The 57,389-nt window shown below is 73.7% G+C and carries 53 protein-coding genes and 2 pseudogenes (2 of these 55 running past the window's edge); 40 read left to right on the top strand and 15 right to left on the bottom strand.

All coding sequences use genetic code 11. The features are described from left to right. From G567_RS0107930 to G567_RS27435, 14 genes are all read left to right on the top strand, one after another. Positions 1-615, top strand: the 3' portion of a protein-coding gene (locus G567_RS0107930) for a response regulator transcription factor (protein WP_028929567.1). It extends 75 nt beyond the left edge of the window; only the last 615 of its 690 coding nucleotides appear in the window; its start codon lies off the left edge, out of view; its stop codon occupies positions 613-615. A gap of 934 nt (positions 616-1,549) precedes the next feature. Then, entirely contained in the window at positions 1,550-2,179 is a 630-nt protein-coding gene (locus tag G567_RS31900) for a hypothetical protein (protein ID WP_147200933.1), read from the top strand. Between the two features lie 4 nt (positions 2,180-2,183). Continuing rightward, on the top strand, positions 2,184-3,008 hold the full coding sequence (locus G567_RS0107920; protein WP_028929565.1) for a sugar phosphate isomerase/epimerase family protein: 825 nt from the start codon (positions 2,184-2,186) through the stop codon (positions 3,006-3,008). Between the two features lie 19 nt (positions 3,009-3,027). Then, on the top strand, positions 3,028-4,032 hold the full coding sequence (locus G567_RS0107915; protein ID WP_028929564.1) for an alpha/beta fold hydrolase: 1,005 nt from the start codon (positions 3,028-3,030) through the stop codon (positions 4,030-4,032). 49 nt (positions 4,033-4,081) lie between these two features. Beyond that, positions 4,082-5,254 (top strand): adenylyltransferase/sulfurtransferase MoeZ, encoded by a 1,173-nt coding sequence (gene moeZ, locus G567_RS0107910; RefSeq protein WP_028929563.1) that lies wholly within the window; start codon positions 4,082-4,084, stop codon positions 5,252-5,254. Positions 5,255-5,451: 197 nt separating this feature from the next. Beyond that, positions 5,452-7,149, top strand: a complete 1,698-nt coding sequence (locus tag G567_RS0107905) for a hypothetical protein (protein WP_028929562.1) — start codon at positions 5,452-5,454, stop codon at positions 7,147-7,149. A gap of 63 nt (positions 7,150-7,212) precedes the next feature. Next, complete coding sequence (locus G567_RS0107900; protein WP_084795962.1) at positions 7,213-8,046, top strand: TIGR02569 family protein; 834 nt, start codon at positions 7,213-7,215, stop codon at positions 8,044-8,046. 157 nt (positions 8,047-8,203) lie between these two features. Continuing rightward, positions 8,204-9,595 (top strand): nitrate/nitrite transporter, encoded by a 1,392-nt coding sequence (locus tag G567_RS0107895; RefSeq protein ID WP_051232555.1) that lies wholly within the window; start codon positions 8,204-8,206, stop codon positions 9,593-9,595. A gap of 77 nt (positions 9,596-9,672) precedes the next feature. Then, the gene (locus tag G567_RS27445) at positions 9,673-11,781 is read left to right on the top strand and encodes a molybdopterin oxidoreductase family protein (RefSeq protein ID WP_084795961.1); all 2,109 of its coding nucleotides are present in this window, start codon (positions 9,673-9,675) and stop codon (positions 11,779-11,781) included. Then, a complete protein-coding gene (locus tag G567_RS27440) occupies positions 11,778-13,337 on the top strand; it encodes an FAD-dependent oxidoreductase (RefSeq protein WP_051232549.1) in 1,560 nt (519 codons plus the stop codon). Before G567_RS27445 ends, G567_RS27440 begins: the two co-directional genes overlap by 4 nt. Continuing rightward, positions 13,334-15,850: a nitrite reductase large subunit NirB gene (nirB, locus tag G567_RS0107880; RefSeq protein ID WP_028929559.1), complete on the top strand. Its 2,517-nt coding sequence runs from the start codon at positions 13,334-13,336 to the stop codon at positions 15,848-15,850. Before G567_RS27440 ends, nirB begins: the two co-directional genes overlap by 4 nt. After that, entirely contained in the window at positions 15,847-16,206 is a 360-nt protein-coding gene (gene nirD, locus G567_RS0107875; RefSeq protein WP_028929558.1) for a nitrite reductase small subunit NirD, read from the top strand. Before nirB ends, nirD begins: the two co-directional genes overlap by 4 nt. Continuing rightward, on the top strand, positions 16,203-17,330 hold the full coding sequence (locus tag G567_RS0107870; RefSeq protein ID WP_028929557.1) for a uroporphyrinogen-III synthase: 1,128 nt from the start codon (positions 16,203-16,205) through the stop codon (positions 17,328-17,330). Before nirD ends, G567_RS0107870 begins: the two co-directional genes overlap by 4 nt. Further along, complete coding sequence (locus tag G567_RS27435) at positions 17,327-18,055, top strand: sirohydrochlorin chelatase (protein WP_051232546.1); 729 nt, start codon at positions 17,327-17,329, stop codon at positions 18,053-18,055. The genes G567_RS0107870 and G567_RS27435 overlap by 4 nt, the downstream gene beginning before the upstream one ends. 173 nt (positions 18,056-18,228) lie before the next feature. On the opposite strand, the gene G567_RS0107860 is transcribed toward G567_RS27435, so the two are convergent. Then, positions 18,229-18,510 carry an MGMT family protein gene (locus tag G567_RS0107860; RefSeq protein ID WP_028929556.1) on the bottom strand — a complete coding sequence of 94 codons (282 nt, stop codon included), beginning with the start codon at positions 18,508-18,510 and terminating at the stop codon, positions 18,229-18,231. Beyond that, entirely contained in the window at positions 18,510-19,289 is a 780-nt protein-coding gene (locus tag G567_RS0107855; protein ID WP_051232605.1) for an alpha/beta fold hydrolase, read from the bottom strand. Before G567_RS0107855 ends, G567_RS0107860 begins: the two co-directional genes overlap by 1 nt. A gap of 183 nt (positions 19,290-19,472) precedes the next feature. Between G567_RS0107855 and G567_RS0107850 the strand changes: the two genes are divergently transcribed. The 3 genes from G567_RS0107850 to G567_RS0107840 all read left to right on the top strand — a co-directional run bounded on the left by G567_RS0107850 (position 19,473) and on the right by G567_RS0107840 (position 27,342). Next, positions 19,473-22,799: an ATP-dependent helicase gene (locus G567_RS0107850; protein ID WP_245585580.1), complete on the top strand. Its 3,327-nt coding sequence runs from the start codon at positions 19,473-19,475 to the stop codon at positions 22,797-22,799. A gap of 177 nt (positions 22,800-22,976) precedes the next feature. After that, positions 22,977-23,909 (top strand): glycoside hydrolase family 16 protein, encoded by a 933-nt coding sequence (locus G567_RS31895; protein WP_147200932.1) that lies wholly within the window; start codon positions 22,977-22,979, stop codon positions 23,907-23,909. Positions 23,910-23,997: 88 nt separating this feature from the next. After that, positions 23,998-27,342 (top strand): ATP-dependent helicase, encoded by a 3,345-nt coding sequence (locus G567_RS0107840; RefSeq protein WP_028929553.1) that lies wholly within the window; start codon positions 23,998-24,000, stop codon positions 27,340-27,342. Between the two features lie 174 nt (positions 27,343-27,516). On the opposite strand, the pseudogene G567_RS32935 reads toward G567_RS0107840, so the two are convergent. The 7 genes and pseudogenes from G567_RS32935 to G567_RS0107800 form a co-directional block, all read right to left on the bottom strand. Next, positions 27,517-28,061: pseudogene (locus G567_RS32935) on the bottom strand (sodium:solute symporter family transporter); the annotation flags it as partial. After that, complete coding sequence (locus G567_RS27420; RefSeq protein WP_037056295.1) at positions 28,058-28,312, bottom strand: DUF485 domain-containing protein; 255 nt, start codon at positions 28,310-28,312, stop codon at positions 28,058-28,060. The pseudogene G567_RS32935 and the gene G567_RS27420, both read right to left, overlap by 4 nt. Then, positions 28,309-28,683 (bottom strand): hypothetical protein, encoded by a 375-nt coding sequence (locus G567_RS0107820; RefSeq protein ID WP_028929551.1) that lies wholly within the window; start codon positions 28,681-28,683, stop codon positions 28,309-28,311. Before G567_RS0107820 ends, G567_RS27420 begins: the two co-directional genes overlap by 4 nt. Before the next feature lie 109 nt (positions 28,684-28,792). After that, a pseudogene (locus G567_RS27415) lies at positions 28,793-29,573 on the bottom strand (LytR/AlgR family response regulator transcription factor). Further along, a complete protein-coding gene (locus G567_RS0107810; protein WP_084795959.1) occupies positions 29,570-30,571 on the bottom strand; it encodes a sensor histidine kinase in 1,002 nt (333 codons plus the stop codon). Before G567_RS0107810 ends, G567_RS27415 begins: the two are co-directional and overlap by 4 nt. Positions 30,572-30,721: 150 nt before the next feature. Further along, the gene (locus tag G567_RS0107805; protein ID WP_028929549.1) at positions 30,722-31,438 is read right to left on the bottom strand and encodes a TIGR03089 family protein; all 717 of its coding nucleotides are present in this window, start codon (positions 31,436-31,438) and stop codon (positions 30,722-30,724) included. Positions 31,439-31,480: 42 nt separating this feature from the next. Then, positions 31,481-32,944, bottom strand: a complete 1,464-nt coding sequence (locus tag G567_RS0107800) for an LCP family protein (RefSeq protein ID WP_245585579.1) — start codon at positions 32,942-32,944, stop codon at positions 31,481-31,483. A 379-nt stretch (positions 32,945-33,323) separates the two neighbouring features. Here G567_RS0107800 and G567_RS27410 point away from each other — a divergent pair, with 379 nt between their 5' ends. The 4 genes from G567_RS27410 to G567_RS0107775 all read left to right on the top strand — a co-directional run bounded on the left by G567_RS27410 (position 33,324) and on the right by G567_RS0107775 (position 37,111). Next, the gene (locus tag G567_RS27410) at positions 33,324-34,196 is read left to right on the top strand and encodes a glycosyltransferase (RefSeq protein WP_051232542.1); all 873 of its coding nucleotides are present in this window, start codon (positions 33,324-33,326) and stop codon (positions 34,194-34,196) included. Positions 34,197-34,228: 32 nt separating this feature from the next. Continuing rightward, a complete protein-coding gene (locus G567_RS35420) occupies positions 34,229-35,119 on the top strand; it encodes a glycosyltransferase family 2 protein (RefSeq protein WP_051232540.1) in 891 nt (296 codons plus the stop codon). Next, the gene (manB, locus tag G567_RS0107780) at positions 35,059-36,129 is read left to right on the top strand and encodes a mannose-1-phosphate guanylyltransferase (RefSeq protein ID WP_051232604.1); all 1,071 of its coding nucleotides are present in this window, start codon (positions 35,059-35,061) and stop codon (positions 36,127-36,129) included. Before G567_RS35420 ends, manB begins: the two co-directional genes overlap by 61 nt. Before the next feature lie 64 nt (positions 36,130-36,193). After that, on the top strand, positions 36,194-37,111 hold the full coding sequence (locus G567_RS0107775; protein ID WP_028929546.1) for a DNA-3-methyladenine glycosylase family protein: 918 nt from the start codon (positions 36,194-36,196) through the stop codon (positions 37,109-37,111). On the opposite strand, the gene G567_RS36605 is transcribed toward G567_RS0107775, so the two are convergent. From G567_RS36605 to G567_RS32930, 3 genes are read right to left on the bottom strand one after another with little or no spacing between them, the layout of a single operon-like run. Beyond that, positions 37,108-37,404, bottom strand: a complete 297-nt coding sequence (locus G567_RS36605; RefSeq protein WP_028929545.1) for a helix-turn-helix domain-containing protein — start codon at positions 37,402-37,404, stop codon at positions 37,108-37,110. The two genes, G567_RS0107775 and G567_RS36605, sit on opposite strands and share 4 nt — an antisense overlap. Further along, positions 37,401-37,580, bottom strand: a complete 180-nt coding sequence (locus tag G567_RS35110; protein ID WP_169338713.1) for an ATP-binding protein — start codon at positions 37,578-37,580, stop codon at positions 37,401-37,403. Before G567_RS35110 ends, G567_RS36605 begins: the two co-directional genes overlap by 4 nt. Beyond that, the gene (locus tag G567_RS32930; RefSeq protein WP_211223867.1) at positions 37,577-38,170 is read right to left on the bottom strand and encodes a sensor histidine kinase; all 594 of its coding nucleotides are present in this window, start codon (positions 38,168-38,170) and stop codon (positions 37,577-37,579) included. The genes G567_RS35110 and G567_RS32930 overlap by 4 nt, the downstream gene beginning before the upstream one ends. Before the next feature lie 42 nt (positions 38,171-38,212). On the opposite strand from G567_RS32930, the gene G567_RS34775 reads away from it, so the two are divergent. Genes G567_RS34775 through G567_RS27400 form a run of 4 tightly spaced genes read left to right on the top strand, consistent with a single transcriptional unit; the run spans position 38,213 to position 41,579 of the window. Further along, positions 38,213-38,608: an alpha/beta-hydrolase family protein gene (locus G567_RS34775; protein WP_028929543.1), complete on the top strand. Its 396-nt coding sequence runs from the start codon at positions 38,213-38,215 to the stop codon at positions 38,606-38,608. A 31-nt stretch (positions 38,609-38,639) separates the two neighbouring features. After that, entirely contained in the window at positions 38,640-39,644 is a 1,005-nt protein-coding gene (gene cofD / locus G567_RS0107755) for a 2-phospho-L-lactate transferase (protein ID WP_028929542.1), read from the top strand. Next, positions 39,580-40,992, top strand: a complete 1,413-nt coding sequence (locus tag G567_RS0107750) for a coenzyme F420-0:L-glutamate ligase (protein ID WP_084795958.1) — start codon at positions 39,580-39,582, stop codon at positions 40,990-40,992. The genes cofD and G567_RS0107750 overlap by 65 nt, the downstream gene beginning before the upstream one ends. Continuing rightward, entirely contained in the window at positions 40,986-41,579 is a 594-nt protein-coding gene (locus G567_RS27400; RefSeq protein WP_051232536.1) for an NUDIX hydrolase, read from the top strand. Before G567_RS0107750 ends, G567_RS27400 begins: the two co-directional genes overlap by 7 nt. On the opposite strand, the gene G567_RS0107740 is transcribed toward G567_RS27400, so the two are convergent. Next, complete coding sequence (locus G567_RS0107740) at positions 41,552-42,307, bottom strand: site-2 protease family protein (protein ID WP_028929540.1); 756 nt, start codon at positions 42,305-42,307, stop codon at positions 41,552-41,554. The genes G567_RS27400 and G567_RS0107740 overlap by 28 nt on opposite strands. A gap of 206 nt (positions 42,308-42,513) precedes the next feature. On the opposite strand from G567_RS0107740, the gene G567_RS0107735 reads away from it, so the two are divergent. Beyond that, positions 42,514-42,759 (top strand): WhiB family transcriptional regulator, encoded by a 246-nt coding sequence (locus G567_RS0107735; RefSeq protein ID WP_037056377.1) that lies wholly within the window; start codon positions 42,514-42,516, stop codon positions 42,757-42,759. Positions 42,760-42,795: 36 nt separating this feature from the next. Here G567_RS0107735 and G567_RS0107730 read toward each other — a convergent pair whose 3' ends face one another. Further along, positions 42,796-43,275, bottom strand: a complete 480-nt coding sequence (locus tag G567_RS0107730; RefSeq protein ID WP_028929538.1) for a metallopeptidase family protein — start codon at positions 43,273-43,275, stop codon at positions 42,796-42,798. Between the two features lie 96 nt (positions 43,276-43,371). Here G567_RS0107730 and G567_RS0107725 point away from each other — a divergent pair, with 96 nt between their 5' ends. The 6 genes from G567_RS0107725 to G567_RS0107700 all read left to right on the top strand — a co-directional run bounded on the left by G567_RS0107725 (position 43,372) and on the right by G567_RS0107700 (position 48,781). Further along, complete coding sequence (locus G567_RS0107725) at positions 43,372-43,719, top strand: DUF3499 domain-containing protein (RefSeq protein ID WP_028929537.1); 348 nt, start codon at positions 43,372-43,374, stop codon at positions 43,717-43,719. 32 nt (positions 43,720-43,751) lie between these two features. Further along, positions 43,752-45,107 (top strand): phosphomannomutase/phosphoglucomutase, encoded by a 1,356-nt coding sequence (locus tag G567_RS0107720; protein ID WP_028929536.1) that lies wholly within the window; start codon positions 43,752-43,754, stop codon positions 45,105-45,107. Positions 45,108-45,214: 107 nt separating this feature from the next. Beyond that, positions 45,215-45,424, top strand: a complete 210-nt coding sequence (locus tag G567_RS0107715; RefSeq protein WP_028929535.1) for a Trm112 family protein — start codon at positions 45,215-45,217, stop codon at positions 45,422-45,424. After that, positions 45,417-46,520 (top strand): SIS domain-containing protein, encoded by a 1,104-nt coding sequence (locus tag G567_RS0107710; RefSeq protein ID WP_245585577.1) that lies wholly within the window; start codon positions 45,417-45,419, stop codon positions 46,518-46,520. Before G567_RS0107715 ends, G567_RS0107710 begins: the two co-directional genes overlap by 8 nt. Before the next feature lie 28 nt (positions 46,521-46,548). Then, positions 46,549-47,808 carry a mannose-6-phosphate isomerase, class I gene (gene manA / locus G567_RS0107705; RefSeq protein ID WP_028929533.1) on the top strand — a complete coding sequence of 420 codons (1,260 nt, stop codon included), beginning with the start codon at positions 46,549-46,551 and terminating at the stop codon, positions 47,806-47,808. 49 nt (positions 47,809-47,857) lie between these two features. Next, positions 47,858-48,781 carry a cation diffusion facilitator family transporter gene (locus G567_RS0107700; RefSeq protein WP_028929532.1) on the top strand — a complete coding sequence of 308 codons (924 nt, stop codon included), beginning with the start codon at positions 47,858-47,860 and terminating at the stop codon, positions 48,779-48,781. A 78-nt stretch (positions 48,782-48,859) separates the two neighbouring features. On the opposite strand, the gene G567_RS0107695 is transcribed toward G567_RS0107700, so the two are convergent. Then, complete coding sequence (locus tag G567_RS0107695; protein WP_028929531.1) at positions 48,860-50,503, bottom strand: long-chain fatty acid--CoA ligase; 1,644 nt, start codon at positions 50,501-50,503, stop codon at positions 48,860-48,862. Positions 50,504-50,643: 140 nt separating this feature from the next. Between G567_RS0107695 and G567_RS0107690 the strand changes: the two genes are divergently transcribed. The 8 genes from G567_RS0107690 to G567_RS0107660 form a co-directional block, all read left to right on the top strand. Beyond that, a complete protein-coding gene (locus G567_RS0107690; RefSeq protein WP_028929530.1) occupies positions 50,644-51,948 on the top strand; it encodes a glutamate mutase L in 1,305 nt (434 codons plus the stop codon). Positions 51,949-52,016: 68 nt separating this feature from the next. After that, on the top strand, positions 52,017-53,534 hold the full coding sequence (gene ahcY / locus G567_RS0107685) for an adenosylhomocysteinase (RefSeq protein WP_051232533.1): 1,518 nt from the start codon (positions 52,017-52,019) through the stop codon (positions 53,532-53,534). 39 nt (positions 53,535-53,573) lie between these two features. Continuing rightward, complete coding sequence (locus G567_RS0107680) at positions 53,574-54,062, top strand: NUDIX domain-containing protein (RefSeq protein ID WP_051232531.1); 489 nt, start codon at positions 53,574-53,576, stop codon at positions 54,060-54,062. Between the two features lie 73 nt (positions 54,063-54,135). Continuing rightward, a complete protein-coding gene (locus tag G567_RS0107675) occupies positions 54,136-54,777 on the top strand; it encodes a dTMP kinase (protein ID WP_028929527.1) in 642 nt (213 codons plus the stop codon). A 54-nt stretch (positions 54,778-54,831) separates the two neighbouring features. Beyond that, positions 54,832-55,509, top strand: a complete 678-nt coding sequence (gene mtrA, locus G567_RS0107670) for an MtrAB system response regulator MtrA (protein ID WP_028929526.1) — start codon at positions 54,832-54,834, stop codon at positions 55,507-55,509. Positions 55,510-55,513: 4 nt separating this feature from the next. Continuing rightward, complete coding sequence (locus G567_RS37100) at positions 55,514-55,888, top strand: hypothetical protein (protein ID WP_373865883.1); 375 nt, start codon at positions 55,514-55,516, stop codon at positions 55,886-55,888. Beyond that, the gene (mtrB, locus tag G567_RS27395; protein ID WP_373865882.1) at positions 55,876-57,303 is read left to right on the top strand and encodes an MtrAB system histidine kinase MtrB; all 1,428 of its coding nucleotides are present in this window, start codon (positions 55,876-55,878) and stop codon (positions 57,301-57,303) included. Before G567_RS37100 ends, mtrB begins: the two co-directional genes overlap by 13 nt. Beyond that, positions 57,300-57,389: the start of an LpqB family beta-propeller domain-containing protein gene (locus G567_RS0107660; RefSeq protein WP_051232529.1), read on the top strand. Its footprint extends 1,650 nt past the window's final position; only the first 90 of its 1,740 coding nucleotides appear in the window; the start codon lies at positions 57,300-57,302; its stop codon lies beyond the right edge, outside the window. Before mtrB ends, G567_RS0107660 begins: the two co-directional genes overlap by 4 nt.

The raw sequence follows: 57,389 nt of genomic DNA, 5'->3' as shown, positions 1-57,389 counted from the left end.
TTCACCACCGCGGTGGCCACGACCGGGCAGACCGCCCTGGAGGAGTTCGACCGCAACGGCGCCGACATCGTGCTGCTCGACCTCATGCTCCCGGGGATGAGCGGAACCGACGTGTGCAAGGCGCTGCGCTCCCGCTCCGCGGTCCCGGTGATCATGGTGACCGCGCGGGACAGCGAGATCGACAAGGTCGTCGGGCTCGAGCTCGGCGCCGATGACTACGTGACCAAGCCCTACTCCGCGCGCGAGCTCATCGCGCGGGTGCGCGCCGTGCTCCGCCGCGGCGGCGACGGCGGCCCGGAGGTGGACGGCCTGCCCGGCGTGCTCGAGGCCGGCTCGGTCCGGATGGACGTCGAGCGGCACGTGGTCTGCGTCAACGGCGAGGAGATATCGCTGCCGCTCAAGGAGTTCGACCTGCTCGAGTACCTGCTGCGCAACGTGGGCCGGGTGCTGACCCGGGGGCAGCTCATCGACCGGGTGTGGGGCGCCGACTACGTCGGGGACACCAAGACGCTCGACGTGCACGTCAAGCGGTTGCGCTCCAAGGTCGAGGCCGACCCTTCGGCGCCACGGCATCTCGTCACCGTCCGCGGGCTCGGCTACAAGTTCGAGGACTGAACCGACCAGCCGTGATCTGGATCTTGCTTCGTCGAACCGCCACTCGGGCGAACCCGATGCAGAGCGTGCATGCCGGCGGACGCGGTCGAGACAAGATCGCAACTCAACAGTAACCTGGTCGCATGTGTCCGGGTGTAGATGGCGTGCCTCCCACCTTCCACCCGCTGGTGGGGGCCGTCGGGCCCATGGCTGCTCCGCTCGACGGACGGGGCGCGGACCGGCGTGGTCGAGAAGCGGACCGCCCGTGGCGTGGCCGGCAGCCCGCTGCACACAATGGATCGGACCGGAAGGACCGTTCGGCGCAGAACTCGGCGGGAACGCTTGGACCCTTGACGTCGTTCGAGGCACGGTGTAGCGGATGAGTGCAGAGACCAACCCGCCGCGCCAGCGCACGGTTGCGGAGCTGCTTGCCGAGAACGGCGGGCCCGTGACCGGCCGCCGCCGGCGGCGGCGCGACGCAGACGGGGCGGACGACACCGCTCAGCCGGCCGGGTTGCGCACGACCCCGCCGGCCTCCGGTCAGTATCCGCCGCCCGGACGTCGCGCCGCGGCCTCCGAACCCGGCTGGAACCACCCCGGAGACAGAGCCGAGGGCCCCGCGGAGCTGCCGCCGCGGCCTCCGGCGCCCGGGCCGGCCCGCAGGCCCGGCGCCGCCACCCCTGCTCCTCCCGTTTTTTCGCCCCCGAATGTTCCGTCGCCGGCGCCGAACGGTTCCTCGATCAACGGCGGCCACACACGTCCACCGGTGGGTGCACCGGAACAGCCCCGTCCGCGGTTCGCCGCACCCTCGGCGCCGCCCGAGCGGCCCACCGAGCAGTTGCCGCGGCTCCGGGACGTCCCGATGCCCGTGTCCCGGCCACCGGACGAGGACCTCACCGGTCCGATCGGTCCCTGTCGGGGCGAAGCGACCACCGCCCTCCCGGCGCATGGCCAGATGACACCGACCCGCGACGACGCCGATGGCGGCCCGCCAACCATGCTCGGCGCCCCGCCGCTCGCGGACGACGACTACGACAGCGCCGACTACGACGACGGTTACGACAGCGCCGGGTACGACAGCGCCGACGACGAGAACGGCGGCCATGACGAGGCCGGTGACCGGGGCCGGCAGGGCCGGGCCCGCAGCGCCGACGCCGCCGTCGACCCAGGCCCTCCGACCCAGGCGGCGCGGCTCGATCCCTACGACGATCACCCCGCGGGCCTGCCCGCCGACGTCGACCTGCAGACAGAGCTGCACCCGGACCTCGATGCGGCCGACGACCAGTCGGCGCGCCGACTCGGCCGTCCCCGCGAGGAGGAGTCCAACGGTGCGGCCTGGGCCGGGGTGGTTGCGCAATGGATCGCGGGTGCGCTCGTCGGAGCGGGGCTGTGGGTCGGTTTCCGCTTCCTGTGGTTCAACCTGCCGGTCGTCGCGCTCGCGGCGGCGGTGCTGGTCACCGTCGGGCTCGTACTCGGCGTCCGGACGTTGCTGCGCAACGACGACCTGCGCACCACGATCTTCGCGGTGCTGGTCGGGCTGTTGCTGACCGTGTCCCCGGCGATTCTCGTGCTGCTCGGTCGGTGACGCGATGGCCGGTCCGGTGGTACCGCCCGTCGCGCTCTCGACGGCCTCGGTGTACCCGGAGCCGGTCGAGGCCGCGTTCGAGATCGCTGCGGAGCTCGGCTACGCAGGCGTCGAGCTGATGATCTGGAACGACCCGGTGAGCCAGGACATCATGGCCGTCCATCGGCTGGCCGACCGGTATGGCGTCCCGGTCCGCGCAGTGCACGCGCCCTGCCTGGCGATCACCCAGCGGGTGTGGAGCGCCGACCCCATCATCCGGCTCCGCCGCTCGGTGGCCGCGGCGGCGGATCTCGGGGCGGGCACGGTGGTGGTGCATCCCCCGTTCCGCTGGCAGCGCCAGTACGCCGGCCGGTTCGCCGACGAGACGGTGCGAGCGGGCGAGCGCCGCGGCGTGCGGCTGGCGGTGGAAAACATGTTCCCGGTCGTTCGCGGTGCGCTGCGGGTCGACCCCTACGACCCCGGGTTCGACCCCAGCGGGAACGGATACCGCCACTTCACTCTCGACCTCTCGCATACGGCCGCGTCCGGCTCCGACGCGCTCGCGATGCTCGATCGCATCGGCGACCGCCTGGCCCACCTGCACCTCTCCGATGGCAGCGGCGCCGCCCGCGATGAGCATCTGGTACCCGGCCTGGGGTCCCAGCCGTGCGCCGAGGTGTGCGAGCGGCTGGCCGCGGGGCCGTTCGCGCAGGCGGGAGGCACCGTCGTCGTCGAGGTCAGCACGCGGCGCTGCCGCACCCGGCACGAGCGGACCGATCTGCTCGCCCAGTCGTTGCTGTTCGCCACGCTGCATCTGCAACCCGCCACGGCCGCGGCGCCGGGTCCGTGATCGGTCGTACGGCGATCTCATGCCCGGCCGTCTCCTCCGCCTCGCTCCGGCGTCGTCCGGCTCGTCGGCGCCACTCGCCGACCCGGCCACGCTCGGCGCGTTCGACCCGAATCAGCCGCCATGGCCGGGTCGCGAGGTCACGTCCGGCGGGGTCACGATGCACGTGCGGGAGACCCCGGGGCCCGCGAGCCTGCCCGAGGCCGTCTATGTGCACGGGCTCTCGGGCTCGGCCACGAACTGGACTGATCTCGCCGGGTTGCTGGCCCCGCGCGCCGCGGGCCTCGCCGTCGACCTTCCCGGGTTCGGGCTTTCGCGCCCGCTCGTCTCCCGCGGATACACGCCTGCTGCGCACGCCGAGGCCCTGCTGGGGTTCCTCGCCGATCGCGAGCGGCCGGTGCATCTGCTCGGCAACTCCCTCGGTGGCGCGGTGGCGCTGGCCGTCGCCGCCCGGCGACCAGACCTCGTGCGCACGCTCACGCTGATCTCCCCGGCCATGCCCGACCTCCGTCCCGACCCGCGCCGGATGTCCGACCCGCTGATGGCGCTGGCGATGCTGCCCGGGATCGGGCGCCGCGCCCGCGCCTGGCTCGCCGCGACCGGCCCGCGCGCCCGCGCCGAGCAGGTCGTGCGGCTGTGCTTCGGCGACCCGTCGCTCGCGCTCGAGCACCGGCTCGACGAGGCCGCCGACGAGATCGTCGCCCGCGCGCAGCTGGAATGGGCGAGCGAGGCGCTGGCCATGGCCACGCTGGGCATGCTCGCGATGTGGCTGCGCACGGGCAGCGGGTCGCTGTGGGCGGTGGCCCGGCGGGTGCCGGCGCCCACGCTGGTGGTCTGGGGCGACCGGGACCGGCTGGTCGCGCCGCGGCTGGCGGGCCGGACGGTCCGGTCGCTGCGCCTGGGGCGGCTGCTGATGCTGCCCGAGGTGGGACATATCGCCCAGATCGAACGCCCCGAACGGGTCGCGGTGGCGGTGGCGGGAATGTGGGACGCGGTCGAATACGGCGAGTGGGAAGATCCTGGCTGACCGGTGCGTTGCCGGAGTCGGACGCATACGCAATCCGAGGAGCATCGATATGGCGCTACCGCCGCTCGTGGAGCCGGCCGCCGAACTGACCAAGGACGAGGTGGTGCGCTACAGCCGTCACCTGATCATCCCCGATGTCGGGATGGTGGGCCAGCGGCGGCTGAAGAACGCCAAGGTTCTGGTCATCGGCGCGGGTGGGCTGGGCTCACCGGCGCTGCTGTACCTGGCCGCGGCGGGTGTCGGCACGCTCGGCATCGTCGAGTTCGACGTCGTCGACGAGTCGAACCTGCAACGTCAGGTCATCCACGGCCAGTCCGATATCGGCCGGTCGAAGGCCGAGTCCGCCCGCGACTCGATCTCCGAGATCAACCCGCTGACCGAGGTCCGGCTGTATCAGGTGCGGCTGACCTCGGAGAACGTGCTGGACATCTTCGCCGACTACGACCTCATCCTGGACGGCACCGACAACTTCGCCACCCGCTACCTGGTGAACGATGCGGCCGTGCTGCTGGGCAAGCCGTACGTCTGGGGCTCGATCTTCCGGTTCGAGGGCCAGGTCTCGGTGTTCTGGGACAACGCACCGAACGGGAAGGGGCTCAACTACCGCGACCTCTACCCCGAGCCGCCGCCGCCCGGGATGGTGCCCTCCTGCGCCGAGGGCGGTGTGCTGGGTGTGCTCTGCGCGTCCATCGGTTCGACCATGGTCAACGAGGCGATCAAGCTGATCACCGGGATCGGTGAGCCGCTGCTGGGCAGGCTGGTCGCCTACGACGCCCTGGAGAGCACCTGGCGGACGATCAAGATCCGTAAGGACCCGCAGACCGCGCCGATCACCGAGCTGATCGACTACGACGCGTTCTGCGGCGTCGTGTCCGAGGACGCGCAGGCGGCCGCCGCAGGCCACACGATCACCGCCGCCGAGCTCAAGGAGATGATCGACGCGGGCAAGGACTTCGCGTTGATCGACGTCCGCGAGCCGCACGAGTACGAGATCGTCAGCATCCCCGGTGCGGTTCTCATCCCGAAGGACCGGATCCTTTCCGGGGAGGCGCTCTCCGAGCTCCCCCAGGACAAGCCGGTCGTGCTGCACTGCAAGTCCGGCGGCCGGTCCGCCGAGGCACTCGCAGCGCTGCACAGGGCCGGTTTCGCCGACGCCGTGCACGTGGGTGGCGGGGTCCTCGCCTGGGTGAAGCAGGTCGACCCCTCGCTGCCGACGTACTGAGCGTCGCGGCCCGGTACTGCACGGACCGTGACACCTGTCCGGTCTTTGCGATCCGGTCGGAGCAGTGACAAGCGTCCATACGGCCCAGTAATGTCTCGCTCCGAAGATCAAGACGGATCCTGGGACGCCGCGGCGCAGGGTTGCGAGCCGCAGCCACGGTGGTCTGTCGCCGGTGCTGCGGGGGGCTGTGGGCGTCGATGGGTGTCGCGGTTGGGGAGAGCTCTAAGCGGTGCGCCCTGCCCGGGTGCGGCGCGACGATCGAGATCATCCCGGGTCGTCCCGAGCGGCGGTACTGCACCGCGGCGCACCGGGTCGAGGCCCGAAGGGTCCGGCGGGCGGCCGCGCAGTCCGGTGATGACGCCCGGCTCGCCGAGGCGCTGCCATGGCTGCGTCCCGCCGGCGAGCCGGCGCGCCGCCCGGCCGCCGAGCCGCGGCAGCGCACCGACCGGTCGCCGCACCGCCCCGTACCGGAGCGCACCGTCCGCGGGAACGGATCGCCGCGCCGCAGTCGGGCGGTGGCCGCGCTCGGCGCGGCCGGGTTGATCGTCGGCGGGTATGTCATCACCGCGTCGGAGCCGGTGCGCCCGGCGTCGCCCGGCGTCGCAGCGCAGGCGTCGCCCGGCTACTCCTCGCCGCAGGACTGGGCCGCGCGTGCTCAGGTGGCCCTGACCTCGGTCGACCGGCAGCTCGACGTGATCGCGCAGACCGAGGAGGTCTGGAACCGGGTCCCGGCCGCGCAACGCGTCGGTGCCCCGCTACCGGTGCGCATGCTGCAGGAGCGGAAGGCCCTGCTCGAGCGGCAGAAGACGACTCTGCAGTCGCAGCTGGCCGCCTACCGTTCACTCGGAAGGGCCACCGACGAGCTGCGCCGGGCCGAGGAACAGCTCGCCATCGTGGAAAAGGCGCTGCGCGACGTCCCGCCGGAGGCGCTGCGCACCCCCGAACAGGCGGCCGTCATCGCCGCCCTCGACCAGCAGCGCGAGGTGCTGGAACGACGGCGCGACGCCAAGCGCGAGGAGCTGCGCAGCCTGTCCGACGGTGTCCGGAACGCCAGCCGCACCGCTCTGCCCGACGACAGCAGCCGCACCACGGACGTCAGCAACGAGGTGCTCGCGCTGGCGCAGAACCCGCGGGGCGATGACGGTGCCCCCGACGAGCGGTCGAGCCTGCGGCGTCCCGAGGTGGTGAGCGGGCGCGACAAGGAGGACGACAGACCGGGCGCCCACGTCGCCACCAGCGGCCCGCCCGACCCGCGCGGTCCGGGCGACGAGACCGCCGAACGGCGCGCCAACCCCGACGACCGCGGGTCCGGGAACGGCGGCGGTCCGGTCGAGACGGTCACCGGCGCGGTCCGCGACGTGGCCGCCGGGGCCAACGAGGCCGTGAGCGCCCCCGCCGGAGGCGCCGCGCGCGCCGCCGAGCCCGCCGCGGCCGGGCCTGCCGCCGTCGAGAGGCCGGTGCAGCGGGTCGTCGAGACCACCGACGACGTCGCGGCCGGGCCGCGCCGGTCCGGGAACGGGTCCGGTGGCGTCCCGCCGCAGGCCGCACCGCGTCCGGCGGAGGCCCCCGGCGCCCCGACCGATGCGCCGGTGCGGCCGCCCGAACCCAGCCTCGCCGCGGCCCCGGCCCCACAGGTGTCCGGCCCGCCCGGGCAGCCCCCGAGCGCCGTGGCCGGCCCGGCGATTCGCACCATGACCGCGGGCTTCGCCAGCCCCTACACCGACGCCGCGCTGCAGCAGGCCGACCGGGAGGTGGCGTCCCGGTACCCGGCACCGGAGGGGACGGACGGGTCGGGGCCGGTGCGAGACAGCGGGAACAGCGCCGCGGACGCCAGCGCCGCTCAGCAGTGGGCCACGGCGTACCAGCAGACGATGCTGGGCGGCCCGGTGGGCTGATAACCGACACTGTTCCGCGTGGCAGCCGTGCCACCGGCGCCACCGCAGGTACCGTGCGGAACCGTGACCGCTGCTCGCACAAGCGCCGCCGGCTCGTCCGGTCTGGGCGACATCTTGCCGCAGCACGTCCGGACCGCCTTCGGGGTGGCTGATGACCAGCCCCGCCTGATCGTGTGGGCGGGCATGCGGGCCTGGCAGTGTGGGGACGCGCTGATCCGCCCGGTGTTCGACAACGCCATGGCCGCCTGGTCGGCGGGTGTCCTGGAGAACCTTGAGGTCGAGGGCGTTCGGCTGGCCCGGCCACTGCGCTCCTCCGACGGTCGCTGGGTCGTGTCGGGCTGGGCCGCCTGCCGCTTCCTGCCGGGCGCGGCCGAGCCATGGCCCGACGACGCCGTCGCGGCGGCGATGCGACTGCACGAGGCGACGGCCACCGTGCAGCGCCCGCGGCTGCTCGACGACCGCGACGACGTGCTGTCCCACTCGGCGTCGGCGGCGTTCGGCGAGCGACGGCTCACCCTCGACCCGCGCACCGGCGGCGACCTGTTCACCGAGCTCGCCGCGCACCGGCGGCCGATCCGGTTGGCGTCGCAGGTGGTGCACGGCGAGTTGTTCGGCGCCGTCCTCTTCGACGAGAACCGCAGCCCCGCGGTGCTCGACCTCGTTCCGTTCTGGCGGCCCGCCGAATGGGCCGCCGCGGTGATCGTCATCGATGCGCTGGCCTGGGGCGGTGCCGACGAGGCCATCCTGGACCGCTGGGCGCACCTCGACGAATGGCCCCAGGCGCTGCTGCGCGCGGTGCTCTACCGGCTCGCGCTGCACGCCCAGCACCCCGAGGCAGACGCGCGGACGCTGGCGGGGCTCGAACGCGCCGCCGGGCTGGTCAGCGCCAGGCTCTGACGGCCCCGGGGCGCCCGGTCGGTATTGCCATGCCCGCACAGCCCGGCCGGACCCACGTTGAGAACCGATTTTCCTCCCCGTCACGCACGGCCATGAGCAGGTAACTCGCCGTTCCTACCGTCGGTCTTCGACAGACCGATGAGCGGGGGAGGCCCAGTTGACCGGAACGGATGTCGGAGCGCAGGGCACGGGCAGGCGGGGATTGCTTGCCGGCCGATGGATCGAGCACTGGGACCCCGAGGACCCCGGATTCTGGCAGCGGACCGGCCGGTCGGTCGCCAACCGCAACCTCTGGGCGTCGATCTTCGTCGAGCATGTCGGGTTCTCGGTGTGGACGCTGTGGTCGGTGTTCGTCCTGTTCATGGGCCCCGAGTACGGTGTGGACGCGGCGGGCAAGTTCTTTCTCGGCGCGACGGCGACGCTGGTCGGCGCCCTGCTGCGGGTGCCGTATACGTTCGCGGTGGCCCGCTTCGGCGGTCGCAACTGGACGGTGATCAGCGGGCTGCTCCTGCTGGTGCCGACGGTGGCCGCGGCCTTCGTGCTGCGGCCCGGCACGCCGTACGCCACGTTCGTGGTGATGGCGGCGCTGGGCGGCTTCGGCGGCGGCAACTTCGCCTCGTCGATGACCAACATCAACACGTTCTTCCCCGAGGCCCGCAAGGGCGGGGCGCTGGGGCTCAACGCGGGCGGTGGCAACCTCGGCGTGGCGGTGATCCAGCTCGTCGCGCTCCTGGCGATCGCGGTGGCCGGGGCCGCCCATCCGACGCTGCTGCTCGCGGTGTACATCCCGCTGATCGTCGTCTGCTCGGTGTGCGCGGCGTTGTTCATGGACAACCTCACCAGCGTGCGTAACGACACCGGGGCGTTCGCGCTCGCCGTGACCGACAAGCACACGTCGATCATGTCGTTGCTCTACATCGGCACGTTCGGTTCGTTCATCGGCTACAGTTTCGCGTTCGGCCTTGTGCTGCAGGCGCAGTTCGGGCGCACGCCGCTGCAGGCCGCGGCCGTCACGTTCATCGGCCCGCTGCTCGGCTCGCTGGCGCGTCCGCTCGGCGGCAGGATGGCCGACCGGGCCGGCGGCGCACGCGTGACCACCTGGACGTTCCTGGCGATGGCGGCAAGCACGCTGCTGTGCATCCTCGCCTCCGCCGCGAACTCGCTGGCGCTGTTCACCACCGGGTTCATCGGCCTGTTCGTGCTCTCCGGCGTGGGCAACGGCTCGACCTACAAGATGATCCCGGCGATCTTCCGTAGGCAGGCGCTCGAACGGATCGCCGGTGGTGCCCCCGAACGGGTCACGCTGCTGCGGGCGCGGCGGATCTCCGGCGCGGCGATCGGCCTGATCTCGGCGGTCGGTGCGCTCGGCGGGCTGCTGATCAACCTCGCGTTCCGGCAGTCCTTCTCGGCCACGAACTCCGGAGCGCCGGCGTTCTGGACCTTCCTGGCGTTCTACCTGGCCTGCACGGTGGTGACCGTCGCCGTCTACCTGCGGGGGCCCGTCATTGTCCACACCGGACACCAGCAGGTCGCTCTCGCCCGGGTGTGACGAGGACCCGCACTGGGACACATCCCGGAAACGCCGCCGAACCACGAACGACATCGGAGCGATCGAGGATGCCTGCCATGACAACGCCCACGCACTGCCCGTACTGCGCACTGCAGTGCGGTACGGCGGTGGCCCCGAGCGGTGAGGTGACGCCGCGGCAGTTCCCGACCAACCGCGGCGGGCTGTGCCAGAAGGGGTGGACGGCCGGGTCGCTGCTGGGCCATCCGGAGCGGCTCACCACCCCACTGCTGCGCCCCGCCCGCGCCGCCCCGCTGGGCCCGGTGAGCTGGGACGCCGCCCTCGGCCACGTCGCGCAGCAGCTGGTCCGGCTCCGTGCCACGCACGGCCCGGACTCCGTGGCCGTGTTCGGGGGGGGCGGGCTGACGAACGAGAAATCCTATCTGCTCGGCAAGTTCGCCAGGGTCGCCCTCGGTACCTCGCAGATCGACTACAACGGACGGTTCTGCATGTCCTCGGCCGCGGTGGCCGGCAACCGGGCGTTCGGGATCGATCGCGGGCTGTCGTTCCCGGTCACCGATCTCGACGACGCCGAGGTCGTCCTGCTCGCCGGGGCGAACGTCGCGGAGACGATGCCGCCTCTGCTCGGGCACCTCGGCGGGGCCCAGCTGGTGGTGGTCGACCCGCGGCGCACACCGACCGCCGAGCGGGCGATCGCGAGCGGCGGCCTGCACCTGCAGCCGGTGCCCGGCACCGATCTGGTGCTGGCGCTGGGGATGTTGCACGCCGCCGTCGCCGACGGACGCCTCGACACCGACTACCTCACCGCGCGCACCAGCGGGCTGGAGGAGACGTGGCGGGTCGCGGCGCGGTGGTGGCCGGAGCGGGCCGAGCGGGTGTGCGGGGTGGCCGCGGCCGATATGCGTGCGGCGGTCGGCCTGCTCGCGGGAGCGCAGCGGCGCTACGTGCTCACCGCCCGCGGCGCCGAGCAGCACGCACACGGCGTCGACACGGTGACGGCGTGGATCAACCTCTCGCTCGCGCTGGGGCTGCCCGGCCGTCCCGGCTCCGGGTTCGGGACGATCACCGGCCAGGGAAACGGCCAGGGCGGTCGCGAGCACGGGCAGAAGGCCGATCAGCTGCCCGGCTACCGGCGCATCGACGACCCCGCGTCCCGGGCGCACATCGCCTCGGTGTGGGGCGTCGACGCGGCGGCACTGCCGGGGCCCGGACGCAGCGCTACGGAGCTGCTCGACGCCCTCGGCCGTCCCGGCGGACCGCGGGCGTTGCTGGTGTTCGGCTCGAACCCGCTGGTCTCCGCGCCCGATGCGACGGCCGTGGCGCAGCGGCTGGCCGCGCTCGAGCTGCTGGTCGTCGCCGACTTCCTGCCCGGCGAGACCGCGTTGGCCGCCGATGTCGTCCTGCCGGTCGCGCAGTGGGCGGAGGAGGAGGGCACCCTGACCAACCTGGAGGGCAGGGTGCTGCGCCGACGCCGGGCTCTGGATCCGCCGCCGGGGGTGCGCACCGATCTCGAGGTGATCTCGGGCCTAGCGCGGCGGCTCGGCGCGAGCGGCTTCCCGGCCGAACCGGAGCGGGTCTTCGACGAGCTGCGCGCGGCGTCGGCGGGTGGTCCGGCCGACTACGCCGGGATCAGCTACGCCCGGCTCGACGCCGGGGAGGCGCTGCACTGGCCGTGCCCCGGCCCCGACCATCCCGGCACCCCGCGGATGTTCCTGTCGCGCTTCGCGCATTCGGACGGCCGGGCGCGGCTCGTCCCGGTCGATCCCCCCGCCGCCGCCGAGCCACCCGACGCCGAGTTCCCGCTGCGCGCGACGACCGGCCGGGTGCTCGTGCACTACCAGTCGGGGGTGCAGACCCGCAGGATCGACGAGCTGGCCGCGATCGTGCCCGAGTCGTTCGTCGAGGTGCATCCCGATACGGCCGCGCGCGCCGGGCTCGCCGACGGCGAATGGGCGCGGGTGGTGTCGCGGCGCGGGTCCGTCCTCGCGCGGGTGCGCTGCGTGCCGAGCCTGCGCATCGACACCGTGTTCCTGCCGTTCCACTTCGGCGGCGAGCAGACGGCCAACCGGGTCACCAACCCGGCGCTCGACCCGCTCAGCCGGATGCCCGAGTTCAAGGTCGCCGCGGTCCAGCTCATCCCCACCCGTGAGTGCGTAACAGTGTTAGAACACTGTTACGCACTCACGGGGGCGGAGTACCTGCGATGAGGCGGCGGGTCGTGGTCGTCGGGTACGGGATGGTCGGGGCCCGGTTCGCCGAAGAGGTCCGCCGGCGCGATCCCGACGGAACCCGGGTCGCGCTCACGGTGCTCGGCATGGAGGACCGCCCGGCGTACAACCGGGTCCTGCTGTCGACCGTGCTCGCCGGGGGCCTCACCCCGCAGGCCGTGCAGATGCACGACGTCGGCTGGGCCGCCGAACACCGCGTCGACGTGCGCACCGGCGTCGCCGTCATCCGGATCGACCGGCGGCGCCGCGTCGTGCACGCCGCCGACGGCACCGCGGTGCCCTACGACGACCTCGTACTGGCCACCGGCAGCCGGGCCTGGCTGCCGCCGGTGGTGGGGCTGGCCGATCCACCGCGGCTCGCGCCCGGAACTACCCCGACTCGCGCTCGGAGATACCCTGACTCGCGGCGGCCCGGTCCCGGGGTCGCGGTGTTCCGCGACCTCGACGACTGCGCACGCATCCTCGACATGGCTCGGCCCGGCGCCCGGCTCGCGGTGGTGGGCGGCGGGCTGCTGGGGCTGGAGGCCGCGCGCGGGCTCGCCGGGCGCGGCGTCGAGGTCACCCTCGTGCACCCCTGCGAACATCTCATGGAGCGCCAGCTCGACGCCGGGGCCGGGGCGGTGCTCGCCGCCGTCGTCGGCAAGCTCGGCATCGCGCTGCGGATGGGTGCCGGGGCCACCGCGTGGGCGCCGGGAACCGGGCTCACCTGCGACGACGGTGCGATGCTCGACGTCGACGGCGTCATCGTGGCGGCCGGAGTGTACGCCGAGACCGGGCTGGCCGCCGACGCCGGGATCGACGTGGACCGCGGGGTCCTGGTCGACGACCGGCTGGCCACCTCGGCGCCGCGGGTGTACGCGGTCGGCGACTGCGCCCAGCACGCCGCCGCCCCGGCGGGGCTGGTGCAGCCGGGCTGGGAGCAGGCGGCGGTGCTGGCCGATCTGCTCACCGATCATGACCCGGCCGCGCGCTACCGCGGCACCCGGGCGGTGACCCGGCTCAAGGCCCGCGACGTCGACCTCGCCGTGGTGGGCGACGGGCTCGCCGGCGAGGACGCCACCGATCCCGAGACCGAACTGCTGCGGTTCACCGACGCGCGGCGCGGTCGCTACGCCTCGCTGGCGCTGCGCGACGACCTCGTCGTCGGCGGCATCGTGATCGGATTTCCGGATGCGGCGGCGACGTTGATCCAGCTGCACGACAGCGGGCAGCCCGCGCCCGCCGACCGCCTCGCGTTGCTGTTCGGCCGCGCGCTGCCCGGCGAGGCCGCGCCGACGTCGGACCCAGGGCGGCTGCCCGCGGCGGCGGTGGTGTGCCGGTGCAACACGGTGACCAAGGGCGCGCTGGTCAGCGCCTGGCGGGCCGGTGCGACCGACGCCGCGGCGCTGCGCCGCGCCACCCGCGCGGGTACCGGCTGCGGGAGCTGCGTCGACACCGTCGCCGGAATCTGCGACTGGCTCGCCGGGGCCGATCCGGATCCGCCCGCAGCGCTGGTCGGAGTCCCCGGCGGACATGAGGAGGAAGGAGCGGCATGACACGTCATCTGGTGGTGGTGGGCCACGGGATGGTGGGGCACCGGCTGGTCGAGAGCCTGCGGGCCCGGGACACCACGGGCGACTGGCGGATCACGGTGCTGGGCGAGGAGGCCCACCCCGCCTACGACCGGGTCGCGCTTTCCTCCTATGTGGATGGCAAGACGGCCGAGGAGCTGGCCCTCGGCGGCCACGACGACGAGCTGGTGCAGGTGCGGCTCGGCGACCCGGTGGTCGCGCTCGACCGGGACATCCGGCGGGTGACCACCGCGTCCGGGTCGACGCTGCGCTACGACGCGCTCGTGCTCGCCACCGGCTCGACGCCGTTCGTCCCGCCCGTGCCCGGCAGGGACCTGCCGGGCTGCTTCGTCTACCGCACCCTCGACGACCTGGACGCGATCAAGGCGGCGGCCGCGGCGACGATCGCGCGACCCGGGCCCGGCCGACGCTCCGCCGTGGTCGTCGGCGGTGGGCTGCTCGGCCTGGAGGCGGCCCGCGCGATGCGGCTGCTCGGGCTCTCCCCACAGGTCGTGGAGATCGCGCCGCGCCTGCTGCCGGTCCAGGTCGACGAGGGCGGCGGGGTACTGCTGCGCACCCTCGTCGAGGCCCAGGGCCTCGCGGTCCGCTGCGGGGTCTCGGTCGCCGGGATCGAACGCGACGGGGACCGGCTGCTCGCCCGGCTCTCCGACGGCGTCGAGCTCGACGCCGACCTCGTCGTGTTCTCCGCAGGTATCCGCGCCGCCGACGCGCTCGCCAGGGCGTCCGGGCTACCGGTCGGGGAGCGCGGCGGCGTGCTGGTCGACCAGCGGTGCCGAACCGCCGACGAGAACGTCTGGGCGGTGGGCGAATGCGCGGCGCTGGAGGGTCGCACCTACGGTCTGGTCGCGCCGGGGTACGCGATGGCCGAGGTCGTCACCGACCGGCTGCTGGGCGGCGCGGCGACGATGGCGGCCGCGGAGCTGGATATGTCCACCCGGCTCAAGCTGCTCGGCGTCGACGTGGCGAGCTTCGGCGACGCGCACGCGAGCACCGAGGGCGCGCTGGAGGTCGTCGTCGACGATCCGGTCGCGGGCAGCTACGCCAAGCTGGTCGTCTCCCGGCCCGGCACCGGCGCGCCCACCCTGCTCGGCGGCATCTTCGTCGGCGACGCGTCGAAGTACGCGGCGCTGCGCCCGCTGGTCGGCTCGCCGCTGCCCGCCGATCCGGTCGCGATGATCGCGCCGGGCGGGGTGGAGCTCGGGGCGGATGCGCTGCCCGACGCCGCCCAGATCTGCTCCTGCAACGCGGTGACCAAGGGCGCGATCCGGACCGCCATCGCCGCGGGTGCCCACGACGTACCGGCGATCAAGGCGTGCACCCGGGCGGGGACCAGCTGCGGATCGTGCGTGCCGATGCTCAAGACGCTGCTGACGCAGTCCGGCGTCGAGGTCTCGAAGGCCCTGTGCGAGCACTTCGCGCACTCCCGCGCCGAGCTGTTCGAGATCATCGCCGGGGCCGGGATCCGGACCTTCTCCGAGCTGGTCGAGCGGCACGGAACCGGGCGCGGCTGCGATGTCTGCAAACCGGCCGTGGCCTCGATCCTGGCCTCGCTCGGCACCGGACACGTGCTGGCCGGCGAACAGGCCGCGCTGCAGGACACCAACGACCACTTCCTGGCCAACCTGCAGCGCAACGGCACCTACAGCGTCGTCCCGCGGATCCCCGGCGGGGAGGTCACGCCGGCCGGGCTGATCGCGATCGGCGAGGTGGCGCGCGACTTCGGGCTCTATACGAAGATCACCGGCGGGCAGCGGATCGACCTGTTCGGCGCCCGCGTCGAGCAGCTGCCCGCGATCTGGAAACGGCTGGTGGACGCCGGGTTCGAATCCGGGCACGCGTACGGCAAGGCGCTGCGGACCGTGAAGTCCTGCGTCGGAACGACCTGGTGCCGCTACGGAGTGCAGGACTCGGTGGGGCTCGCGATCGCGCTGGAGCTGCGCTACCGCGGGCTACGCAGCCCGCACAAGATCAAGTCTGGGGTGTCGGGCTGTGCCCGCGAATGCGCTGAGGCCCGGTCGAAGGACTTCGGCGTGATCGCCACCGAGAACGGCTGGAACCTCTATGTCGGCGGCAACGGCGGCTTCACCCCGCGGCACGCCGACCTGCTGGTCACCGACGTCGACACCGAGACCCTGGTGCGGATCATCGACCGGTTCCTCATGTTCTACGTCCGCACGGCGGATCGGCTGCAACGCACCGCCGCCTGGATCGAGGCCATCGACGGCGGGCTCGACCACCTGCGCGCCGTGATCGTCGAGGACTCCCTCGGCATCTGCGCCGACCTGGAGGCCGCGATGGCCGCGCATGTCGCCGGATACTCCGACGAATGGGCCGGGGTGCTGGCCGACGAGGAGAAGCTCGCGCGGTTCGTCTCGTTCGTCAACGCGCCGGACGCCCCGGATCCCACGGTGTCCTTCGTCAGCGAGCGCGGTCAGCCGGTGCCGGTACCGGTCGGGATGCCGGAGCTGGTCCGATGAGGCCCACGCTGGTCTGGCATCCGGTCTGCCCGCTCGAGCGGCTGCAACCCGAGCGGGGCGCGGCCGCGCTGCTCGGCGACCGGCAGGTCGCGCTGTTCCACACTCACGACGGCACCGTGCACGCGATCGGGAACATCGACCCGTTCTCCGGTGCCGCGGTGCTCTCCCGCGGCATCGTCGGGGACCGCGGCGGGGTGCCGATGGTCGCCTCGCCGGTCTACAAGCAGGCCTTCTCCCTGCTGGACGGCCGTTGCCTGGACGACCCGGACACCGCGGTGCCCTGGTACCCGGTGCGGATCAGCGACGGGCGCGTCGAGGTCGGTGTGCGGGTCGGCATACCGGTCACAGCCTCGTGACGGCGCCCACCGTCCCCCCGCTCGCCGGCTTCACCGTCGGGGTCACGGCCGCGCGCCGGGCCGACGAGCTGGGCACGATGCTGGAGCGCCGCGGCGCGGTCGTGCAGCACGGGCCCGCGATCCGCATCGTCGCGCTCCCCGACGACGAGCGGCTGCTCGCGAACACCCGGACGCTCGCCGAGCGGCCCCCGGACATCACCGTGGCCACCACCGGGATCGGGTTTCGCGGCTGGATGGCGGCCGCCGACGGATGGGGTGTGGGCGAGCGGCTGCGCGCCGCGCTCGGCCGCGGCACGCTGCTGGCCCGCGGCCCGAAGGCGCGCGGCGCGATCCGCGCCTCCGGGCTGGTCGAGGCGTGGTCGCCGGAGTCGGAGTCGACGGCCGAGGTGCTCGACCACCTGCTGGGCATCGGGGTGGCCGGGCGGTGCATCGCCGTGCAGCTGCACGGGGAGCCGCTGCCCGAGGTGGTGGCGGCGCTGCGGCGGGCCGGCGCGGAGGTCGTCGAGGTGCCGGTGTACCGGTGGGCGCCGCCCGCCGACATCGCTCCGATGGACCGGCTGACCGACGCCGTGCTGGTCGGCGGCGTGGACGTGGTCACCTTCACCAGCGCCCCCGCGGCCGCCAGCCTGCTGGCCAGGGCCGCTGAACGCGGGGTGCGGACCGAGCTGGTCGACGCGCTGCGCGGGCCGGTGCTCGCGCTCTGCGTCGGGCCGGTCACGGCGGCCCCGCTCGAGGCGCTCGGCGTGTCCACCGTGCAGCCACACCGCTGCCGGCTCGGCTCCATGGTCCGCACGCTGGAGGCCGCGGCGCCCGCGCGCGCCCGTAGGTTCGCGGCCGGCGGGCACCGGCTGGAGCTGCGCGGGCACGCCGTCGTGGTCGACGGGGTGTTGCACCGGGTGCCGCCCACCCCGATGGCGCTGCTGCGGGTGCTGGCCCGCCGACCGGGCTGGGTGGTTCCGCGGGCCGAGCTGCTGCGGGTGCTGCCCGGCGGCGGCGACGACGAGCATGCGGTGGAGACCGCGGTGGCCCGGCTGCGGGCGGCGCTGGGCAGGCCCGCGCTGGTGCAGACCGTGGTCAAGCGGGGCTACCGGCTCGCCGTCGACCCGGCCGGTGAGCCGCGATGAGCCCGCCGCTGCTGCTGGTGGCGCACGGTAGCCGCTCGGCCGCGGCCGCCGCCGAGGTCCGGCAGCTCGCGGCCGCCGCCGCGGCGGCGCTGGGCGTGCAGGCACGGATCGGCTACGTCGCCGTCCGCGGGCCCACGATCGCCGACGCCGTCGCCGGGCTCGACGGGGCGGTCGTCGTCCCGGCGTTCCTGGCGTCGGGATATCACGTGCGGACCGATCTGCCCGCCCAGCTCGCCGCCGCCGGCGCCGACCCGGCCCGGTTCCCGCTCACCGCGACGCTCGGGCCGGACCCGCTGCTGGTCAGGGCGGCCGGGTCCCGGCTCCGGGCGGCGGGCCTGCGCCGCGGCGACGCGGTGGTACTCGCGGCCGCCGGGTCCGCGGATGCGGCGGCGCTGCGGGAGGTCGGTGCGGCGGCGCGGATGCTCTCGGCGGCGGTGGGCCGCCCGGTGCCGGTCGGGTTCGCCGCCGCCACGCTCCCGCGGATCGACGCGCTGGTCGCGGCGCTGCGCGCGGCGGGACGGCGGCGGATCGCGGTGGCCTCGTGGCTGCTGGCGGCGGGCGCGTTCCACGACCGGATCGCCGCCTGCGGCGCCGATGTCGTGGCGGCGCCGCTGGCCGCGCACCCCGACGTCGTCACCGCCGTCGCCCGGCGTTACCGATCGGCCGCCGGCCGCGCCGGCGCGGGGAGATGCGAGCCCAGCCCGGTGGCGGCCGCTAGCCGTTGAATCCCGCCACGACTTCTCCGGCGCTTGCTCAGGGCTACGTCAAGGTTGCCGCAACTGTCTCGATCATCGCCCGGGGACCCGCGGTCAACTGTGTGGGCCGCGCCCGTGGAACGCGCGGGAACGTGCGAGCACGACGAGCCCTCATGCGCCGACCGCCTCAGGAGGTCGGCGTCTCAGCGGCGGCGGCGCTCCGGGGGCAACCGCCCGTCCACCAGCAGCACGCCCTCGGCGCGCAGCCGCGCGGCCTGCTCCACCGCCACCTGCGGCGCGCACGTCCCGTCGGCGCGCAGGACGCGGTGCCATGGCAGGTCGCCGCCGTCCTCGGCCAGGATCCGGCCGACCAGCCGCGCCGAGGAGATCCCGGCCCGGGCGGCGACCTCGCCGTAGCTCATCGTCTCGCCCGCCGGGATCGTGGCCACCACCGAACGCACCGCCTCCACCGTCTGCTCGTCCATCACCCCACCACGAACTCCCGGACGGCCGCCGCGACCTCGGCGGTGCGCTCCAGGAAGAGCATGTGCCCGCTGTCGATCTCGGTGACGGTCAGCGCGTTGCCCAGTTCGGCACGGCAGCGTTCGAGCCAGGCGGGTTCGACGAAATCGGCGCGGCTCGCCGGCATGATCAGCGTCGGTGTGCCGCGCGGCGGGGTGAGCGCGGGGCGGGCCATCTCGCTCCACGCGGTGATCGCCGCCGAACGGCAGTAGCGCCACTCCCAGCGGTCCTCGAAATGCGCCAGATGCGCGACGACCTCCGCTTCCACCAGTTCCGGCGCGACGCCCTTCCAGCGGTCGGTCCGATCGGCCCGCGCGGCGTCGATGTCCGGGAAGGTCTCGTCGGCACGGGTGTCCTCGGCGGTCTCCAGCATGTCGTCGGCGTCGAGCCCGATCGCCGGGTCGAGCAGGACGAGGCGCTCGACCCGATCCGGCGCCGTGCGCGCGAGGTGCACCGCGACGGCCCCGCCGAAGGAATGCCCGACGACCGCGACGTCGGCGATCTCGAGCCGGTCGAGCACCCCGAGCGCGTCCTGGACATGCTGTTCGATGCTCCACGGCGGGCTCCACGGGGAGCGGCCGTGCCCCCGCAGGTCGACACCGATCCAGCGCAGCTCGGGCACCGCCTCGGCCAGCGGCTGCCAGCGGGCGCCGTGCCCGGTCACGCCGTGCAGGGCAAGGACGGGGAGCCCACCGGGCGAGCCGAACATGTGGACATGCAGCCGGCGGGCGCTCTCGGACATCATCATGATGCTGCCATTCTGGCGTCCACCGCCCACCGCCCACCGCCCACCGCCCGCGGCCCGCGGCCGACGTTGTCGGTGGCCCGTGGTTGCATCCTCCCTGTGGTTCGCTCCGCATCGTCTCGATCCGGGTCGTCTCGGCCCGGCCCGGCCCTGCCGGCGGGGCCCGCGCTGGTGCGCCGGGTGCGGGCCCCGGCGCCGGAACCGGAGTGGGACGCCGCGGCACGCCGGGTCCTCGATCATCGCCGCGGCCCGTTGCGGGTGGTCGGCGGGCCCGGGACGGGTAAGACGACACTGCTGCTCACGGCGCTGGCCCGGCGGGTCCGCGGCGGCGTCGCCCCGGAGCGGATGCTGCTGCTCGTCGGCAGCAGGCGCACGGCCGGGGAGCTGCGCGAGCGGCTCACCGAGCTGATCCACCACGCGGGCGGTGACTCCGCGGCAGGGCCGCGCACCACCCGCGAGACGTTGGTGCGCACCGTACACTCGTACGCCTTCGGGGTGCTGCGGCTGCACGCGGCGCGCAACGGCGATCCGCCGCCGCGGCTGCTGGCCGGCGCGGAGCAGGACGTCATGGTGCGCGACCTGCTGGCGGGCGAGCTCGCCGGGGAGGTCCCCGGCTCCGGCTGGCCCGAGCGGCTGCGTCCGGCGTTGAGCCTTCCCGGTTTCGTCGCCGAGCTGCGCGAACTGCTGCTGCGCGCCGTCGAGCGCGGGCTCGGTCCCGCGGAGCTGACCGAGCTCGGGATGCGGCACGACGTTCCGGAGTGGACCGCGGCCGGCCGGTTCTTCCGCACCTACGAGCAGGTGATCCTGCTGCGCGGCGCCGCGGGCCGCAGCGCGCCGCAGGCCACCGCGCCGGCCCTGGACTCCGCGGAGCTCGTCGCCGCCGCGCTCGACGCGCTCGCCTCGGACCCGGAACTGCTCGCCGCGGAGCGGGCCCGGGTACGTCACCTCTTCGTCGACGACACCCAGGACCTCGACCCGCAGCAGCTGGAGCTGGTGCGGGCGATCGGTGCGACGGCCGAAAGCATGCTGCTGGCCGGCGACCCGGACCAGGCCGTGCTCACCTTCCGCGGCGCCGACCCGACCGGGCTGCGCGCCGTCGAGGCCGATCAGGCGGTGCTGACCGTCGACCACCGCGGCACCGACGTGCTGCGGGCGGCCGGAGCGCGGCTGGTGAGCAGGCTGCCCGGCACCGGGGAGGGCCGGATCCGGGTCGGGGCGCCGGGAGCGACGCAGGCCGATCCGGAGTCGCTGCGGGTGCGGGTGTTCTCCTCGGCGGCGAGCGAGGCCGCCTGGATCGCCGACCAGCTGCGTCGCGCGCATCTGAACGACGGCGTGTCGTGGTCGGAGATGGCGGTGCTGGCGCGATCGGCCCGGCGCGCCCTTCCGGCGCTGCGCCGAGCGCTGATCGCGGCCGGGGTCCCGATCGTCGCGCCGCCGGACGAGCTGCCCCTGGCCCGCCAGCCCGCCGTGCTGCCGCTGCTGCTGGTGCTGCGCGGGGCCATCCGCCCCGAGCAGATCGACGCCGATGCCGCCACCGCGCTGCTCACCTCGCCCCTCGGTTCCGGCGATCCGATGCGAATGCGCCGGTTGCGCCGCGGGCTGCTGCGGCTGCACACGGCCGGACAGCCGCCCGACGCCCGGCGCGAGGAGCCCGCGGAGCATCCCGACGCCGACGACACGGCGCCGGAATCGGATGCCGAGCGCGCCGGGAGTGATGCGTTGCTGGTCGAGGCGCTGCGCTCGGCGGCGGCGGGGAATCCGGATCCGCTGGCCGCGCTGCCGCCCAGCGAGACGGCGCCGCTGCGGAAGGTCGGTGCCCTGCTGGCCATCGCGGCGGCCGCGGCGCGCGCGGGGCAGACCGTCGAGGAGGTGCTCTGGCGGGTCTGGCAGCAGACCGGGCTGGCGCAGCGGTGGGCCGAGGCGAGCGCGCGCGGCGGCCCGGTCGGCGCGGCCGCCGACCGCGATCTCGACGCCGTGCTCGCACTGTTCGACGCGGCCGCTCGCTATACCGACCGGCTGCCGGGGGCGAACGTCGCCGGGTTCGCCGAGTACCTCGCCGACCAGGAGCTCCCCGGCGACACGCTGGCCCCGCAGACCCCCCGCGGGGAGGCCGTTTCGCTGCTCACCGCGCACGCGGCCCGCGGCCGGGAATGGCAGGTGGTCGCGGTTCCCGGGGTGCAGGAGGGCAGCTGGCCCGATCTGCGGCTGCGCGGCAGCCTGCTGGGCTCCGAGCGGCTCGTCGACCTGATGGCCGGGGTCGCCGAGCCTGCGACCGGCGCCGTCTCCCGGGTGGCCCCGCTGCTGGCCGAGGAACGCAGGCTGTTCTACGTGGCGTGCACCCGCGCCAAGCACACGTTGCTGGTCAGCGCGGTGCAGGGCGAGGACGAGCAGCCGTCCCGGTTCCTCGACGAGCTCGACCCGCTGCCGGCGGGCCCGCAGGAGGGCCGCGCGGTGTATCGCCCCGGCCGCGCGCTGGTGCTGGCCGAGCTGGTCGGGGAGCTGCGCCGGGCGGTGTGCGAGCCCGAGACCGGAGATCCGGCCCGCACGGCACGCCGCCGCCGGGCCGCCACGCAGCTCGCCCGGCTGGCGGGCGCGGGTGTCCCCGGGGCACATCCCGACGACTGGTACGGCCTCACCGCGCCATCGACCGACGCGCCCCTGCGCGCGCCCGGGGAGATCGTCCCGGTGTCGCCGTCGGATATCGAGAAGATCGACGCGTGCCCGCTGCGCTGGGTTTTCGAACGTCACGGCGGCTCGGAGATCAGCGCGCTCGCGGCCATCACCGGGTCGCTGGTGCACGCCCTGGTGCAGGCCCGTGCGGCCGGCGCCGATGCCGCGGAGCTGGAGTGGGCGCTCCGCTCGGCCTGGTCGCGGCTGGACGCGGGGGCGCCGTGGTTCGGGCGCCGAGAACTCGCGCGGGTGCGCGCCATGCTCGCCGCCTTCGACGACTGGGTGCGCTCCAGCCGGGCGGAGGGGTTGCGTTTGGTGGCCGTCGAGCAGCCGGTGCAGCTCGATCTGGAGGGCCCCGACCCGGACAGCGTCGAGGTCGGGGTGCTCACCGGGCCGCGGCGGCTGCGGCTGCGCGGCCGGGTCGACCGCCTCGAGGTCGACGCGCGGGGCCGGCCCGTCGTGGTCGACGTCAAGACGGGCAAGAGCGCACCGAGCGCGCGCCAGGTGGCCGAGCATCCGCAACTGGCCGTCTACCAGCTCGCGGCCGCGCTCGGCGCGTTCGGCCTGCTGATCGACGACACAGGAGAGGGGGTCGAGCCGGGCGGGGGACGGCTCGTCTACCTCGCCGACCGCAAGCCCGCGGGCCGGCCGAAGGAACCCGCCCAGCCTCCGCTCGGGGCGGCGGAGCTGGCCCGCTGGCGGGACGTCGTGTGGCGCTGTGCGGAGGAGACGTCGGGCGCGGTGTTCGTCGCGAAGGTCGGCCCGGATTGTGATCGCTGCCCTGTTCGGACCAGCTGTCCCGCGGTGGGATCCGGCCGTCCGGTCGTAGGCGGATAGGCCGTTCCCGGAATGACGGCATCCGTCATCGTGAACGGCGCCGCCGGGGGCTGACCGGCTGACGACGGGCGAGGCCGCAACGTGGGCGTGATTGCGCCGCCGGGTACCGTCGGCTGCGGCCGGTCGCCATCAGCTCCCCCGCTTCCCGATCAGCGGCCGGGCCGAGGAGGTATGTCCGTGTCCGCCATTTGTCGGCGCCTGGCCGGTTCGGCTGCGGCCGCGGCGCTGGCCCTGCTGGTTGCGGCGTGCGGCACTGTGCCCGAGCCGGTGCTGGCCGCGGCGCCCGAGTCGGGCGGCGAGGTGCTGGCGGATCCGTCGAGTACTCTCCCACCCCTCCCGACGACCAGCGCGGCGGCGCCGACAACTACTCCCGTCCCGTCCCGTCCCACCACCACCGCCCGCCCGCCGGTCTCCGCCGTCCCGGTCCGCGCGGCCGCCGCCGAGCAGGCCGGCGGGAGCGACGGTCCCGGCGCGGGCTGGCGGCGGGTCGGCGGCGACGAGTTCAACGGCCCATCGCTGGACACCGGGACCTGGACGCCGTACCACAGCCCGGGCGGTTTCGGTAACGGCCTGCGCCGCCCCGAGGCGATCAGCCAGTCCGACGGGCTGCTGCGGATCACCGCCCGGGGCGATGTCTCCGGCGGGATGGCCTACCACCCGGGCCAGCTCTACGGCCGCTGGGAGTTTCGGGCCCGCACCGACAAGGGGCGGGGCTTCGGGTCGGCGATCCTGCTGTGGCCGGACTCCGAGCAATGGCCGCGCGACGGCGAGCTGGACATCATGGAGGTCCCGTCGGAGAACCGCGATCGGGCGCACGTCGTGGTGCACTGGGACGAGGGCGGGGACAAGGTCTTCGGCTCCAGCCACCCCGGCGACTACTCGAAGTGGCACACCTTCGCCCTCGACTGGCTGCCGGACCGGATCACCTGGTACGTCGACGGCGTCAAGCGTTTCGAGACGACCGACAAGAAGATCATCCCGACCGAGCCGATGCATCTGACCATCCAGCTCGACCAGGGTCCGAAGGCCAACTGGATCGACGCACCGGACGAGACGACGCCCGACGAGCTGAGCCTCGAGGTCGACTGGGTGCGTATCTACCAGCGCTGATCCGTCCGGCAGCCCGCTGACCTTCCGTCGCCCGCCCCGCGAGGCGGTTGGGGCGGGTGGTGTCGGAGAGATCGGGTAGAACGTCAGCGTGCAGCTGACCCCGGCGACCCTCGCCGCCGCCCTCGGCCTGCCGCCGCCCACCCCGGAACAGGCGGCGGTGATCGCCGCACCCCCGCGCCCGGCACTGGTGGTGGCGGGCGCGGGCGCGGGCAAGACCGAGACGATGGCGGCCCGCGTGGTGTGGCTGGTCGCGACCGGTCAGGTGCTGCCCGAGCAGGTGCTCGGGCTGACCTTCACCCGCAAGGCCGCGCAGCAGCTCGGGGCGCGGGTGCGGTCGCGGCTGCGCAGGCTGGCCGGTTCCCCGCTGCTCGACGAGCTCGACCCCGGTGGGCAGTGCAAGGCCCACCTGCTCGCGGGGGAGCCGATGGTCTCGACCTACCACGCCTATGCGGGGCGGCTGGTGGGCGAGCACGCCCTGCGGTTGCCCGCCGAACCGGGGTCGCGGCTGCTGGGGGAGACGGCGGCGTGGCAGCTCGCCCACCGGGTGGTCTCGACGTGGGCGGCGGATCTGGAGATCGACCGGGTTCCGGCCACCGTCACGGCCTACCTGCTGGCGCTGGCCGGTGAGCTGGGTGAGCACCTCGTCGAGCCCGCCGCGGTACGCGCGTTGGCGGAGCGCGTGATCGCCGTGCTGGCGGCCGCGCCCCGGGCGAAGGGCCAGCGGGTGGAGCCGTCGCAGACCTACCTGCGCTGGATCGGCACCCAGCGGATGCGCGTCGAGCTGTTGCCGCTGGTGGATGCCTTCGCGGAGCGCAAACGCGCCGAGCGCGCGATCGACTTCGCCGACCAGATGGCCATCGCCGCGCAGGTGGCGCAGGCGCATCCGGAGGTGGGCGCGATCGAGCGGGAGAGCTATCGCGCGATCCTGCTCGATGAGTACCAGGACACCGGGCATGCCCAGCGGGTGTTGTTGCGCGCGTTGTTCGGGCGCCCGCCCGGCGAGCCGCCGCACGCGCAACCGGTCTCGGTCACCGCGGTCGGCGACCCCTGCCAGTCGATCTACGGGTGGCGCGGGGCGAGCGCGGGCAACCTCGCGCGGTTCCGTACCGACTTCCCGGGGCCCGGAGGCGAACCCGCCGACCAGTACGGGCTGCTCACCAGCTTCCGCAACCCGCCGGAGGTGCTGGCGCTGGCCAATACGGTGTCCGAACCCATCCGGACGGCGCCCGGTGCGGTCGCCGTCGGGGAGCTGCGGGCCCGGCCGGGCGCTCGGGCCGGCGACGTGCGGGTGGCGCTGCTGCCCGACGTCGCGGGCGAGATCGACTGGGTGGCCGACGCGATCGCGGCGCAGTGGCAGGCGGCGGAGCACGCGCAGGCCGACCCGCCGACGTCGGCGGTGCTGGTGCGGCGGCGCGCCGACATGGACCCCATCGCGGCGGCGCTGCGCGCCCGCGGGCTGCCGGTCGAGGTGGTCGGCCTCGGTGGGCTGCTCGACACCCCCGAGGTCCGTGACCTGGTCAGTGCCCTGCGCGTGGTGGCCGACCCGCTGGCGGGGCCGTCCGCGGTCCGGCTGCTCACCGGGGCCCGGTGGCGGCTCGGGGTGGCCGACCTGGCCGCGCTGTGGCAGCGCGCCCGCGAGCTCGTGCCGCCGCTGCCCGGCCGGGGCCCCGGTCCGCTCAGCCCGGCGGAGCTCGCCCTGGGTGCGCTGCCGGGCGAGCACTCCGAACAGGCCGGCCTGGTCGACGCGCTCGACGACCCCGGGCCGCCGCAGCGCTACTCACCCGCCGGATTCGACCGGATCCGCCGGCTGGCCCGCGAGCTGGCCTGGTTGCGGTCGCGGGCCTCGGCGCCGCTGACCGACCTGGTCGCCGACACCGAGCGGCTGCTGCTGCTCGACGCGGAGACCGCGGCCCGGCCGGGCCCGGTCGGCCGGGCGCACCTGGATGCCTTCGCCGATGTCGTGGCCGAGTTCGCCGCTGGCGCCGACGTCGCCACGCTGCCCGCCCTGCTCGACTACCTGCAGACCGCCGAGCAGGCCGAGGACGGGCTCGCCCCCGGCGAGGTCGAGGTGGCCCACGATCGGGTGCAGGTGCTCACCGTGCACGCGGCGAAGGGCCTGGAGTGGGAGGTCGTCGCCGTTCCGCATGTGGTCTCCCAGGTCTTCCCCGGGCGCAAGATCAGTGGCAGCTGGCTCACCGACCCGGCGCAGCTGCCGGTGCCGCTGCGCGGCGACGCCGCCGACCTGCCCGGCCTCGACCTGCCGCAGAGGGCCGACCGCAAGCAGGTCACCGAGGCGGTCACCGCGCATTCCGAGGCGCTCGACGAGCGGCGGCTGGTGGAGGAGCGGCGGCTGTTCTACGTGGCGCTGACCCGTTCCGAGCGGGTGCTGCTCGTCTCCGGGCATCGCTGGGCGGCGGTGGGGGACAAGCCGAGGAAGCCCTCGGAGTTCCTCGTCGAGGTCTGCTCGGCGCTCGAGGCCGCGCTGGACGGCGAGGCGGTGCAGGTGTGGGCTCCGGAACCGGAGCCCGACGAGGCCAACCCGGCAGGTGGGCAGCGGCGCAGCGCGCGGTGGCCCCTCGATCCGCTGGGCGAACGCTCGCCCGCCGTGCACGCCGGGGCCGCGCTGGTGCGGCAGGCGATGCGTGAGCTGCGGGCGGCCGAGCGGGCCCGGCGGGCCGCTGCCGCTGCCACCGCCGAGCCGGGGACCCAGCTCGAGCTGCTGGCCGGCGATGCCTGCCGACCCGAGCCGGAGGCTCTCGATCCCGAGGGCTGGGCCGCCGACGTCGACGTGCTGCTGGCCGAGCGGGCTGCGGGCGGCGCGCGGCCCGTGGTGGCGCTGCCGCCCCGGTTCTCGGTGAGCCAGCTCGTCGAGCTGGCCGCCGATCCCGACGCGCTGGCCGCGCGGCTGCGCCGTCCGCTGCCGCTGCCGCCCAACCCGCATGCGCGCCGGGGCACGGCGTTCCATTCCTGGTTGGAGCAGCGTTTCGGGGCGGCCCAGCTGCTCGATCTCGACGAGCTGCCGGGTGCCGCCGATGACGACGCCGCCTCCGACGCCGAGCTGGCCGAGCTGCAGGACGCGTTCCTGGAGTCGGTGTGGGCGGACCGGCGGCCGGTGGAGGTCGAGGTGCCGTTCGAGACGGTGGTCGGCGGAATCGCGGTGCGCGGCCGGATGGATGCGGTGTTCGCCGATCCCGACGGCGGCTTCACGGTCGTCGACTGGAAGACCGGGCCGCCGCCGGACCGGTCCCGGATGCCGGCGCTCGCGGTCCAGCTCGCCGCCTACCGGCTCGCGTGGGCGGCGCTGGCCGGGGTCGGGCTGGAGCGGGTGCGGGCGGCGTTCCACTACGTCCGGGCCGACCGCACCGTGCGGCCGGTCGATCTGCTCGACGCCCGGGGCCTGCAGGAGCTGCTCGACTCGGTCCCGGTCGGCTGAGGCGGCGTCCCGTGATCGGCGAAAGCGGGACAGGAGCGATACCCGGCGTCGCTCCTGTCCCTCGGCCGACGGTCGTGCGGCGCTAGTGCACGACCGCCTTCGCCATGCCCGCCTCCGTCAACGACCGGACCTCCATCTCCGCGTACTTCGCCGGGTCGGCCTTGTCCTTGCCGACAGCACGTAGGCGATCATCACGGCGCCGACGATCGCGATCACGACCGCCTGGCCGGTCTTGCCGGTCACGTTGAGCAGCAGCGCGACCAGGCCGCCGGCTCCGGCCATCTGGGCCAGCAGGTAGAAGAACGACACCGCCAGCGTGGACGTCGCCGCGGCGGCGCGAACCGGACGCTGCCGCATCCGGAAGGCCAGTACGTCACCCATCGTGAATCGGCCGGTGTTGCGCAGCAGTTCCGCGACGAGCAGCAGCGCGACCAGCCAGGCGACGAGGAACCGATCGAGTACAGGAAGCCGTCGTAGCCGTTGATCGCGATCGCGCCGGCGATACCCAGGAACGACGCGGCCGAGAGGTAGTCGCCGGATATCGCGATCCCGTTCTGCGGGCCGGAGAAGCCGCCGCCCGCGGTGTAGAAGTCCGAGGTGCCGGCCGCGGCGCGTTTGCCGACCCGCACCACGATCACCAGCGTGACCACGACGAACAGGCCGAAGATCGAGATGTTGAGGATCGGGCTGCTGCCCTCCACTCCCGGGGCGAGGATCATCGGTCGCCCCCCTCGATCTCGGTGCGGATCTTCCCGCCGAGCGGGTCGAGCCTGCGGTCGGCGTAGCGCACGTACCAGCCGGTGATCGCGAACGTCGAGACGAACTGCAGCAGGCCGACGATCAGCCCGGTGTTGATGTTGCCGAACAGCTTGATCGCCATGAAGCCCGACGTGGTGCTCATCGCGGCGACCCTGCGGGCGCCGATGAGCAGCGTGGCCAGCACCACCGGCACGATGGCGAGCGCGATCACCGTTCGGCCTCGTTACCGGGCGAGCTCGCGTCCTCGGCCCGTTCCGCGCGGCGCAGCTGCCAGAAGGCGAGCCCGGCGAGGACCGGATAGGGCAGCACGGCGACGGCGAGCCAGGCCACCGGCACCCCGGCCAGGCGGATCTGCCACAACCCGGGCGCGAGGTCCAGCAGCAGCGGGAGGCCGGCGAGCAGTGTGAGGACCCCGAGCAGGCCCATCGCGGCCCAGCGCAGCTGCACCCGCCGGATCCGGCGCGCGTGGGCCAGCTCCTCGGGCGCGAGCCGGGGCACCGGGCCGGGCGGGAGACCTCGGCGTCCGGCCATCGCGATCCGGGTCTGCGGGCTGGTGACCGTGACCCGGTGTTGCCGGTTCATCAGCTCGAACCGGCGCCGGCCGGCCGGGGGCGGGCGGCCGGACTCGTCGTGATCGACGTCTTGGCGCCGGGAGCCGCGAACCGCGCGGTTCCGGGGGCCGAAACGCCGATCACCGCCCGCCCCGGGGCTCGAAATCGCCGCGGGTGGCGGCCTCGAGCAACAGATTGCGAAGCTCCCGGGCGTGCCTGCGGCTGACCGGGACGTCACCGGCGTCGGTATGCGCGAGCAGCCCACCGCTGACGTCGCTGCGCAGCTCCTGCACCGCGTGCACGGCCAGCAGGAAGCTGCGGTGCACCCGCACATAGCCGACCTCGCGCCAGTGCTCCTCGAGCCGGGAGATCGGGATTCGCACCAGATGGGAGCCGCTGCGGGTGTGCAGCCGGACGTAGTCCCCCTGGGCCTCGGCGAATCGCACGTCGGCGCGGCGGATGTAGCGGGTCCGCCCACCCAGCTCGACCGGTACGGCGGCGAGCTCGTCGACCGGCGGTTGCACCGGTTCGGCGCCGTGCGCAACGACCCGGCGCACCCGGCTCAACGTCTCCGACAGCCGGTCGGCGCGACCGGTTTGAGCAGGTAGTCGACGGCGCCTACGCCGTAGGCCGATACCGCGTGCTGGTCGTAGGCGGTCACGAAGACGATCACCGGCGGGTCGGTCATCCGGGCCAGCCGCGAGCCGAGCTCCAGGCCGTCCATCCCGGGCATGGCGATGTCGAGGAACACGGTGTCGAACGGCGTCGCCTGGATCAGCCGCAGCGCGGTCAGTGCGTCATCGGCCGCCTCGACCGAGGCGACCCCGGGGAGTCGCGCAGCAGCCGGCGCAGCTCGTCGAGGGCAGGGCCGACGTCGTCGACCGCCAGCACCCGCAGTCCATCGGACGGCGCACTGTTCACTGGGCCACCACTCCCGGGTGGAATCGCGGCACCCGCATCAATACCCGGGTTCCGGCGCCTTCGGCGGTTTCGATGACCAAACCGTAGTCGGGGCCGTAAATCGTCCGTAGCCTGCGGTCGACGTTGACCAGACCGAGGCTCGATCCCGCTGAGCTCCCGGCCAGGACCTCCCTGACGTGCGCCGGGTCCATGCCAGGGCCGTCGTCCTCGACGGTGATGAGGCATTCGCTGCCCAACGCCTCGCCGCTGACCTGCACCGATCCGCCGCGTTCCGCGCGCTCCACGCCGTGCTGGACGGCGTTCTCGACCAGCGGCTGCAGCGCGCGGAACGGCGCCGCGACCGGCAGCACCTCCGGCGCGATGCGGACCTGGACGCGCAGCCGGTCGCCGAGCACGGCCCTGGCGAGCGCGAGATAGGCCTCGATCGCGCGGAACTCCCCGGCCAGGGTCGTGTAGTCGCCCTGGCGGGCGAGGTTGTGCCGGATGAACTCCGCGAAATCGAGGATGAGGTCGCAGGCCCGATCCGGATCCGAGCGGACGAACGAGGCGATGGTGGTCAGCGTGTTGTAGACGAAATGCGGCGAGATCTCCGCGCGCAGCGCCCGCAGCTCGGCCTGCTCCGCCGCCACCGCCGAGGCCTCCAGCCTGCCTCGCTCCAGCGCCTCGCCGACCCAGGCCGCGGCCTGCCGCGTCGCGGCCGGGCGGACCGGCCCCGCGACGACGAGGACGCCGGCCAGTTCCGCGCGGACCCGCAGCGGCAGCGCGACCAGCCCGGTGCGTCCGGCCTTGCGGTCGGCGCGGAGCACGGTCTCGGCGAGCCCAGCGGCGTCCGGACCGGGTGTTCCCGACCAGATCTGCTGGCCTTGCAGGTCGACGAGGCCGACCGCCTCGGCGTCGAGCAACCGGCGCAGCTCGCGGGCCGCGGCCCCGGCCCGTGGGCCGGTCAGCCCGTCACTCAGGTTCGTGGCGATCCGGCTGCCGGCGGCGAGGACGTCCATCACGTCCTGGGTGGGGTGTCGGCGGATCCACCGGCGCGAGCGGCGCCCGGCCACCGGCGTCCCGGCGCCCTTGGCAGCGATCACCCGGTGAGCCTAACCCGTGAGTGCGTAACAGTGTTCTGACACTCTTACGCACTCACGGGGGGTCGGTTACAGGCGCGTCGTGCACCGCTCGGTTTCCATCCGGTGGTCGAGCTTGGCGGAGTCGGCGTTGCGACACTGCACGAGCGACGCACCGGCGGCCAGCACCGCGAGCAGCCCATCGCCGAGTCCGTCCAGAGTGGACCAGTCCATAGTGGACAGAACTCGGTCGCCTGTGGAGAGCCCCAGCTCGGCGGCCCGGCGCCGGGCGTCGGCCAGCACCTCGGCGACGGTCCCTCCGGCCAGGGCCGGAGCGTCGTCCTCAACCGGCTCCCACGGCACGAAGTCGTCGCCCTGGACGCGGACCTCGGTGGCGAAGTCGATCACTCCGGCGGGCAGCCCCGGCAGCCCGCGGCCGAACGCGTCGAGGGAGAGCGCGACCACGCCGCCCGGCGGCGCCATGGCCAGCGCCAGATCCACCCGGTCGCCGTCGCAGAGCACCCATTCGGCGTCCGCGGGGTCGGTCACGACGTGCCCGCCGCACCACCACACCGCGAGCAGCACCGCGGCGGTCTGCCAGTGCGCGGGCAGCAGCAGAGCGACCGGGGTGCCGGGCTCGACGTCGCACTCGTCCCGCAGCAGGTTGGCCGCCTTGGCCGCCCAGTTGGCCGTGGTCACCGCCGACAACTCGATGCGCTCGCCCGTGGCGTCGTCGTAGTACGTGATGAGCGGGCGGGCCGGGTCGCCGACGAGCGCGGGCCCGAGGACGGCGGCGGTCAGGGTCACGGGGTTGCCTCGCAAGCTCGCTCCAGCTCGATCCAGCTCGGGTCAGTCAATGCACGGTACGCCGCCCGCATTGATCGTCGGACCGGAGCCGTCCGGGGCGGCGGTCGCGGTGCTCCCCGGCGCCGGGTGGGCGGCGGGGAAGTCGCCACCCAGCACCACCTGCACCGCTGTCCCCGGTCCGGCCTCCGGCGCCCGCTCGACCGCCAGCCCGCCCAGCATGGCCGCCACGGCGCGTGCGGCGGGCTCGGCATCGTCACCGGCGTAGGAGACGACCGAGGTCGTGCGGTGTGCCGCGTTCTGCACCGTGCCGCGGTGGTAGCCGGCCGCGCTCAACCGGTCGGCGACGTGCCCGGCGAGTCCGGTCGCACCCGAGGCATTGCTGACGTCGACGGTGACCGACGCCGGGTCGACGGTGGATGGCGGACCGCCGGTCGGCGTTCCGGCGGGCCGGGCCGGTGTTGGTCCCGGTCCCGATGCCGGGGCTGGGGCCGGCGCGGGGGCCGGGGCATCGTCGCTCGCCTCGGCGGCGGCCGCGGTCTGCCGCGCGATCGCCTCGCGGACCTGCGCCGGGTCGACCAGCACGACGTCGCCGCGGGCGTTGCTCTCCCCGCCGTGGGTCGGGATGGTGGCGAATTCGATCCTGCCCGCCGCGATACCGGCGGCGCGCTGGGCGAAGGTGAGGAGATCCCATCCCGAGTCGATCACCAGCGACTTGTGCACGACGTCGATGAGCCTGCCGAGCGCCGCGGGATTGGTCAGCGTCCCGGCGGAGAGGATCTTGTCGGCCACGGCGGCCAGGAACACCTGCTGGCGCCGGATGCGGGACAGGTCGCCCTCCGGCAGGCCGTGGCGCTGGCGGACGAACGACAGCGCCGCGGCCCCCGAGATCGTCTGCCGGCCGGCCGGGAACCGGGCACCCGACAGCTCGTCGTCGACGGGAGCGTTGAGACATACCTCGACGCCGCCGATCGCCGTGGTCAGGTTGTAGAAGCCGAGCAGGTTGATCTCGGCGTAGTGGTCGATATGGGTTCCGGTCAGGTTCTGGACCGTCGCGATGAGCGCGCTGCGACCGGCCGCCGACGACTCCCGGTCGATCTCCCTGGGGTCCTTGCCGCCCTTCTCGGCCAGCTCCTCGGCGGTCCGCGCCTTCATGGCCGGATACGCTGCGTTGATCTTGTCCTTGCGGTGGCCGGGAATGTCTACATAGGTGTCGCGGGGGATCGAGAAGGCGATGGCGCTTCCGCCACGGGCCGGCAGATGCAGCAGGATGATCGTGTCGGAGTTCAGCACCCCGGTGTCCGGGCCGCTGTGCAGCGTCCTGACGACGTCGTCGGGCAGCGGGTTGCCCTGCGCGTCGGTGCGGCTGTCGACGCCCACGAGCAGGATGTTCAGCCCGTTGCCCGAGGAACTGCCGAAGATCACATCGGTGGTGGTGAGCCCGGCGACCAGGTCCCGGTAGAGGCTCCAGCCGGTCGCGGTGACCACGAGAACCAACGCCGAAAGCACCGCCGTGCCGATCCGGAGCCTGCGCGGCCAGTCCGGCCTCGGCCCGGGCGGCCGGGCGGGCCGGGTGCGCCGGAGCGCGCGCTCGCCGGCCGGGCCGGACGGGGTGCGACGCGCCGACGGTCGCCGGGCGCCGGACCGGGGGCGCGACGGGCGGTCCGAGAGACGGTTCCGGTCGCTCCGCTGATCCACATGCCTCCCTCCGCTCCCGCGTCCACCGGCCGACTTTCACCGCCCGACGGCGATTCCGCTCTCCGACCCGTTCGCGCCCGCGCGGACCGGGCGCTCAGAGTGCATCACGGAGCGGCCGGCGGCCCGGTAGCGGCTCGGCGTGTCGCGCCCGGTCGCGGTGAGCCGGGGCACGCGTCGATATGCTCCGGGCGTGCCCGAGCCGTTGTCGCTGCTGCTTCCGGTCTGGGCGGGTGACCGGCCCGACTTCCTCGCCGACGCCTTCCGCTCCACAGTGGTCGAACAGACCCGGCGCCCGGACCAGGTCGTGATCGTCCGCGACGGCCCCGTCGACGCGCGGCTCGCGGCGCGCATCGACGAACTGGCCGCCGCCAGCCCGGTGCCGGTCGAGGTCGTGGCGCTGAAGCGCAACGTCGGCCTCGGACCGGCGCTCGACGCCGGGCTGGGGGCGTGCGCGCACCCGATCGTCGCGCGGATGGACGCCGACGACATCAGCCTCCCGCACCGTTTCGCGGTGCAGTTACCGATCATCGAGGCGGGCGCCGACCTCGTCGGTTCCGGGCTGATCGAGTTCGGTGACCACTCCGGGGAGGAGCTCGGTAGGCGTACCCCGCCGACCGATCCCGCCGATATCGCCGCCCGCGCCCGCTTCGCCGACCCGTTCAACCACCCGACCGTGGTGTACCGCCGCGATCTCGTCCGCGCCGTCGGCGGCTATACCGACTTCGCGCTGATGGAGGACTACCTGCTCTGGGCGAAGCTGATCATCGCAGGCGCCCGGGTCGCCAACGTCGGCGAGCCGCTGGTGAAGTACCGCGTGGGGGCGGGCGCCTACGCCCGGCGCGGCGGGCTCGCCCAGCTGCGCGCCGAACTGGCGATCCAGCGACGGTTCCGACGGCTCGGGTTCACCACCCGCGCGCAGTACGTCCGCAACGTGGCGGTGCGGGGGGGGTACCGGCTGGTGCCTGTGGGGCTGCGCCGGGTCGCGTACCGGAACCTGATCGCCGGGTACGGGGCGGGTGAGCGAACGCAACGTCACGCCGCTCGGCGAGGTGGACCCAGCTGACGCTCGACCATCGCCCGCTAGGGTGGGCCGCCGTGGAGCCCGATCCGGCCTGCGACGGCGAGGAGCTGGCCGTGATCACGGTCAGCCGGTCGGCGGACGACCCGGTGGAACGGCTGCGCGCCTCCGCGGCCCGCGCCACCGGGAGGCGCTTCCGGTTCCTCGTCGCGAACAGCGGCAGCCCCCGCGCCACGGCGGACATGCTGACGATCGGGGAGGACATCGGCTATCCGGGGGCGGTCAACCGCGCGGTTGCCGGGCTCGACGCCCGGGTGGGCTGGATCGCGGTGGCTGAGCCGGACGTCGTGTGGGGCGAGGGGGCGCTCGACGCGCTGCTGGCGGCGGGCCTGCGCTGGCCGCGGGCCGGGGCGCTGGGCCCCCGCCCGACCGATCCCGGTGGAGCGCCGCTGCCGGGCCGGTGGATCGCGGATGCGTTGTTGGCCCGGGCCTGGTCTGTGGGGGCATGTCCCGACCCCTGCGGCGACGAGGGTGCCGTCGAGGGTCCGACAGGCCTGCTGCCGGGCGGGTGCCTGCTGCTGCGGCGCACCGCGTTCGACTCCGTCGACGGTTTCGACGCCCGCTATCCCGCCCCGCTCGCGGACCGCGACCTCGCCGACCGGCTGTGCCGGGCGGGCTGGTTGACCGTGGTCGTACCCGGCGCGTCCGCCGTGCGGACCGGAACCGGGCCCGCCGGCTGCGCGATGCCGCTCGACGAGCAGCATCGCCTCGCCCGGCGATACCTGTCCGAACGCCACCGCGGGCTGCGGCGGGCGCCGCTGCGCGCGGTGTTCGCGACACTGCTCGCGGCGCGGGCCGCCGCGCTGCGCCGTACCTCAACCTGCGAATCAGAGAGCGAAGGAACGTGCTGGACGACGTCGAAGCGGTGGTGCTCGTCGGGGGAAAGGGCACCCGGCTGCGGCCGCTGACCCTCTCGGCCCCGAAGCCGATGCTGCCCACCGCCGGTGTGCCCTTCCTGGCCCACCTGCTGTCCCGGATCCGAGCCGCGGGGGTGCGGCGAGTCGTGCTTGGAACGTCGTACCTGGCCGAGACGTTCTCGGCGTACTTCGGTGACGGCGCCGCGCTCGGCCTTGAGCTGCGCTATGTGGTCGAGGACCAGCCGCTGGGCACCGGCGGCGGAATCCGCAACGTCGCCGAGCACCTCACCGCCGCCGATGTTCTCGTCTTCAACGGTGACGTGCTGTGCGGCACGGACCTCGGCGCCGTTGTCGGCACCCACCGCCGTACCGCGGCCGATGTGACCCTGCATCTCGTGCGGGTGCAGGACCCGCGCGCCTACGGGTGCGTACCGACCGACGCCGACGGGCGGGTGCTCGACTTCCTGGAGAAGACCGACGACCCGCCGACCGACCAGATCAACGCCGGCTGCTACGTCTTCCGCCGCTCGGTGATCGACACGATCCCGCAGGGGCGTCCGGTGTCGGTGGAGCGCGAGACCTTCCCCGGGCTGCTCGCCGCGGGGGCCCGAGTGTCGGGACACGTCGACAACGCCTACTGGCGGGATATGGGAACCCCGGCGGATCTGATCCACGGCTCGGCCGACCTGGTTCGCGGGGTGGCGCCGTCGGCGGCGCTGCCCGGTCCGACCGGCGAGGTGATGCTGCTGGAGGGCGCGAAGATCGCCGAGGGCGCCCTGGTGTTCGGTGGGACGACCGTCGGGCGCGGGGTGCAGATCGGCGCGGGCGCGCGGATCGAGGGCGCGATGCTGTTCGACGGCGCGGCGGTCGACGAGGGCGCGATCATCGAGCACGCCGTGATCGGGGCCGGGGCACGGGTCGGCCAGGGCGCGAGCGTCGTCGACACCGTCGTCGGTGACCGCGCGGTCGTCGGAGCCCAGTGCGAGCTGCGCGGCGGGTTGCGGCTGTGGCCCGACGTGATCCTCCCGCCGCACGGGGTACGTTTCTCTCCCGACGTCTAACCCCTCTGTGAGTGCGTAACAGTGTTAGAACACTGTCACGCACTCACGGGGGTCGGAGGGCAGCATGATCGAGCGGGAGTGGCGGCCGCCGTTCCCGCTGGACCTCGCCGGGGTGCTCGCCCCGCTGCGCCGCGGTCGCGGCGACCCGACCTGGCGGTCGGTCGACGACGGTTCGGGAGCATCGGGGATCTGGCGGGTCGCGACGACCTCCGACGGCCCGGCGACGCTGCGGCTGCACCGGCGCGCGGACGGCACCGTCGTCGCCGCGGCGTGGGGGCCCGGCGCGGCGTGGACCCTCGACGGCCTCCCCGCGCTGCTCGGCGCCGACGACGACCCGGAGCGGTTTGTCGCCCACCACCGGATCGTCGGGGACGCGGCGCAACGAATGCCGGGCCTGCGGCTGGGCTCCACCCGGCGGGTGTGGGACGTGCTGGTTCCGGCGATCCTGGAGCAGAAGGTGACCGGCGTGGAGGCCCGACGGTCGTGGCGCGAGCTGTGCCGGCGCTTCGGCGACCCGGCTCCCGGCCCCGCTCCCGAGGGCCTGCACGTGCCGCCGTCGCCCGCGCGGATCCGGGCCATCCCGGACTGGGAATGGCACCGCGCGGGCGTCGACTCGAAACGCCGTCGCGCGATCCTGGCCGCGGCCGTCGTCGCGCCCCGGCTCGAGCGGGCCGTGGAGCTGGGTGGCGAAGCCGGCCGGCAACTGCTGCGGCGGGTGCCCGGGATCGGGGTGTGGACGGCGGCGGAGGCCGCCCAGCGCGCGTGGGGCGACCCGGACGCCGTCAGCTTCGGGGATCTGCACGTCCCGAGCCTTGTCGGCTGGGCGCTGGTCGGCCGCCCGCTCGACGACGCGGGCCTGCTCGCCGTGCTCGCCCCGTATGTCCCGCAGCGGCAGCGGGCAGTGCGCTACATCGAGCTCTCCGGCTTTCGCCGTCCCCGGTTCGGGCCGCGGTTCGCCCCACGGGACTACCGGGCGATCTAGCCGGCCCGCTCAGCCGCCCGCCCTGACCAGGCCCGTCTCGTAGGCGACGACGACGGCCTGCGCGCGGTCAGTGCGGCGAGCCGGTCGGGTCGCACCCGCTGCGCCGCGGGACGGGCGGCGAACTCCTCGATGAGCCTGCGGGTGACGCGGGGGGCGAGCAGCCCGTCCGCGGCGTCGCCGACGACCTCGATCCCGGGCTGGGCGGCCAGCAGCGCCGCGAACCCGTGCCGGACCATCGCCTGGTCGTTGACGACGACAACCCTGATCGGCCGGCCACCCCTCGCGTCGCTCATCCGGCCATTCTGGTCGGCGGCCTGGCCTCCACCGTGAAGAGCCCGTCGTGGGTGGGCCCGACCGTCAGCTCGCCGCCCTCGGCTCGGACGCGTTCGCGCATGCCGGTGATGCCGTGCCCGGCCGCAACGGACGCCGCGCCGGGCTCGGCACCCGGTGGGCGGCGTTGGCCACTCACCGAGCTGCTCGTCGACCTCGGCCTCGACCTCCACCCGCACCCCGGCCCGCCGGGCGGCCTCGACGAGTTCGCCGAGCTGGTCGACGCCGGGTTGCGGGGCGTGGGCGGGCGCGTCGCCGTCCTGGCGCAGCACGGTCAGCAGCACGGGTCTCGGTGAGCGCGGCCCTGGCGGCGTCGCCGATCGAGGCCAGTTCCGCGCGGGCGGAGTCGGGGAGGTCAGGCACCCGGTAGGGCGCCGTCTCGGCCTGCACAACGACGAGCGACATGTGGTGGGCGACGACGTCGTGGAGGTCGCGGGCGATGCGGGCACGCTCCTCGAGCACGATGCGGTGGGCTTTCTCCCGCGCGACCACCGCGAACAGCAGGGCGAGCAGCACCAGCCCGTGCGGGATCGGCCACGGCCACGGATCGCCGTCGGCGATCGGGAGGGTGGCGGCGAGCAGGGCCCCGGCCGCCGAGGCCAGCCAGCCGAGCATCGGGCGGGTCAGGGCCAGTGCGAGCGGCGGCCCGGCGGCCAACCCGAGAAACGGCCAACCCGAGAAACGGGGCGATCCCGATTCCGGTTCGTCCCAGGTCGACGACGTCGCCACCGTCGCCGTCCAGTACGCGCGGCGGCCGAGTTGGCAGGAGACGTGCGCGACGCAGGGGCGGCGCGGGAGAACGCGGCGGCGGTGGTCGCCGCGGTGCGCGCCCGGCTGGACGCGATCGCGGCCGCGGACCGGCCGCGGCCGCTGATGTACGGCGAGAGCCTCGGGGCGATCGCCGCGCGCTCGGCCGCCGACGGCGCCGACGGCGTGCTCGTCGCCGGTACCCCGGCCGCGGGATGGGAGCCGGTACCCGACAGGTTCACGGCGGTGCGACACGCCGACGATCCCGTCGTCTGGTTCTCCCCACGGCTGCTCGTCGAGCGGCCGGAGGGCTGGCCAGGGCCGTGGCTGCCCTCGTCTCGTTCTGACAGACCGCGGGCAGCCTGCTCGCCGCGCTCGACGCCGCACCGGGTCACGGCCATCGCTACGGGCCGGAACTGATCAACGGATGGCGCGCCGTAGGCTCGCACGGGTGAGAGTCGTCGTACTCGTCGGCGGGGTCGGGGGTGCCCGGTTCCTGCTCGGGGTCAAGGCCGCGCTGGGTCTGCCCGCCGTCGGCGCCGCCCCATCGGGGGCGCCGCACGAGATCACCGCGGTGGTCAACGTCGGCGACGACATCTGGCTGCACGGCCTGCGTATCTGCCCCGATCTGGACACCTGTCTCTACACCCTCGGTGGCGGTATCGACACCGGACGCGGCTGGGGCCGGGCCGGCGAGACCTGGGCGGTGCGCGACGAACTGGCCGCCTACGGTGCCGACCCCACCTGGTTCGGACTCGGCGACCGCGACCTCGCCACCCATCTCGTGCGCACCCGGATGCTGCGCGCGGGGTACCCGCTCTCCCAGGTCACCGAGGCCCTGTGCCACCGCTGGCAACCGGGTGTGCGGCTGCTTCCGGTCACCGACGACCGGGTGGAGACCCACGTCGTCGTCGACAACCCGGAACCCGGCCCCGACGCGCCGCCGCAGGTGGCGATCCACTTCCAGGAGTGGTGGGTCCGGTACCAGGCCAGGCTCACCGCCCACCGGTTCGCCTCGGTGGGCGCGGACGAGGCCGCCGTGCTGCCCGAGGTCCGTGCGACCATCGAGACCGCCGACGTGGTGCTCGTCGCGCCGTCGAACCCGGTGGTGAGCATCGGGACGCTGATCCAGGTGCCGGGCATGGCGCAGGCACTGGTCGCGACGAAGGCGAAGATCGTCGGGCTGTCACCGATCGTCGGCGGCCGCCCGCTGCGCGGGATGGCCGACGCGTGCCTCTCGGCGATCGGGGTGGACACCACCGCGGAGGCGGTCGGACGGCACTACGGTGGCCGCGGCGCGGGCGGCCTGCTCGACGGCTGGCTCGTGCACACCACCGACACCGCCGACGTGCCGGGCGCGCAGGTCCGGTCGGCGCCGTTGCTCATGTCCGATGTCGAGGCGACCGCCCAGATGGCGCGGCAGGCGTTCGAGCTGGCCGGGGTCGGCGTTGGCTGAGCACCCCGCCGTGGACCACGCCGCGCCCGGTGCGGTGCAGATCCTTCCCGTGCGTGGTCTTCCGGAGTTCCGGCCCGGTGCGGACCTGGCCGCCGCGCTCGCCGCCGCCGCGCCGTGGCTCGCTGACGGCGACGTCGTGGTGGTGACGAGCAAGATCGTCTCCAAGGTCGAGGGCAGGCTGGTCGACGCGCCCGCCGACCCCGAGCAACGCGATGCGCTGCGCCGCCGCCTGATCGACGGCGAGACCGAGCGGGTACTGGCCCGCCGCGGGAAGACCCTGATCGTCGCCAGCAAGCTGGGCCTCGTCCAGGCCGCCGCGGGCGTCGACGCCTCCAACGTCCGGCCCGACGAGCTCGCGTTGCTGCCCGCCGACCCCGACGCGAGCGCCGAGCGGCTGCGCGGGGGGCTGCGGGCCCTGCTCGGCGTCGAGGTCGCGGTCGTCGTCACGGACACGATGGGGCGAACGTGGCGGGTCGGGCAGACCGACGTCGCGATCGGCGCGGCCGGGATGGCCGTGCTGCACCGCTACGGCGGCACCTCGGACCCCCAGGGCAACGAGCTACTGGTCACCGAGGTGGCGCTGGCCGATGAGATCGCCGCCGCCGCGGACCTGGTCAAGGGCAAGCTCGGCGGGCTGCCGGTGGCGGTCGTGCGCGGGCTGCGGCCCGGCGACGACGGCTCGACCGCCCGCGACCTCGTCCGGCCGCTGGAGGAGGACCTGTTCTGGCTCGGCACCCAGGAGGCGATCGAGCAGGGTCGCCGGGAGGCTGTGCTGCTGCGGCGCAGCTCACGCAGCTTCGCCGCGGCGGCCGTCGATCCGGAGGCGGTGCGCCGGGCCGTCGGGATCGCCCTGACCGCGCCCGCGCCCCATCACAGCGCGCCGTTCCGCTTCGGCTGGATGCGCGATCCCGCGCGGCGCACCGCGCTGCTCGACGCCATGCGCGACCGGTGGCGCGCCGACCTGGAGCGCGACGGCCGCCCGGCCGACGAGGTCGAGCGCAGGCTCGCCCGCGGTGACCTGTTGCGCCGGGCGCCCGAGCTCGTGCTGGCCTTCCGCATCGGCGAGGGCACACAGCCCTATCCGGACGAGCGGCGGCGGGCGGCCGAGCGGGAGATGTTCACCGTCGCGGGGGGCGCCGCGGTGCAGTCGCTGCTGATCGCACTGGCCGCGGAGGGCCTGGCCTCGTGCTGGGTCGGTTCGACGATCTTCGCGCCGGACGTCGTGCGACATGTGCTCGGGTTGCCCGCGGACTGGCAGCCGCTGGGCGCGATCGCCGTCGGCGTCCCGGACGAGCCACTCGCGCCGCGCGCGCCGCGGGATGTCGCGTCGGGGCTGGTCGAGTGGTAGCCCCCGCCGCCGCGCGCGCCGCCCTGCGCGCGTGGGCCGCGCCCGATCCGCAGCAGCGCGCGCTGCAGCACGCCATCCTCGCCTTCCTCGATGCCCGCCCGCACGACGCGTGCGACCGTTCGTGCGAACCCGGGCACCTCACGGCGTCCGCGCTCGTCGTCGACGCCGCGGGGGAGCACACGCTGCTCACCCTGCATCCCCGGGTGGGGCGCTGGATCCAGCTCGGGGGTCACTGCGAGCCCGGCGACGCGACGCTGCGGGACGCCGCGCTGCGGGAGGCGGCCGAGGAGTCGGGGATCGACGGCCTCATGATCGACGACGAACCGCTGCACCTCGACGTCCACCCGGTGACGTGTTCGCTGGGCAGACCGACTCGCCACCTCGACGTCCGCTATCTCGTCCGGGCTCCGGCCAAGGCCGAGGCGAAGATCAGCGACGAGTCGCTGGACCTGCGCTGGTGGCCGCTGGACGGGCTGCCGGAGGGCACCGACACGGTCCCGGTGATGGTGTCCGCCGCCCGCGCCCGCATCGCCGCCGCGGGTCCGCCGGCACGGGTCGTTCAGCGCCAGAAGAGCAGCTCGTTGTAGCCGGCCGCGGCGAGCCCCGCATCGCCGCCGATCACGCCGAACACGAAGAACGACAGGCCGAAGAACCGCTGGGCCACCCCGGGCAGGCCGATGATCAGCAGGAACAGCACGATCGGGGCCCACGGCCGAACCTTCGCCGCGAGCTCGCGGGCGCCCGCGGACAGGTAGGGCTCGAGCACACCGAACCCGTCGAGCCCCGGCACCGGCAGGATGTTGAGCACGAATGCGAGTACCTGGATCAGCGCGAGGCAGGACAGCCCGACGGCCAGCCCGATCGGCATCGCGACGGTCGCCACCGCGATCGTCAGGATCGCCCCGAGCACGAGGTTGGCCATCGGGCCCGCCAGCGAGACCAGGCTGCGGGTGAACCGGGACCGAATCGCCCAGTGGTTGATCCACACCGCGCCCCCCGGCAGCGGAACGCCGCCGATCAGCAGGAACACCACCGGAAGCACGAACGACAGCCCGATATCGGTGTATCGCCTGATATCGAGGGTGAGGTATCCCTTGTCCCGTACCGAGGTGTCGCCGCCGCGGTAGGCCACGACGGCGTGGCCCCACTCGTGCAGGCACAGCGACACCATCCAGCCGCCGACGACGAGGAGCACAACGCCCGCGGTCAGCATCACCGGTGCGCCCGTGCCGACCACGGTCAGCACCCCGCCGGCGACGGCGACCCCCACGAGCAACAGAAACCACGGGCTGATCCGGGCCGACACTCCACGCATCCGACAAGTCTGCCGAACGAGCGACCGCCGTGGTTGCGGTGGAACGTGTCACTCGGATGGAAGTCTTCGCTTGCGGCCACCCAACATCGGCGTTGTACTTACATTGGTGTCATTCGCCGGGGCGTGGGGAAGGTGGGCGAGTGAACGAGGAAACACTGACGCTGGCGGGGGCGGCGGGCGGTGCCGAGGGGCCGAGCCTGATCGAGATGCTGGACGGCCCTCCCGCCGAGTCCGAACAGGACTGGCAGGAGCAGGCGCTCTGTGCCCAGACCGATCCGGAGGCGTTCTTTCCGGAGAAGGGTGGTTCGACACGCGAGGCCAAACGCATCTGCGCGGGGTGTGAGGTCCGGGCCGAGTGCCTCGAGTACGCGCTGGCCCAGGACGAGCGGTTCGGCATCTGGGGCGGGCTCTCCGAACGCGAGCGCCGCAGGTTGCGGCGCGCCGCGAGCTGAGGACAACCCCAGGCCGGTGGGCGGGCTGGGGCTGGCCTAGAACGCCCCGCCGTCCACGGCGTCAGGCTCGATGTTCAGGTACTCCGCCACCTGCTCGACCAGCACCTCGTGCAGCAGGTCGGCCAGGTCGGCACCGCCACGAGCCCGGGCTTCGAGCGGACGGCGGTAGAGCACGATCCGGGCCCGGGACGGCAGCCCGGCCTGGTCGACACCGGCCGGGACGAGCTGGGCCAGCGGTACGCCGACGTCGGCGAGCACCCCGCTACCCCAGACGACCTCATCGGGCGAGGTCTCCTCGACCTCGGGAACCTCGTCCACGGCGAGGTCGAGGTCGGCGAGCTCCGGGCCCCAGCGATGCTCGATCGGCTCCAGGGCCTCGAGGACCATCGCGTCGAACTTCTCGGCGCGGGTCTGCATCGCGGGGGTGGTCACCGGGTAGAGCAGCCCGCGCAGCCCTCGGCCTCGCCGGTCCCGCCGGCGGGGAGAGCGGCGCAGCGTGCGGCGCGCGGTGGTCACCCCTCGAATCCTACGACCGGTGACCATCGGAAGCCCCGCGCGCGTCGCAGTCAGGGATGGCGGCTCACAGGCGCTATGGTCAGAGCCGTGCGGAGTGTGCGGAGGTGTTCGCGGACCGGGTGCACCGAGCTCGCGGTGGCCACGCTCACCTACGTCTATGCCGATTCGACGGCGGTGGTGGGCCCCCTGGCCACCCAGGCCGAGCCGCACTCCTACGACCTGTGCAACGCGCATGCGCACCGGCTCACCGCGCCGCGCGGCTGGGAGCTCGTCCGGTTCGAGGGCGAGTTCGCGCCGCCGCAGCCCTCGTGCGACGACCTGACGGCGCTGGCCGAGGCCGTCCGGGAGGCCGGTCGGGTCGACCGTCCGGTCGAGCACCCGCCCACCACAGGCACCGGGCGCCGCGGCCATCTACGGGTGCTGCCCACCCCTACCGAGAAATAGGCAGAAGGCGGAGGCCCGATAGGCTCGGCGCCGTGCCTGATCTGTCTGCGATCGTGAAGGCCTACGACATCCGGGGTGTGGTGGGCGAGCAGCTCGACGGCGACACAGTGCGCGATATCGGGGGCGCGCTGGCCCGCATGCTCGCGGCCGAGGGCGACCGCACCGTCGTCGTGGGCCGTGACATGCGCGACTCCTCGCCGGATCTCGCCGCCGCGTTCGCCGAGGGCGTCACCGGTCAGGGCCTCGACGTGGTGGACATCGGCCTGGCCAGCACCGACATGCTCTACTTCGCCTCGGGCAGCCTCGACGTGCCCGGCGCGATGTTCACGGCGAGCCACAACCCGGCGAAGTACAACGGCATCAAGCTGTGCCGGGCGGGGGCGTCACCCATCGGCCAGGACACCGGGCTGGCACAGATCCGCGCGGCGGTCGAGGAGGGCGTCCCCGTGGGGCCCGGCGGTGGCACGGTCACCCACCAGGAGCTGCTGACGGAGTACGCGAGCTATCTGCGGGCCCTGGTCGACCTGTCCGAGATACGCCCGCTCAAGGTCGTCGTCGACGCGGGCAACGGCATGGGCGGCTACACCGTCCCCGAGGTGTTCGGACCGCTGCCGATCGAGGTCGTTCCGCTGTACTTCGAGCTCGACGGCACCTTCCCCAACCACGAGGCCAACCCGCTCGACCCGGCCAACCTGGTCGACCTGCAGACGGCGGTCAGCGCGACGGGCGCCGACGTGGGGCTGGCCTTCGACGGCGACGCCGACCGTTGCTTCCTCGTCGACGAGCGCGGCGAGCCGGTCAGCCCGAGCGCGATCACCGCGCTGGTCGCCGTGCGCGAGCTGGCCAAGGCGCCGGGTAGCACCGTCATTCACAATCTGATCACCTCCCAGGTCGTGCCGGAGATCGTCGCCGAGCACGGTGGCCACCCCGTGCGCACCCGGGTCGGGCACTCGTTCATCAAGCAGGTGATGGCTGAGACCGGTGCTGTCTTCGGTGGCGAGCATTCCGCGCACTACTACTTCCGCGACTTCTGGCGGGCCGACTCCGGGATGCTCGCCGCGCTGCATGTGCTGGCCGCGCTCGGCGAGCAGGACCGGCCGATGTCGGAGCTGATGGCCCACTACGCGCGCTACGCCGCGTCCGGCGAGATCAACTCGACGGTCGCCGACCAGGCGGACCGGGTGGCCGCGGTCAAGCAGAGCTACGGCGGCCGCGAGGGTGTCGAGCTCGACGAGCTCGACGGCCTGACCGTGCGGCTGCCCGACGGCTCGTGGTTCAACCTGCGCGCGTCGAACACCGAGCCGCTGCTGCGGCTCAACGTGGAGGCGCCCGATGCCGGCGCCGTCGCCCGATTGCGGGACTCCGTCCTGGCGATCGTCCGCGCCTGAATTCGCGCCCGGGGCACCCGGTCGGACCCGGCGCGGTACCCGCCATCCTGGCAGCATCGCAGTACACGGTGCGTTTCGCGCATCCTGCACGCAGGAAGAGGAGAACGGTGGCCGTCAAGCTCGACCCCCAGCTGCTGGAGATCCTGGCGTGTCCGTCGGACGACCACGCGCCGCTTCGGACCGGCACCCCGGACGACCCTGGCGCGGACATGCTCACCTGCACGTCCTGCGGCCGCCGCTTCCCCATCGTGGACGGCATCCCGGTGCTGCTGCTCGATGAGGCGCAGGAGCCCCAGGATCCCCCGGACGGTGGGTGAGCCGGTGCTCGACGACACCCTGCTCGTCGATCCGGCCGCGCTGGCGGCCGTCGACACCGGCGGCGTGCTGCGCTCGGCGGCAACCGCGGGTGCTCAGGTTCGGTCGGTCGCCCACGCGGCGCAGGAGGCCGGTGTTGCGGATCTGGGCGGGCACCGGCCGCGGGCGCTGATCCTGCTGCGCCGCCCAGGTGCCTCGGCGCCCGCCGCCGCGATCCTCGCCGCGCTGCTCGGCGCGACCTGCCCGGTGCCCGTCGTCGTCGCGGAGACGGCGCCGAGCTGGATCGGCCCGCTCGACGTGGTCGTCGCGCATACCGCCGACCCCACCGACTCCGAACTGGCCGACGCCGTGGGGCGGGCGGTGCAGCGCGGCGCCGAGGTCGTGCTCTCCGCGCCCGGCGCCGGTCCGGTGGCATCGGCGGGCGCGGGCCGGGTCCGGCTGGTGGAACCGAGGGTCCCGGTCGCGCCCGGGCTCGACCTGCCCCGCGCGCTGGCCGTCGGGTTGCTCACCGCGAGCGCGCTGAATCTGCTCGGGCTCCCGCTGGACCCACGGCTCGACCCGCTCGCCGACGAGCTCGACCGCGAGGCCGAGCGCAACCAGCCCGGTCACGAGCCGTTCATGAACCCGGCCAAGACGTTGGCCCTGCGGCTGGCCGAGCACACCCCGCTGCTGTGGGGCACCGACCCGCCGGCCGCTGCCGTCGCGGTGCATGCGGCGTGCGCGCTGGCGACGCACGCCGGGGTCGTCGCCCACGCCGACGACGTCGCGCGGGGGGCGACCGCGGTCGGGCTGCGCCGGGCACTCGACGTCGCGGCGGCTCGCCACGACGTCTTCCACGATCCCTTCGACGACTCCCCGGGCGCGACCGCACCCCCGGTGCGGCTGGTGCTGTTGGCGACCGGTGAGGAGGATCCCGAGCTGGTTACCCTGCGACGGACCGGGCGGGCGTGGCCCGCGGCGGACATGCTGCATCCGGTCGACGAGATCGTGCGCGGGACGCGGCACGCCGCGCTGCTGCGCGCCGCGGTGCTGGCCTCCCGCTTCGACATCGCCGCCATCTATCTGGGGTTGGCCACCCGGACCATCGAGCCGGCCTGACCGGCTCCGAGGAGGAGTACCGACGATCGTGGAGCTGCTGGACAACCCCGTGCGGCCGTACGCCTGGGGATCGCGCACGGTGATCGCCGAACTGCTCGGCCAGTCCGTGCCCTCGCCACATCCGCAGGCGGAGCTGTGGCTGGGCGCGCACCCGGCGGACCCGTCGCATCTGGTGTACGACGACGGAGCCACCAAATCGCTGGGCGACGCCCTCGCCGCCGATCCGGAGCGGTTGCTCGGGCCGGATCGAGCCTGCCGCTGGGACGGGCGGCTGCCGTTCCTGCTCAAGGTTCTCGCCGCGGAGGAACCGCTGAGCCTGCAGGCGCATCCGAGCCTCGAGCAGGCCATCACCGGTTTCACCCAGGAGAACGCCGCGGGAATCCCGGTCGACGCCTCCGACCGCAACTACCGCGATCCCAACCACAAACCCGAGGTGATCTGCGCCCTCACCGAGTTCCACGCCCTCATCGGGTTCCGCGACGCCGAGGCCTCGGTGCGACTGCTGCGCGCCCTCGACGTCCCGGAGCTCGCGGCGCATACCGAGCTGCTCGCCGCCCAGCCCGGGCCGGACGGGTTGCGTGCGCTGTTCACCACCTGGATCACCCTGCCGCAGTCGATGCTCGACGAGCTGGTGCCCGCGCTGCAGCAGGGAGCGATCCGGCTGGCCGGCGAGCCGGGCGAGTGGCAGCGGGAGGCCCGCACCGCGCTGGAGCTCTCGGAGCGCTACCCGGGTGACGCGGGCGTGCTCGCGGCGCTGCTGCTCAACCGCGTGGTGCTGCAACCGGGCGAGGCGCTCTACCTGCCCGCGGGGAACCTGCACGCCTATCTGTCCGGCGCCGGTATCGAGCTGATGGCCAACTCCGACAACGTGCTGCGCGGCGGGCTCACGCCCAAGCACGTCGATGTCGCCGAGCTGTTGCGGATCCTCGACTTCCGGGCGGGTCCGCCGCCGGTGTGCAGCGGGCATCCGGAAGCGGGCTGGATCCGCCACGACACCCCGGCCGCGGAGTTCCTGCTGCGGCGCTGGGAATCGGGGCGCTGGGAATCGGGGCGCTGGGAATCGGGGCACTGCGAGTCGGCCGAGCCGCTGGTGCCCGTCGCGGTTCCCGACGGCGGCCCGCGGATTGTGCTCTGCACGGCGGGCTCGGCCTGCCTGCGCGGTGGCGACAAGGTCATGAAGTTGCGCCGGGGCGCCGCGCTGTTCATGGGCGACGTCGACAGCGGGGTCGTCATCGAGTCGGCGGAGCCGGGCACCCAGCTGTTCCTGGCCAGTGACGGCCTCGGATAGCCGGCGCCGCTAGGGTCTCCCTCACACGTTCGGCAGAAGGGACACACCGGTGGCGGCGAGCGGTGGGACGAGGGCGATCATCGCTGCCCTGTTGGCCAACGCGGGGATCGCGGCGGCGAAGTTCGTCGGTTATGTGGTGACGGGCTCGTCGTCGATGCTGGCCGAGGCCGTGCACTCGGTCGCCGACACCTCCAACCAGGGCCTGCTGCTGCTCGGTGGCAAACGCGCCCAGCGCGCGGCGACCGCCGAACATCCCTTCGGCTACGGCCGGGACCGCTACTTCTACTCCTTCGTCGTCGCGCTGCTGCTGTTCACCCTCGGCGCGGCGTTCGCGATCTACGAGGGCATCCACAAGCTCGAGCACCCCGAACCGCTGAGGACCCCGCTCGTCGCGGTGATCATCCTGGTGGTCGCGATCGTGCTGGAGTCGTTCTCCTTCCGCACGGCGATCCACGAGTCGGCTCCGCTCAAGGGGCGCGGAACCTGGTGGCAGTTCATCCGGCAGTCGAAGGTGCCGGAGCTGCCCGTGGTGCTGCTGGAAGATCTCGGCGCGCTCGTCGGTCTGGTCCTGGCGCTCGCCGGGGTCGGGCTCACGGTGCTCACCGGAGACCCGGTCTGGGACGCCGTCGGCACCCTGTGCATCGGCACGTTGCTCGGGATCATCGCCATCATCCTGATCATCGAGATGAAGAGCCTGCTGATCGGCGAGGGGGCGCTGCCGCCGGTTCTGGCCAGGATCGTCGCGGAGCTGTCGGCCGGCGAGCATGTTCAGCGGGTCATCCACATCCGCACCCAGTACCTCGGTCCCGAGGAGCTGCTCGTCGCGGCCAAGATCGCGCTGAGCCCGGGGGCGTCCGTCGAGCAGGTCGCGCACGCGATCGATGATGCCGAGGGCCGGGTCCGGGCCGCCGTGCCGGAGGCCAGGGTGATCTACCTCGAGCCCGACCTCGATCGCACCCCCGTCGGCAGCTGAACCGCTCCCACCCGGCCCCTCCCGTCGGCGACGACATCATGGCTCCATAACGCGGTTATGGCTCGGGGTGAGACCACGTTATGGCTCCATAACGCGCTGGAGGGCCAGCTGGTAGCCCGCGAACTTGTCGCGCAGCGTCTTCTTGCTGAACTTGCCGACGCTGGTCTTGGGGACCTCGTCGATGAACTCCACGGCGTCGGGCAGCCACCATTTCGCGACCCGCGGGGCCAGGAACTCGATGACCTCCTCGGCGGTGAGGGTCTCGCCGGGCTTGACGACCACGCAGGCCAACGGCCGCTCCACCCACTTCTCGTGCGGCACTGCGATCACCGCGGCCTCGGCGACCTTGGGGTGGGCCATGATGTGGTTCTCCAGCTCGACCGAGCTGATCCACTCGCCGCCGGACTTGACCAGGTCCTTGGTCCGGTCGACCAGCCGGATGAAGCCGTAATGGTCGACGCTGGCGACGTCACCGGTGCGCAGCCACCCGTCCTCGGTGAACTGGGCGCCGCCGCCCTCTCCGCGGTAGTACTCCCTGGCGATCCACGGGCCCGCGGCCTGGATCTCGCCGGTCGCGACGTCGTCCCATGGCTGATCCTCGCCGGTGGCGGGGTCGACCAGCCGCAGATCGACCAGCGGCACCGGCTGCCCCTGGCGGGCGCGGATGTCCGCGCGCGCGTCCTCGTCGAGGGCGGCGTGCTGGGTGCGCGGGGTGGAGATGGTCGCGAGCGGACTGGTCTCGGTCATCCCCCAGGCGTGCGTCATCGGGATGCCGAGCGCCTCGCGGTAGGCCTCCGACAGCGCGCGCGGCACCGCCGAACCGCCGCACAGGATCGACCGCAGCGCGGACAGGTCATGGTCGCCGAGCAGCGGGAGCGCACCCATCCAGATCGTCGGCACCCCGCCGGTCACGGTCACCTTGTGGTCGGCCAGCAACCCGAGGATGGCCTGCGGGGTCATGTTCGGGCCGGGGAAGACCATGTCCGAGCCGGCGAGCAGGCATCCGTAGGGCAGGCCCCAGGCGTTGGCGTGGAACATCGGCACCACGGGGAGCACCACGTCGCGCTCGGACAGCGCGATCCCGTCGGCGGTCAGGGTGATCAGCGAGTGCAGCACGGTGGAGCGGTGGCTGTAGACGACGCCCTTGGGGTTGCCCGTGGTGCCCGACGTGTAGCACATCGCGGCGGCGGTGTTCTCGTCCGGGATCTCGAACCGGCCCTGATGTGGCTGTGCGTCGGCGAGGAGTTGTTCGTAGTCGAGGACCCGCGGGTCGTCGGGGATCTCGACGTCGGCGCCGTCGTCGATGACGATGTAGTGCCGCACGGTGGTGAGCTTGTCGGCCAGCGGCCACAGCAGCGGCAGCAGCGAGCGGTCGACGAAGACGACCTCGTCCTCGGCATGTCCGGCGACATAGACCAGCTGCTCGGGGAACAGCCGCAGGTTCAGCGTATGCAGCACCCGCCCGGTGCACGGCGCCGCCATGTACAGCTCGAGGTGCCGGCCGGTGTTCCAGCAGAACGTGCCGACCCGCCCGTCGGGGCTGATCTGCAACGCGTCGAAGACCGAGCTCAGCCGCCTGACCCGCTCGGCCCATTCGGACATCGTCATGCGGGTCTCGCCGTCCGAACTGGCCGTCACGATCGTCTTGTGGCCGAACAACTGCTCGACGCGGTGGAAGACGTGTGGCAGAGAGAGCGGTCGGTCCTGCATGAGCCCGTACATGAGATCTCCTGTGTCGAGCGCGCGTGTGCCCCGTCACAGGAACCGTACCCGTTTGGGGGGCCCGGCGGAGCCTGTGAAGCGGGTGCTGATCTTGCGTCGTCGGACGCTGCACCCGCTCAGTGCCAGTAGGCTCGGCAGCCATGAGCCTCGACGGACCGCAGCCCGCCGCGGTCTGTCTCGACGTGGGCTCGGCCTGGACGAAGGCGGTGCTGGTCCAGCCGGACGGCGGTCTGGCCGGGTTCGCCGCACACCTCACGACGCCGACCGACGTGCTCACCGGGATCGACGCCGCGGTCCGCGCCGTGACCGCTCCCGGAGGGACCGCGGCGCCGGACCTGCTGGCCTGCTCGTCGGCGGGCGGGGGGCTGCGGCTCGCCGTCGTAGGCACCGAGAAGCTGAGCTCGACCGAGGCAGGACATCGGGTCGCCCATTCGGCGGGGTCGCGCGTGGTGCACGTGCACAGCGGGCCACTGGATGCGGCCGACGTGCGGGCGCTGCGCGGCAGCAGGCCCGGGGTGGTGCTGCTGATCGGCGGGCCCGACGACGACGACCCGCGCGTGTTGCTGCACAACGCGGCCCAGCTCGCCAGGGCCCGGGTGCGCTACCCCATCGTGCTGGCCGGCAACACCGGAGCCCGCGGTACGGCGCTCTCGGTGCTGCGCTCCACCGGCCGGACCGTCGTCGCCTGCGACAACGTGCTGCCGCGCGCGGGCGAGCTGGTGCCCGGGCCGGCGCGCGAGGCGGTCGCCGGCGTGTTCGCCCGGCATGTGCTGGGTGCTCGCGGACCCGGCGCCGCGCCCCGGTTCCGCCGGATGGCGCGACTGATGACCCCGGACGCCGTGGGCCGCGCCGCCGCCGTGCTGGCCCGGCTGGCCGGGGCCGGTGCGCTCGTCGTCGACGTCGGTTGCGCGATGACCGACGTGCACTTCGCGCCACTGGACGGATCATCGGTCGGCGGCCCGCGTTGCACCGTCGAGGGTGACCTGGGGGTTCGCTGCGCTGCCGCAGGGGTGCTGCTGGAGGGACAGACCGAGGGGATCGTCGATCCGGTGGAGGCCGACCTGCTCGGCCCGACCGTCGAACGGATGGCCGCCGAGACCGGCTATGTGCCGCGCGACCCCGGCGGCGCCGCCGAGGATCGCCGGATCGCCGCGCTGGCCGCTGTCATCGCCGTGCGCAGACACCTGAAGAGCCTGGAGGACCCCGGCGCGATACCCGGCCTCGGACTCGTGGTGCTCACCGGCGGCGTGTTCCGGCAGCGGGACCCCGACCGGCTGGCCGCGCTGATCGCCACCCTGCGGGCCGACTCGGTGCTCGCGCCGGTGCTGGGCACGGTGCCCGTGGTGGTCGACACCGATTTCACGGTCGCCCCCGCCGGGCTGCTCGCCGAGGATGGGCGTACCGCGGCCGCCGAGGCCCTGCTCCGGGACCATCTGCTGGGCTGATCCCCGATGGATGTCGGGCCGCGCGGGTACCGTGGCCGTTCGGAGACCGCGAGGAGGCGAGGCCGTCCATGACTGCTGGAACTTCCGAGACCGGGACCGCCGATCCGTTCGGTCGGCTGCAGAGGCGCAACGGCGTCGAGTTCGCCGTCGCGGATCTTGAGTTCGCGGCGTTCGGGCGTCAGGAGATCCGGCTCGCCGAGCACGAGATGCCGGGCCTGATGCAACTGCGCCGGGAGTATGCCGAGGCGCGTCCGCTGCACGGCGCACGGATCGCGGGGTCGCTGCACATGACGGTGCAGACCGCGGTGCTGATCGAGACGCTGGTGTCGCTGGGGGCGCAGGTGCGCTGGGTGTCGTGCAACATCTTCTCCACCCAGGACGAGGCCGCGTCGGCGGTGGTGGTCGGCCCGCACGGCACCCCACAGGAGCCGCGGGGCGTTCCGGTGTTCGCCTGGAAGGGCGAGACGCTGCCCGAGTACTGGTGGTGCACCGAGCGGCTGTTCAGCTTCACCGACGGCGAGGGCAACGTCGTCGGCCCGAACATGATCCTCGACGACGGTGGCGACGCGACGCTGCTGGTGCACAAGGGCGTCGAGTACGAGACCGCGGGCGTGGTGCCGACGGTCGCCGACGACGACCACACGGTCTCCGAGGAAGCCCGCGTCGTCCTCGACACCCTGCGCCGGTCCCTGGCCGCCGACCCGCAGCGCTGGACCAGGGTCGCCAAGGAGATCCGCGGGGTCAGCGAGGAGACCACGACCGGCGTCAACCGGCTCTACCAGCTCGCCGAGCAGGGGAAGCTGTTGTTCCCGGCGATCAACGTCAACGACTCGGTCACCAAGAGCAAGTTCGACAACAAGTACGGCATCCGGCATTCGCTCATCGACGGCCTCAACCGCGCGACCGATGTGCTGATCGGCGGCAAGGTCGCGGTCGTCTGCGGCTTCGGCGACGTCGGCAAGGGCTCGGCGGAGGCACTGGCCGGGCAGGGCGCACGCGTCATCGTCACCGAGATCGACCCGATCTGCGCGCTGCAGGCGTTGCTGGAGGGCTTTCAGGTCGCGCAGCTCGACGAGGTGATCGGCAAGGCCGATATCGTGATCACCACGACCGGCAACAAGGACATCGTCACCGTCGAGCACATGGCCGCGATGAAACACCAGGTGATCTTGGGCAACGTCGGCCACTTCGACAACGAGATCGACATGGCCGGGCTGGCCCGCCACCCGGGGATCCACCGGATCACCATCAAGCCGCAGGTCGACGAGTGGGTGTTCCCGGACGGGCATTCGATCATCGTGCTCTCCGAGGGCAGGCTGCTGAACCTCGGCAACGCCACCGGCCACCCGAGCTTCGTCATGTCGACCTCGTTCAGCAACCAGGTGATCGCGCAGATCGAGCTGTTCACCAGGCACGAGGAGTACAACCGTGACGTCTACCGGCTGTCGAAGGTCCTGGACGAGAAGGTTGCCCGGATCCACGTTCAGGCCCTCGGCGGGGAGCTGACCAAGCTCTCCAAGGACCAGGCCGAGTACATCGACGTGGACGTCGAGGGCCCGTACAAGCCGGAGCACTACCGGTACTGATCCCTGCGCCCCGCGGGGGGAGCTGGTTAGGCTGTCCTCATGTCCGCCGTCACCTCCGGCTTGTCGCCGGCGAGCCCCAGCGGTGACGGGTGGGCGTTCTGCGCACAGGGCCACAAGCACTGGGGCGTCTACGGGGCGTCCGGGCTGCTGGTGCGCCATCGCGACGGCCATGGCCACGAGTGGGTGCTGCTGCAGCACCGGGCTCTGTGGAGCCACCACGGCGGGACCTGGGGTGTTCCGGGCGGGGCCCGTCACCTCGCCGAGAGCGCCGAGCAGGCCGCGCGCCGCGAGGCCGCCGAGGAGGCCGACGTCGACCTCGGTGCGCTGTGGACCACCGACGAGTTCGTCGACGACCACGGCGGCTGGTCGTACACGACCATCGTGGTACGCGCGGCGGTCGCGCTGCCGGTCGCGATCCGCGGCGGGGAGAGTGTCGAGCTGCGCTGGGTGCGGGCCGACCGGATCGGCGAGCTGGACCTGCACCCGGGTTTCGGCGCGACCTGGCCCGCCGTACGCGACCTCGGATGACCCTCGTGCGTGGCGAACACTGGCAGGGCAGGACTTGCCGCTCACGGGGCAGCGCCAGATAGGTTCTCCGGCCGTGGGGCGGTTGATCGTCATCGAGGGCGTGGACGGCGCGGGCAAGCGCACCCTGTCCGATGCGTTGGTCGCCGAGTTCGCGGCGCGCGGGGTTCGCAGCGCCCGGCTGGCGTTCCCGCGCTACGACGACGACGTGCACGCCGAGCTCGCCCGCGACGCCCTCTACGGCAGGCTCGGTGACCTCGGCGACTCCGTGCACGGGATGGCCGTGCTGTTCGCCCTCGATCGTCGCGACGCGGCGCCGCAGCTGCGGACCATGCTCGCCACCCACGACGTCGTGCTCGTCGACCGCTATATCGCCTCCAACGCCGCCTACAACGCCGCGCGGCTGGGCCAGCGCGCCGACGGCGAGGTCGTGGCGTGGGTGCGCGCGCTGGAGGTGGAGCGCTTCGGCATACCGGTCCCGGACCGGCAGCTGCTGCTCGCCGTCCCGCGCGAGATCGCCGCGCGGCGCGCGGCGCACCGTGAACGCACCGAACCCGGTCGGCGACGCGACGTCTACGAGGCCGACGCAGGGCTGCAGCAGCGCACCGCCGAGGTCTACCGCGAGCTCGCCGCCGCGGCGTGGCTGAGCCCGTGGACGGTGCTCGACGCCGAGCGGGACATCGATGCGGGCGCGCTCGCCGACCAGCTGCGGGGATGACCGGCTGCCGGGCCCGGAACACCTCATTTCGCCCCCGGATGGGATGCTGCGCACATGAAGTCGCGCGTACTGGTGGTCGACGACGACCCGGCTCTGGCCGAGATGCTGACCATCGTGTTGCGAGGGGAAGGCTTCGAAACGGCGGTGGTCGGCGACGGCACGCGCGCCCTGCCCGCCGTGCGCGAGCTGCGCCCCGATGTGGTGCTGCTGGACCTCATGCTGCCCGGGATGAACGGCATCGATGTCTGCCGCGCCATCCGTTCGGAGTCCGGGGTGCCGATCGTGATGCTCACCGCCAAGAGTGACACGGTGGACATCGTGCTCGGGCTGGAGTCGGGCGCCGACGACTACGTCGTGAAGCCGTTCAAGCCCAAGGAGCTCGTCGCCCGGATCCGGGCGCGGGTGCGGCGCACCGGGAACGAACCCGCCGAACAGCTCACGATCGGCGATATCGCGATCGATGTTCCCGCCCACCAGGTCACCAGGGACAACCGGCCGATCGCGCTGACCCCGCTGGAGTTCGACCTGCTCGTGGCCCTGGCCCGAAAGCCCCGGCAGGTGTTCACTCGCGAGGTGCTGCTCGAGCAGGTGTGGGGCTACCGGCACGCCGCCGACACCCGGCTGGTCAACGTGCACGTGCAGCGGCTGCGGTCCAAGGTCGAACGCGATCCGGAGCACCCCGAGGTCGTCCTGACCGTCCGCGGTGTCGGGTACAAGGCCGGGCCTCCGTGACGGAATGACGCGCATGTGGGGCGTGCTGCCGCGGATCGCCGCGCGGGTTCGGCGGTGCGCGGTGGTGCGCCGGATCCGCGTGGCCGTGCGCCATGCCGGTTTGATCGTCGGCGAGGTCCAGTCGGCGTTCACGGTCGCCTGGCGGCGCTCGCTGCAGCTGCGGGTCGTGGTCAGCACCCTGGCGCTGTCGACCGCGGTCGTTCTCGTGCTGGGTCTCGTGTTGCAGACCCAGATCGCCGAGCGGTTGGTCCAGGGCAAGTTCGAGGCGGCGGTGGCCCAGGCCGAGTCCGGGCGCGCTGTGCTCGAACGCGACCTTTCGGGCATCGACCCCGACCGCGAGGGGCCCAGGGCACTCTCAACAACGCGCTGGACCGGCTGACGAACACGAGCTCCGCCGAGCAGCCTGGGTCGCCGACGGCCGGGGAGTTCCGCGCGGTGCTCACCACCGGACATCGGGGGGCCCCGGAGATCTCGGCGGGCACCGTCGAGGTCGTCCCGGCCGATCTGCAGGACGCCGTGGCCGCGGGCGGACTGGCGACGAAGTACGTCTCGGTGGCCGACGTTCCCACCTTGATGGTCGGCCAGCCGATCCACACCGCGGGGCGTGACCTGCAGTTCTACCTGCTGTTCCCGCTCGACGGCGAGCAGCGCACGCTCGGCCTCGTGCAGTCGACGCTGATCGTCGGCGGGCTGGTGCTGATCCTGCTGCTGGCCGGCATCACGAGCCTGGTGACCCGGCAGGTGGTGCGGCCGGTCCGGCAGGCCGCCGAGGTTGCCGAGCGCTTCGCCGAGGGCAACCTCGACGAGCGGATGCCGGTCCGGGGCGAGGACGAGATGGCCCGGCTGGCCGAGTCCTACAACGAGATGGCCGGCAGCCTGCAGGCCCAGATCCGTCAGCTCGAGGAGTTCGGGGCGTTGCAGCGGCGGTTCACCTCCGACGTCAGCCATGAGTTGCGCACACCGCTCACCACGGTCCGGATGGCCGCCGATGTTCTGCACGCCTCCAGGGACGAACTGCTGCCCGCGCTGCGTCGCAGCTCGGAGCTGCTGGTCGCCGAGCTGGACCGGTTCGAGACGCTGCTCGGCGATCTGCTGGAGATCAGCAGGCTCGACGCGGGCGTGGCGGAGCTGGGCGCCGAGCGGCTCGATATGCACGGGGTCGTCTCCCGGGCGATCGACGTGGTCCACGGGCTGGCCGAGGAGAGCCACACCCCGCTCCAGCTCGACCTGCCGACGGGGATCGACGCCGAGGTCGACCCGCGGCGGGTGGAGCGCATCGTGCGGAACCTGGTCGCCAACGCCATCGATCACGGCGAGGGCAAACCGGTTCGGGTCGTCCTGGGCGCAGACGACCGGGCCGTCGCCGTGGTCGTCCAGGACCAGGGCGTCGGTCTGCGACCGGGGGAGGCCGCGCTGGTGTTCAACCGGTTCTGGCGGGCCGAGGAATCACGGGCGCGGCGCAGCGGCGGCAGCGGGCTGGGCCTGGCGATCAGCCTGGAGGACGCCCGGCTGCACGGCGGCTGGCTGCAGGCCTGGGGCGAGCCGGGCAATGGTGCGACGTTCCGGCTGACGCTCCCGCGTGCCGTCGGCGATCTGCTGGAGTCCAGCCCCCTGCCGCTCGGCCCCGTCGGGGCGCCGGAACCGGCCGAGTCGACCTCGGTTCCGACCCCGCCGCTGGGTATTCCCCGCCTCGCCGGCCCCGCCTCGCTCATCGACCCCGCCGGCAACCGGATCGCGGTCCAGCACGATGGGCTACCCGCCGACGCGGTGAGCCATCCCGGGGCCGGCCGGTGACCGGTCCGCTGCGGCGCAGGCTCACCACCGCCCTCGCCGCGCTGCTCGTCGTGGCCGGACTCGCCGGATGTGCCAGCGTGCCGCAG

Source organism: Pseudonocardia asaccharolytica DSM 44247 = NBRC 16224 (assembly GCF_000423625.1).
In the GTDB taxonomy this organism is placed as follows: Bacteria; Actinomycetota; Actinomycetes; order Mycobacteriales; family Pseudonocardiaceae; genus Pseudonocardia; species Pseudonocardia asaccharolytica.
The sequence above is the reverse complement of the archived record's forward strand: the minus strand, read 5'-3'. Positions and strand labels throughout refer to the sequence as shown.

Excerpts from the sequence above, each read along its gene's own strand:
- G567_RS31900 (WP_147200933.1), top strand. The coding sequence starts at position 1,550 with ATGACACCGACCCGCGACGACGCCGATGGCGGCCCGCCAACCATGCTC.
- G567_RS0107920 (WP_028929565.1), top strand. The coding sequence starts at position 2,184 with ATGGCCGGTCCGGTGGTACCGCCCGTCGCGCTCTCGACGGCCTCGGTG.
- G567_RS0107915 (WP_028929564.1), top strand. The coding sequence starts at position 3,028 with ATGCCCGGCCGTCTCCTCCGCCTCGCTCCGGCGTCGTCCGGCTCGTCG.
- moeZ (WP_028929563.1), top strand. The coding sequence starts at position 4,082 with ATGGCGCTACCGCCGCTCGTGGAGCCGGCCGCCGAACTGACCAAGGAC.
- G567_RS0107905 (WP_028929562.1), top strand. The coding sequence starts at position 5,452 with ATGGGTGTCGCGGTTGGGGAGAGCTCTAAGCGGTGCGCCCTGCCCGGG.
- G567_RS27445 (WP_084795961.1), top strand. The coding sequence starts at position 9,673 with ATGACAACGCCCACGCACTGCCCGTACTGCGCACTGCAGTGCGGTACG.
- G567_RS27440 (WP_051232549.1), top strand. The coding sequence starts at position 11,778 with ATGAGGCGGCGGGTCGTGGTCGTCGGGTACGGGATGGTCGGGGCCCGG.
- nirB (WP_028929559.1), top strand. The coding sequence starts at position 13,334 with ATGACACGTCATCTGGTGGTGGTGGGCCACGGGATGGTGGGGCACCGG.
- nirD (WP_028929558.1), top strand. The coding sequence starts at position 15,847 with ATGAGGCCCACGCTGGTCTGGCATCCGGTCTGCCCGCTCGAGCGGCTG.
- G567_RS27435 (WP_051232546.1), top strand. The coding sequence starts at position 17,327 with ATGAGCCCGCCGCTGCTGCTGGTGGCGCACGGTAGCCGCTCGGCCGCG.
- G567_RS0107860 (WP_028929556.1), bottom strand. The coding sequence starts at position 18,510 with ATGGACGAGCAGACGGTGGAGGCGGTGCGTTCGGTGGTGGCCACGATC.
- G567_RS0107855 (WP_051232605.1), bottom strand. The coding sequence starts at position 19,289 with ATGTCCGAGAGCGCCCGCCGGCTGCATGTCCACATGTTCGGCTCGCCC.
- G567_RS0107820 (WP_028929551.1), bottom strand. The coding sequence starts at position 28,683 with ATGAACCGGCAACACCGGGTCACGGTCACCAGCCCGCAGACCCGGATC.
- G567_RS0107810 (WP_084795959.1), bottom strand. The coding sequence starts at position 30,571 with ATGGACGTCCTCGCCGCCGGCAGCCGGATCGCCACGAACCTGAGTGAC.
- G567_RS0107775 (WP_028929546.1), top strand. The coding sequence starts at position 36,194 with ATGATCGAGCGGGAGTGGCGGCCGCCGTTCCCGCTGGACCTCGCCGGG.
- G567_RS36605 (WP_028929545.1), bottom strand. The coding sequence starts at position 37,404 with ATGAGCGACGCGAGGGGTGGCCGGCCGATCAGGGTTGTCGTCGTCAAC.
- G567_RS0107750 (WP_084795958.1), top strand. The coding sequence starts at position 39,580 with ATGTCGAGGCGACCGCCCAGATGGCGCGGCAGGCGTTCGAGCTGGCCG.
- G567_RS0107740 (WP_028929540.1), bottom strand. The coding sequence starts at position 42,307 with ATGCGTGGAGTGTCGGCCCGGATCAGCCCGTGGTTTCTGTTGCTCGTG.
- G567_RS0107735 (WP_037056377.1), top strand. The coding sequence starts at position 42,514 with ATGCTGGACGGCCCTCCCGCCGAGTCCGAACAGGACTGGCAGGAGCAG.
- G567_RS0107695 (WP_028929531.1), bottom strand. The coding sequence starts at position 50,503 with ATGTACGGGCTCATGCAGGACCGACCGCTCTCTCTGCCACACGTCTTC.
- G567_RS0107690 (WP_028929530.1), top strand. The coding sequence starts at position 50,644 with ATGAGCCTCGACGGACCGCAGCCCGCCGCGGTCTGTCTCGACGTGGGC.
- ahcY (WP_051232533.1), top strand. The coding sequence starts at position 52,017 with ATGACTGCTGGAACTTCCGAGACCGGGACCGCCGATCCGTTCGGTCGG.
- G567_RS0107680 (WP_051232531.1), top strand. The coding sequence starts at position 53,574 with ATGTCCGCCGTCACCTCCGGCTTGTCGCCGGCGAGCCCCAGCGGTGAC.
- mtrA (WP_028929526.1), top strand. The coding sequence starts at position 54,832 with ATGAAGTCGCGCGTACTGGTGGTCGACGACGACCCGGCTCTGGCCGAG.
- G567_RS37100 (WP_373865883.1), top strand. The coding sequence starts at position 55,514 with ATGACGCGCATGTGGGGCGTGCTGCCGCGGATCGCCGCGCGGGTTCGG.